This window comes from Flavobacterium sp. HTF (assembly GCF_003105115.1).
GTDB lineage: Bacteria > Bacteroidota > Bacteroidia > Flavobacteriales > Flavobacteriaceae > Flavobacterium.
In genome coordinates, this window is the sequence record NZ_QETH01000016.1 from 1 (window position 1) to 57,671 (window position 57,671).

General features: G+C 36.7%; 38 protein-coding genes and 1 pseudogene (1 of these 39 running past the window's edge). 28 read left to right on the plus strand and 11 right to left on the minus strand.

From position 1 onward, the window contains the following. Window positions 1–540: 540 nt before the first annotated feature. The 12 genes from DCO46_RS07070 (at window position 541) to DCO46_RS07125 (ending at window position 21,978) form a co-directional block, all read left to right on the plus strand. Complete coding sequence (locus DCO46_RS07070) at window positions 541–1,506, plus strand: glycoside hydrolase family 130 protein (RefSeq protein ID WP_116751862.1); 966 nt, start codon at window positions 541–543, stop codon at window positions 1,504–1,506. A gap of 7 nt (window positions 1,507–1,513) precedes the next feature. After that, the gene (locus DCO46_RS07075; protein ID WP_116751863.1) at window positions 1,514–2,581 is read left to right on the plus strand and encodes a carbohydrate-binding family 9-like protein; all 1,068 of its coding nucleotides are present in this window, start codon (window positions 1,514–1,516) and stop codon (window positions 2,579–2,581) included. A gap of 11 nt (window positions 2,582–2,592) precedes the next feature. Then, a complete protein-coding gene (locus DCO46_RS07080; protein ID WP_116751864.1) occupies window positions 2,593–3,675 on the plus strand; it encodes a putative glycoside hydrolase in 1,083 nt (360 codons plus the stop codon). A gap of 35 nt (window positions 3,676–3,710) precedes the next feature. Continuing rightward, entirely contained in the window at window positions 3,711–4,733 is a 1,023-nt protein-coding gene (locus DCO46_RS07085; RefSeq protein ID WP_116751865.1) for an isoaspartyl peptidase/L-asparaginase family protein, read from the plus strand. 260 nt (window positions 4,734–4,993) lie between these two features. Beyond that, a complete protein-coding gene (locus DCO46_RS07090; protein WP_116751866.1) occupies window positions 4,994–7,306 on the plus strand; it encodes a beta-N-acetylhexosaminidase in 2,313 nt (770 codons plus the stop codon). A 272-nt stretch (window positions 7,307–7,578) separates the two neighbouring features. Continuing rightward, window positions 7,579–9,432 (plus strand): beta-galactosidase, encoded by a 1,854-nt coding sequence (locus tag DCO46_RS07095; protein WP_116751867.1) that lies wholly within the window; start codon window positions 7,579–7,581, stop codon window positions 9,430–9,432. A gap of 55 nt (window positions 9,433–9,487) precedes the next feature. Beyond that, on the plus strand, window positions 9,488–10,972 hold the full coding sequence (locus tag DCO46_RS07100; RefSeq protein WP_116751868.1) for an alpha-L-fucosidase: 1,485 nt from the start codon (window positions 9,488–9,490) through the stop codon (window positions 10,970–10,972). A gap of 8 nt (window positions 10,973–10,980) precedes the next feature. Beyond that, entirely contained in the window at window positions 10,981–13,224 is a 2,244-nt protein-coding gene (locus tag DCO46_RS07105; protein ID WP_116751914.1) for a GH92 family glycosyl hydrolase, read from the plus strand. A 13-nt stretch (window positions 13,225–13,237) separates the two neighbouring features. Further along, window positions 13,238–15,898 carry a glycoside hydrolase family 3 N-terminal domain-containing protein gene (locus DCO46_RS07110; RefSeq protein WP_116751869.1) on the plus strand — a complete coding sequence of 887 codons (2,661 nt, stop codon included), beginning with the start codon at window positions 13,238–13,240 and terminating at the stop codon, window positions 15,896–15,898. Between the two features lie 250 nt (window positions 15,899–16,148). Further along, entirely contained in the window at window positions 16,149–19,235 is a 3,087-nt protein-coding gene (locus tag DCO46_RS07115; protein WP_116751870.1) for a SusC/RagA family TonB-linked outer membrane protein, read from the plus strand. Window positions 19,236–19,254: 19 nt separating this feature from the next. Continuing rightward, a complete protein-coding gene (locus DCO46_RS07120) occupies window positions 19,255–20,835 on the plus strand; it encodes a SusD/RagB family nutrient-binding outer membrane lipoprotein (RefSeq protein ID WP_116751871.1) in 1,581 nt (526 codons plus the stop codon). A gap of 96 nt (window positions 20,836–20,931) precedes the next feature. Next, window positions 20,932–21,978 carry a sialidase family protein gene (locus DCO46_RS07125; protein WP_243416273.1) on the plus strand — a complete coding sequence of 349 codons (1,047 nt, stop codon included), beginning with the start codon at window positions 20,932–20,934 and terminating at the stop codon, window positions 21,976–21,978. 42 nt (window positions 21,979–22,020) lie between these two features. On the opposite strand, the gene DCO46_RS07130 is transcribed toward DCO46_RS07125, so the two are convergent. Next, on the minus strand, window positions 22,021–22,860 hold the full coding sequence (locus DCO46_RS07130) for an alpha/beta fold hydrolase (RefSeq protein WP_116751873.1): 840 nt from the start codon (window positions 22,858–22,860) through the stop codon (window positions 22,021–22,023). A gap of 324 nt (window positions 22,861–23,184) precedes the next feature. Between DCO46_RS07130 and DCO46_RS07135 the strand changes: the two genes are divergently transcribed. After that, window positions 23,185–23,607: a cupin domain-containing protein gene (locus DCO46_RS07135; RefSeq protein WP_116751874.1), complete on the plus strand. Its 423-nt coding sequence runs from the start codon at window positions 23,185–23,187 to the stop codon at window positions 23,605–23,607. A gap of 79 nt (window positions 23,608–23,686) precedes the next feature. Here the strand turns inward: DCO46_RS07135 and DCO46_RS23205 are convergent. The 3 genes and pseudogenes from DCO46_RS23205 to DCO46_RS07150 all read right to left on the minus strand — a co-directional run. Then, window positions 23,687–24,139: pseudogene (locus tag DCO46_RS23205) on the minus strand (IS1595 family transposase); the annotation flags it as partial. Between the two features lie 116 nt (window positions 24,140–24,255). Next, window positions 24,256–24,633: a hypothetical protein gene (locus DCO46_RS07145; protein WP_116751876.1), complete on the minus strand. Its 378-nt coding sequence runs from the start codon at window positions 24,631–24,633 to the stop codon at window positions 24,256–24,258. A 277-nt stretch (window positions 24,634–24,910) separates the two neighbouring features. Beyond that, window positions 24,911–25,543, minus strand: coding sequence for an NAD(P)H-dependent oxidoreductase (locus tag DCO46_RS07150; protein ID WP_116751877.1), 633 nt, complete (start codon window positions 25,541–25,543; stop codon window positions 24,911–24,913). Window positions 25,544–25,654: 111 nt separating this feature from the next. Between DCO46_RS07150 and DCO46_RS07155 the strand changes: the two genes are divergently transcribed. Next, entirely contained in the window at window positions 25,655–26,011 is a 357-nt protein-coding gene (locus DCO46_RS07155; protein ID WP_207784954.1) for a winged helix-turn-helix transcriptional regulator, read from the plus strand. Between the two features lie 2 nt (window positions 26,012–26,013). On the opposite strand, the gene DCO46_RS07160 is transcribed toward DCO46_RS07155, so the two are convergent. The 5 genes from DCO46_RS07160 to DCO46_RS07180 form a co-directional block, all read right to left on the minus strand. After that, on the minus strand, window positions 26,014–26,487 hold the full coding sequence (locus DCO46_RS07160) for a MarR family winged helix-turn-helix transcriptional regulator (RefSeq protein ID WP_116751878.1): 474 nt from the start codon (window positions 26,485–26,487) through the stop codon (window positions 26,014–26,016). Next, entirely contained in the window at window positions 26,484–26,975 is a 492-nt protein-coding gene (locus tag DCO46_RS07165) for a GNAT family N-acetyltransferase (protein WP_116751879.1), read from the minus strand. The genes DCO46_RS07160 and DCO46_RS07165 overlap by 4 nt, the downstream gene beginning before the upstream one ends. A gap of 160 nt (window positions 26,976–27,135) precedes the next feature. Beyond that, a complete protein-coding gene (locus DCO46_RS07170) occupies window positions 27,136–28,407 on the minus strand; it encodes a PQQ-dependent sugar dehydrogenase (RefSeq protein ID WP_116751880.1) in 1,272 nt (423 codons plus the stop codon). 150 nt (window positions 28,408–28,557) lie between these two features. Further along, a complete protein-coding gene (locus tag DCO46_RS07175) occupies window positions 28,558–29,778 on the minus strand; it encodes a DUF763 domain-containing protein (protein ID WP_116751881.1) in 1,221 nt (406 codons plus the stop codon). 147 nt (window positions 29,779–29,925) lie between these two features. Then, window positions 29,926–30,969, minus strand: a complete 1,044-nt coding sequence (locus DCO46_RS07180) for a lipid A-modifier LpxR family protein (protein WP_116751882.1) — start codon at window positions 30,967–30,969, stop codon at window positions 29,926–29,928. A 431-nt stretch (window positions 30,970–31,400) separates the two neighbouring features. Here DCO46_RS07180 and DCO46_RS07185 point away from each other — a divergent pair, with 431 nt between their 5' ends. The 14 genes from DCO46_RS07185 (at window position 31,401) to DCO46_RS07250 (ending at window position 56,163) form a co-directional block, all read left to right on the plus strand. Then, window positions 31,401–32,090, plus strand: a complete 690-nt coding sequence (locus DCO46_RS07185; RefSeq protein ID WP_116751883.1) for an SGNH/GDSL hydrolase family protein — start codon at window positions 31,401–31,403, stop codon at window positions 32,088–32,090. A gap of 209 nt (window positions 32,091–32,299) precedes the next feature. Continuing rightward, on the plus strand, window positions 32,300–33,244 hold the full coding sequence (locus tag DCO46_RS07190; RefSeq protein WP_116751884.1) for an ROK family protein: 945 nt from the start codon (window positions 32,300–32,302) through the stop codon (window positions 33,242–33,244). 176 nt (window positions 33,245–33,420) lie between these two features. Next, window positions 33,421–34,446, plus strand: coding sequence for a LacI family DNA-binding transcriptional regulator (locus DCO46_RS07195; protein ID WP_116751885.1), 1,026 nt, complete (start codon window positions 33,421–33,423; stop codon window positions 34,444–34,446). A 489-nt stretch (window positions 34,447–34,935) separates the two neighbouring features. Next, complete coding sequence (locus DCO46_RS07200) at window positions 34,936–38,046, plus strand: SusC/RagA family TonB-linked outer membrane protein (RefSeq protein WP_116751886.1); 3,111 nt, start codon at window positions 34,936–34,938, stop codon at window positions 38,044–38,046. 11 nt (window positions 38,047–38,057) lie between these two features. Then, window positions 38,058–39,683, plus strand: a complete 1,626-nt coding sequence (locus DCO46_RS07205; protein WP_116751887.1) for a RagB/SusD family nutrient uptake outer membrane protein — start codon at window positions 38,058–38,060, stop codon at window positions 39,681–39,683. 26 nt (window positions 39,684–39,709) lie between these two features. Further along, a complete protein-coding gene (locus tag DCO46_RS07210; RefSeq protein ID WP_116751888.1) occupies window positions 39,710–40,834 on the plus strand; it encodes a SusE domain-containing protein in 1,125 nt (374 codons plus the stop codon). Between the two features lie 62 nt (window positions 40,835–40,896). Beyond that, on the plus strand, window positions 40,897–42,081 hold the full coding sequence (locus DCO46_RS07215; RefSeq protein ID WP_165828865.1) for a glycoside hydrolase family 76 protein: 1,185 nt from the start codon (window positions 40,897–40,899) through the stop codon (window positions 42,079–42,081). 149 nt (window positions 42,082–42,230) lie between these two features. Further along, window positions 42,231–44,039, plus strand: coding sequence for a glycoside hydrolase family 2 protein (locus DCO46_RS07220; RefSeq protein ID WP_116751890.1), 1,809 nt, complete (start codon window positions 42,231–42,233; stop codon window positions 44,037–44,039). Continuing rightward, window positions 44,040–46,346 (plus strand): GH92 family glycosyl hydrolase, encoded by a 2,307-nt coding sequence (locus tag DCO46_RS07225; protein ID WP_207784956.1) that lies wholly within the window; start codon window positions 44,040–44,042, stop codon window positions 46,344–46,346. Between the two features lie 37 nt (window positions 46,347–46,383). After that, on the plus strand, window positions 46,384–47,814 hold the full coding sequence (locus tag DCO46_RS07230; RefSeq protein WP_116751891.1) for a glycoside hydrolase family 125 protein: 1,431 nt from the start codon (window positions 46,384–46,386) through the stop codon (window positions 47,812–47,814). Between the two features lie 30 nt (window positions 47,815–47,844). Next, complete coding sequence (locus tag DCO46_RS07235; RefSeq protein ID WP_116751892.1) at window positions 47,845–50,025, plus strand: GH92 family glycosyl hydrolase; 2,181 nt, start codon at window positions 47,845–47,847, stop codon at window positions 50,023–50,025. A 64-nt stretch (window positions 50,026–50,089) separates the two neighbouring features. Next, window positions 50,090–52,048, plus strand: a complete 1,959-nt coding sequence (locus DCO46_RS07240) for a glycoside hydrolase family 97 protein (RefSeq protein WP_116751893.1) — start codon at window positions 50,090–50,092, stop codon at window positions 52,046–52,048. Between the two features lie 40 nt (window positions 52,049–52,088). Continuing rightward, complete coding sequence (locus DCO46_RS07245; RefSeq protein ID WP_207784955.1) at window positions 52,089–54,791, plus strand: glycoside hydrolase family 78 protein; 2,703 nt, start codon at window positions 52,089–52,091, stop codon at window positions 54,789–54,791. 52 nt (window positions 54,792–54,843) lie between these two features. Further along, complete coding sequence (locus DCO46_RS07250) at window positions 54,844–56,163, plus strand: sugar porter family MFS transporter (protein WP_116751895.1); 1,320 nt, start codon at window positions 54,844–54,846, stop codon at window positions 56,161–56,163. 76 nt (window positions 56,164–56,239) lie between these two features. Here the strand turns inward: DCO46_RS07250 and DCO46_RS07255 are convergent, their stop codons facing one another. Together DCO46_RS07255 and DCO46_RS07260 are read right to left on the minus strand one after the other, a co-directional pair. Then, entirely contained in the window at window positions 56,240–56,812 is a 573-nt protein-coding gene (locus tag DCO46_RS07255; protein ID WP_116751896.1) for a DUF417 family protein, read from the minus strand. 72 nt (window positions 56,813–56,884) lie between these two features. Continuing rightward, on the minus strand, window positions 56,885–57,671 hold the 3' portion of the coding sequence (locus DCO46_RS07260) for a helix-turn-helix domain-containing protein (RefSeq protein ID WP_116751897.1). 71 nt of this gene lie beyond the right edge of the window; the window shows 787 of its 858 coding nt (coding positions 72–858); the start codon falls outside the window, past its right edge; the stop codon is at window positions 56,885–56,887.

Here is a 57,671-nt window from a genome sequence, read left to right on the forward strand (position 1 = left end):
CCCAGTTTGTCATTCTGAGGAACGAAGAATCTTCATAAGAAGCTCGACAAAGATTGGAGAATTAGCAGGAGGAGTCACTAACGAAGATTCTTCCTCCGTCAGAATGACAAGATTGAGAGAATAAAAAAAATAATACGCCCAGTTTGTCATTCTGAGGAACGAAGAATCTTCATAAGAAGCTCGACAAAAATTGGCGAATTAGCAGGAGGAGTCACTAACGAAGATTCTTCCTCCGTCAGAATGACAATATTGAAAGAATAAAAAAATAACACACCCAGTTTGTCATTCTGAGGAACGAAGAATCTTCATAAGAAGCTCGACAAAGAATGGCAAGATTGAGAGAATAAAACAGAAAACACATAGAGACATAGATTTTTATAGTTAGAAAAGTAAAAAAACAAAAGAAACAGTTCCACACATAGCTAAATCTTTTGAGCTAACTAAAACCTTTTTTTTTAGTTTTAAAAACTATGTCTCTATGTGTTTAAAGTAAAAAGCTTAAACAAAAAACAAAAAAACAAACTATAAAAAGACAGCAAAATGAGTACTATTCCCTGGCAAGACAGATCCGAAAACAGTAATGATGTAATGTGGAGATATTCTGAAAATCCTATTATTGACCGATATGCAATTCCTTCATCTAATAGTATTTTTAATAGTGCAGTGGTGCCTTTTGGCGACGGATTTGCGGGTGTTTTCAGATGTGATAACAAAGCGGTACAAATGAATATTTTTGCCGGTTTTAGTAAAAACGGAATCGATTGGGATATCAACCACGAACCAATCGTAATGCAGTCCGGAAATACCGAAATGATCGAATCTGCTTATAAATATGACCCAAGAGTTGTTTTTATAGAAGATCGTTACTGGATTACATGGTGTAATGGTTACAACGGACCAACAATTGGTATCGGATATACTTTTGACTTTAAAGAATTTTTCCAATGTGAAAATGCTTTTCTTCCTTTCAACAGAAACGGCGTTTTGTTTCCACAAAAAATAAATGGTAAATACGCCATGTTAAGCCGCCCTAGTGACAACGGACATACCCCTTTTGGAGACATCTGGATCAGCTACAGCCCGGACATGAAATATTGGGGAGAACACAGATTAGTGATGAAACCAAGTCCGTTTGAGCAAAGTGCCTGGCAATGTACAAAAGTTGGTGCAGGACCAATTCCGATTTTAACGAAAGAAGGCTGGCTGATGATCTACCACGGCGTTATCAATACCTGCAACGGTTTCCGTTATGCAATGGGAGCAGCACTTCTGGAAGAAAACGCACCTGAAAATATAAAATACAGAACACAACCTTATTTGTTAGGGCCAGCAGAAATTTACGAAATGGTAGGAGACGTACCAAACGTAGTATTCCCTTGTGCAGCTTTACACGATATTGAAGAAGACAAATTAGCCGTTTATTATGGAGCAGCAGATACTGTTGTTGCAATGGCATTTGGTAAATTAAGTGAGGTAATACAATTTACAAAAGATAACAGTTTATAAAAAAAGCATGCGTTTAAAATTTAAATGGTTATCAGTCGCTTTAGGATTTATTTCGGTAATTGGGTTTTCTCAATCGAAAAAAACAATTACGCCTAAAACTTACGTGGCCTCAAAAACTCAGGATGCAATTGTTATTGACGGAGATGATGCTGATGCTTCCTGGAACAAAGTAGATTGGACAGATCTTTTTGAAGATATTGAAAATAACGAAAAACCAAAATATGGAACAAAAGTAAAAATGCTCTGGGATGATACCAATTTTTATATATTAGCAAAGCTTGATGAGCCACATGTTTGGGCAAATTTAAAACAACGTGATACCATTATCTTTTACAACAACGATTTTGAAGTTTTCATTGACCCCGATAGCGACACTTTTAATTATTACGAATTAGAAATTAATGCATTAAATACAGCCTGGGATCTGTTTTTGTCAAAACCTTACAGAGAAAATGATAATGTTGTTCTGAATGACTGGAATATTCCGGGGCTCAAATCGGCTGTAAAAATTAAAGGAACGCTCAATAACCCAAACGACATTGACGAAAGTTGGGTATTAGAAATGGCAATTCCCTGGGCATCTTATAAAACCTCTTATTTTGACAAAAATGTGCCTGTTGATAAATTCTGGCGGGTAAATTTTTCGAGAGTAAACTGGCAGCACAGCATAACCGATAAAGGTTACGAACGCAAAAAAGATGCAGCCGGAAAATTTTTACCGGAATACAATTGGGTCTGGTCACCAATGGGGGTAATCAACATGCATGAACCCGAAAAATGGGGTTATGTTTATTTTTCTTCGAAAGAAGGAAAAGACAATTTTACAATTCCGCAGGAAGAGAAAGTAAAATGGGAATTGTACTCGCTTTACCGGGCGCAAAAGGAATATTTTCAAAAAAATAATAAATGGGCTGTATCTTTAGCAAGCCTGACTAAAGAAACAATAAGTGTTGATACCAAAGTTTTAAAACCAAAACTGGAAAATCACACAGCCGGTTTTAATATATCGGTCAAAAGCCCTTTTTCTGATAAGATATTTATTATCAGGCAGGATGGTAAAATTATAACCAACTAAAAAAAACAACCATGAAACTACCAAAACTAGTATTATTTTTTTTATTAGCATTAAGTGTTATTTCCTGTGCTAAAAAAGAAGAAACCACTTCTTTCAAATTTGGGGTCTGGATTACTGCAGATGCTAAAAGAGAAGATGCCGATTATGCAAAAGAATTCAAAAAATATAAAGATGGCGGTATTGATGAAGTTTTAATCAACACACAAACAGACCCTAAACTTTTAGGAAGATTAGTACCCATCGCAAAAAAAGAAGGACTAAAAGTTCATGCCTGGATCATGGCTATGAACCGACCAAATGATTCGGTTGCTTTGCAGCATCCGGACTGGTATCAGGTTAGCAAAGAAGGAAAATCCTGTTTTGATAACCGTCCTTATGTAGATTACTACCAATGGCTTTGCCCTACAAAAAAAGAATCAAGAGAACATGTTTTGGCTTTAGTAGAAGGTTTGGCAAAAGTAGAAGGAATAGAAAGTGTACACTTAGATTACATTCGTTTCCCGGATATCTTTTTGCCCATCAGTTTATTGCCAAAATACAATTTGGTTCAGGATACAGAATTACCTCAGTTTGATTTCTGTTATTGTGATGCCTGCGTAAGCAAATTTGAAAAAGAGCATCATAAAAATCCAAAAACAAGCCACAATACTTCAATTGATATGGAGTGGAAAAACTTCAGGCTGAATGCTGTAAAAGCAGTTGTTGATGATGCTTATAAAATTGCCCACAAATACAATAAACAATTAACAGCAGCCGTATTTCCTTATCCTGAAATGGCAGATCACATGGTACGCCAGCGTTGGGACAAATGGAATATTGATGAGGTTTACCCAATGATTTACCATAGTTTTTATGATGAAGAAATTGACTGGGTGGGTTATGCGACAAAGCAAGGCGTAGCTGATTTAGAAGGAAAAGAAACAAAAATTAATACAGGAATTTACATTCCGGGATTAAAATCAGACAAAGAACTTAAAGAAGCTATTTTATTAGCAAAATATAATGGTGCAAAAGGGGTTTCCTTTTTTGACGGAAATGCATTGTCTGATAGTAATTTAAAGACTATCAAAGAGACAAAAGCCAGTTTAAAATAATATCTTTCGGTTAGATAAATTTAAAAGTAAAACAGATGTCAAATAGAAGAGATTTTATTAAAAAAACAACTTTAGGCACACTAGCCATAAGTTCAGTTTTCGGCTATAGCGGATTTGCAAAAAATACGGAAGAGAAAACGGAAGTAGAAAATCCGGTTAAAAAGCAAAAGAAGCCTGTTGTTATTTCGACATGGAATCATGGTTTACCTGCAAATCAAGAAACCTGGAAACAATTAAAAGCCGGGAAATCAGCCTTAGATGCGCTTGAAGCCGGTATGAAAATTCCCGAGGCAGATCCGAATGTCCGAAGTGTTGGTTATGGTGGATATCCGGATCGCGAAGGGAAAGTAACTCTTGATGCCTGTATCATGGACCATAATAGTAATTGTGGTTCAGTATGTTTCCTGCAGGGCATTATGCATCCGATTTCGGTAGCAAAAAGAGTATTGCAAAATACACCTCACGTAATGCTGGCCGGGCAGGGAGCGCTTCAGTTTGCACTATCGGAAGGTTTTAAAGAAGAAAATTTACTGACTCCGGAATCTGAAAAAGACTGGAAAAAATGGCTTGAAGATTCTAAATACAAGCCTGTCATTAATATAGAAAATCACGATACCATAAGTATGCTAATGTTGGATCAAGACGGCAATCTTTCGGGAGGGTGTACCACCAGTGGTGCTGCCTGGAAAATGCACGGTCGCGTCGGTGACTCCCCAATCATCGGCGCGGGTCTTTTTCTGGATAATGAGGTTGGCGCTGCGGCAGCAACCGGTTTAGGAGAAGCCGTGATCAGAACAGCAGGAAGCGCAATGGTGGTCGAATTAATGCGTCAGGGGAAATCGCCTTATGATGCCTGTAAAGAAATCACAGAACGTATTTACAACAAACACAAAAACCATAAAGACATGGAGTACCTGCAGGTCGGATTTATCGCTCTGAATAAAAATGGTGAACATGCAGGTTACAGTCTGAGATCAGGATTTAATTATGCCGTTTCCGATGACGAAAAAGGACACAGAATGGAAGATGCCAAATTTAAAATGTCCTGGGATAAATAAATTTAAATAGTTCCGGAGGAACGAATTATTTTGTAGCAACGGATTTTAATCCGTTGAAAAGAATGAAGATTAAACACAATATTTGTCATTTCGACGAAGGAGAAATCTCCACAAGAAGCTCTACTCTACAAAAATTGGCGGGCAACTATCAGGAATTTCCGGTGCGATTTCTCCTTAGGTTGAAATGACAGACAAAGCTAAAAACTATATCTCTAAGAGTTTCCTGGTAAGTAGCTCTTAAAGAAACCAAAAAAGAAAGAATGAAAAAAATAGTACTCCTATTAACCCTAATCACTTCAATTTTCTCGGCTAACGCACAGAAAGCTTACACGGAAAATGATATTCGTATCATTCCAAAACCGTCTCAGACTCTTATTAAAACAGGTGTTTTTCAATTTACAAAAGATACAAAGTTTGTAGTAAACGGAGATTTCCAAAAGGATGCTGCAAATGCTTTGGCTTCAAAATTTGAAGTAGCTGCAGGATGGAAACCAGAAACGACAACAAAAGCACCTGTAAGCAATTTTGTTCAGTTTAAAGTTGATCCGAACTTAAAAAATGAAGCTTACGTTTTAGATGTAAATCCGACAAGCATTGTTATTTCTGCTAAAGGTAATGTTGGTTTTATGTATGGTTTAGAAAGCGTGAGACAATTACTTCCGGAAGCGATTGAAAGTAAATTTGCGATTTCTACTGCAAAATGGGAAATTCCAAGTTTGACCATTACAGACGAACCTCGTTTTAAATGGAGAGGTTTAATGCTGGATTTATCACGTCATTTCTTTGATAAAAATTACATTCTTGCTACAATCGATCGTTTGGCAATGCATAAAATGAACGTTTTGCATTTGCATTTGGTTGACGACCAGGGTTGGAGAATCGAAATAAAAAAATATCCAAAACTGACAGAAGTTGGCGCCTGGAGAGTAGATCAGGAAAACTTATCCTGGAATGCAAGACTTCCGGTAACCGCAGATCAAAAAGGAACTTATGGAGGTTTCTTTACACAAGATGAATTAAGAGAAATTGTAAAATATGCAGCTTCAAAAAACATTGAAGTAATCCCAGAAATCGAAATGCCGGCGCACGTAAGCAGTGCCATTGCATCGTATCCGGAACTGGCATGTTTTGATCAGAAAATAGGTGTTCCGTCAGGCGGAGTTTGGCCTTTGACAGATATTTATTGTGCAGGAAAAGAAACCACTTTTGAGTTTTTGCAAAATGTAATTGATGAAGTGATTACTATTTTTCCATCAAAATATATTCATATTGGTGGCGATGAAGCGACTAAAACGAATTGGGCAAAATGTCCGCACTGCCAGAAAAGAATTAAAGATGAGCATTTAAAAGATGTGAACGAATTACAGAGCTATTTTGTAAAACGTATGGAAAAATACATCAACTCAAAAGGTAAAAGAGTTATCGGTTGGGATGAAATTTTAGAAGGTGGTTTGGCACCAGATGCAACGGTTATGAGCTGGAGAGGAATGAAAGGCGGTATCGAAGCAGCAGATCAAGGTCATGATGTAATTATGAGTCCGGAATCTCCTTGTTATTTCAATTTTTACCAAGGACCACAAAACGAAGAACCTTTAGCTTTTGATGCTTATAATCCGTTAAGTGAAGTATATAAATTTGATCCGGTAGTTTCAACAATGACGCCACAGGAAACAGCACACGTATTAGGTGGACAGGCAAATTTATGGGCAGAACATATCGCAGGACCTAAGGATTCTGAGTATATGATTTTTCCAAGATTGGCAGCATTATCAGAAACTTTATGGAGTCCAAAAGAAAAAAGGAACTGGAATGATTTCACAACGAGATTATTCTCTTTATTACAGCGTTACGATTATTTGGGAATCAATTATGCGAAAAGTGCGTATTTGGTAACCGCTTTTTCAACAGCTGATTTGGCTAATAAACAAATCAAAGTCGAATTGAAAAATGAATTCCCTAATCCAGACATTCGTTACGTTTTAGGAGATAAAAGTATCGATCATCATGCTGTAAAATATGTTGCTCCAATTGATATTAAGGAAACTACAGTTTTAAAAGCTTCTTTATTTCAAGACAACAAACCAGTTGGAAAAACATATACAGATACGCTTGTTTTTCATAAAGGTTTTGCTAAAAACGTAAAATATTTAACGCCTTACAATTCGAATTATAAAGGAGACGCTAATACAATGGTCAACACTATTCGCGGAAGCAAAAATTTTCACGACGGACAATGGCAGGCTTGGTTAGTAAACGATATGGAATTGGTAATTGACCTTGAAAAAGTTGAAAATATAGAGCAGGTAAGTGTTGGTGCTCTGGAAAGTCAGGGTGCAGGAGTTAATTTCCCAATTGAAGTTAAAGTTTTTATTTCTGACGATGGATTTAAATACAGACAAGTTGGAAAAATAATACGGCCGTATGCTGTAAATGCAGTTCCGGAATTGAAAGATTTTAAAATTAATTTCCAAAAACAAAATGCACGTTTTGTAAAAGTAATTGCAGGCAACTTAAAGAAAAGTCCAAAAGGAGAAAGTTCCTGGTTGTTTGTCGACGAGATTGTGGTGAATTAAATATTTTAAACACATATAAACTAGATATTTTTTTTGAAACTTGGTAAACAGAGTTTAGAAAGAAATTGGTTTCTAACATATAGCTTAACGTGAAATGCTTGCGACAGCTTTGTCAAAGTTTCAAACTTTGACAAAGCTTTAAAGTCAAGTTTATCACTTCGATAAAATAGAATTATTAAAGAATAACTCTCTGTAGTATTTGATTATCTAAATCGTTTACTGCCTTAAGATTGCAATTTTTTAAGTTTATAAATGTATAATCTGAAAAAAAAATGAAAAAGATATTATTTAAGCTGGGGATATTATTGATTTGCCTGATGCCGTTTTTTACCAGGGCGCAAACGAAAGGATTTTCTATATCTAATGGAGAATTTCAAAAAGATGGAAAAATTGTAAAAATACATTCAGGAGAAATGCACTATGCGCGTATTCCTAAAGAATATTGGAGACATAGGTTGCAAATGCTTAAAGCTATGGGAATGAATACCGTGGCAACCTACGTATTTTGGAATTATCATGAAATAGAGCCAGGTGTATGGGATTTTAAAACAGGAAACAGAGATTTGGCTGAGTTTTTACGTATTGCTAAAAGTGAAGGATTGTATGTGATTCTTAGACCAGGTCCGTATGCATGTGGTGAATGGGAATTTGGAGGCTACCCTTGGTGGCTGCAAAATGATAAAGATTTGGTAATTCGTACGAATAACAAAGCATTTTTAGAAGCTTGCAAAACGTATCTGGAACAATTGTATGCAGTGGTAAAAGGAAATTTTGCTAATCAGGGAGGACCAATTATTATGGTTCAGGCAGAAAATGAATTTGGTTCTTATGTTTCTCAAAGAACCGATATTAGTGCTGAAGATCATAAAGCATACAAAACTGCAATTTACAATATGCTTAAAGAAACAGGGTTTCAAGAGCCTTTTTTTACTTCTGACGGTACTTGGTTGTTTGAAGGTGGTATGGTAGAAGGCGTGTTACCAACTGCAAATGGGGAATCAAATATAGAAAACTTAAAGAAACAGGTTGATAAATACCATAAAGGGCAGGGGCCTTACATGGTCGCAGAGTTTTATTCTGGCTGGTTGGATCATTGGGCAGAACCATTTATTAAAATTGGATCTGAGGAGATTGCAAGTCAAACTAAAAAGTACCTTGATGCAGGCGTTTCTTTTAATTATTATATGGTACACGGTGGTACTAATTTTGGATTTACCTCTGGAGCAAATTATAATGAAGAAAGTGATATTCAGCCTGATATTACCAGCTATGATTATGATGCACCTATTAGCGAAGCAGGTTGGGCAACACCAAAATTTATAGCCATACGTGAAGTAATGCAAAAGTATTCTAAAACAAAATTAGCACCGATTCCAGAGAAAATACCAGTTACAAAATATCCTAATCAGGTTATCAAATCGAGTATGGATGTTTTAAGTTGGATCAAAAAAGAAAAAGCGGTTGTAAATGATCAGCCTTTAACATTTGAAAAATTAGGTCAGGGAAATGGATATGTTTTATATCGTAAACGATTTACGCAGCCAATTTCTTCTGGCAAATTAAAAATTGAGGGATTGAGAGACTTTGCTACAGTTTACGTAAATGGAGTTAAGGTAGGTGAATTGAATAGAGTTTTCAAAAATTACGAGCTGACAATTTCTATTCCTTTTAACGGTATTTTAGAAATTCTGGTTGAAAATATGGGACGTATTAATTACGGAGCCGAAATAGTACATAATACTAAAGGTATTATTTCTCCAGTATTCATTAATGAATATGAAATTAGTGGTGGATGGGAAATGTATAAAATGCCGATGAATGAAGTTCCGGTTATTAAAAACGAAACGCTAAAAGCTGGACGACCAGTTTTATATGAATCTACAGTAAACATAGATAAACCAGCCGACACTTTTCTTGATATGACAAATTGGGGAAAGGGAATTGTATTTGTTAACGGGCACAATCTTGGACGCTACTGGAAAGTTGGACCGCAACAAACGCTATATGTGCCAGGCTGTTGGTTGAAAGCGGGCGAGAATAAGTTTGTTGTATTGGAGCAACTTAATGAAAATAGCAAAACAGAATTAACTTTTACAGATCAACCAATACTTGATAAATTAAATTGAGATTACCTATTAAACCAGAAAAACAAAGAATAATAAATTATAAATTAGAGTAAAGATGAAAAAAGGAATATTCATGATCGCCTTTTTATTTTCAGTGCAAATGTTCTCTCAGGCCATTTACGAAGATGAAAGATACGTACCAGAAACAGATCCGTTAGTGTTGAAGAACTTAGATGAATGGCAAGGCAAAAAGTTTGGTCTGCTTATGCACTGGGGAACTTACAGCCAATGGGGAATTGTAGAATCTTGGTCTATCTGCCCTGAAGATTACGGATGGTGTGAACGTAAAAAAGGAAGCAATCCATCTAATTATAATGATTATATTAAAGATTATGAAGGACTAAGAAAAACTTTTAATCCCGTAAAATTTGATCCTGCAAAATGGGCAAAAGCGGCTAAATATGCCGGAATGAAATACATGGTTTTTACTACCAAACACCATGACGGATTTAATATGTATGATACTAAATACTCTGATTATAAGATAACCAGTAAGGATGTTCCTTTTCATACAAACCCGAAAGCAGATGTTTTAAAAGAAATATTCAACTCTTTTAGAGGTGAAGGCATTTCTACTGGAGCATATTTTTCTAAACCCGACTGGCACAACGAAAATTACTGGGATCCTTACTTTCCTCCATTTGACAGAAACGTAAACTATGATCCGGCACTTTATCCGGAGAAATGGCAAAAATATGTTGATTTTACACACAACCAGATTTTAGAAATCCTTAGTAACTACGGTAAAGTTGATATTTTATGGTTAGACGGAGGATGGGTTCGTAAAAGAGACCAGCAAAACATCAAAGAAAACTACGATGAAAAGTTCGTTGAAAATGAAGCTAAAAATGGTTTCATCAAACACAGAGTTGTAGATCAGGATCCAAAAATGGACGAATTGGTCGCAAAAGCACGTCAAAAACAACCAGGGTTAATCGTAGTAGACAGAGCGGTTCACGGAATTAACCAAAACTATTTAACTCCGGAAGGTCGTGTTCCTGCTAAAACATTGCCTTATCCATGGGAATCCTGTATTCCGGCCGGTGGAGGATGGTCTTATTCTCCGGGTGCTACTTACATGACCGGAAGACAAGGAATTCATATGTTAATTGACATTGTTGCTAAAGGTGGAAATTTATTATTGAATGTGGCTCCAAGCCCGGAAGGAGAATGGGATAAAGGGGCTTATGACTTATTGGAAGCTTACGGAGACTGGATGAAAGTAAACAGCACAGCAATTTACAATACAAAACCAATTGAACCTTTCAAGGAAGACAACATTTGTTTTACGCAAAATAAAGCCGGAAATGTTTTTGCTTTCTATTTGGCAAAAGACGGAGAAGATAAAATTCCTGCAGAAGTTACAGTGAAATCAATCAATCCTAAAAAAGGAACAAAAATCACCATGTTAGGTTCCAAAACTTCATTAAAATGGACAAAAGAAGCACAAGGATTTAAAGTTGTAATTCCGGAAAGTTTACGAAATAACCTGCCTTCAAAAGAAGCATGGACTTTAAAAATTGAAGCTATTAACCGATAGGAATTATGATGGTTTTAAGTAAAAGGATAACAATTCAGACAGCATGTATTTTTTTCATGCTGTTTTCTTGTATCAGTGTTTTTGCACAACAACCGGCAGATTTTGTAAATCCGTTTATTGGAACTTCAAATTACGGAGCTGCTTTTCCGGGGCCGATAGCGCCACGCGGAATGGCAAGTATCAGTCCGTTTAACGTAGCCGGACCACAAAACCGTCCGTTAGAAAAAGACAGTCAGTGGCTGTCAAATCCTTATGTAAATGAAAATACGTTCCTGACCGGATTTAGTCAGGTAAATTTAAGTGGAGTAGGTTGCCCCGAATTAGGAGTCTTATTGCTAATGCCGACAACAGGAGCTGTACAAATCAATCATCTAAGCTACGGCTCCACCTACTCAAACGAAGTTGCAAAAGCAGCTTACTATAGTGTAGACATTGATAAATACAAAATCAAAGCAGAGTTTACCGCTTCAAAAAGAGTTGGAGTAAGCAAATTTACTTTCCCGAAAGGGGAATCTAATGTTTTGTTAAATCTTGGTTTAGGTTTGACAAACGAAGAAGGTGCAATGGTAAAAGTGGTATCTCCGACAGAAATTGAAGGAATGCGTTCTGTAGGTTCGTTTTGTTATAACAGTCCCGAAGATGCTTACCCGGTTTATTTTGTAGCCAAATTTTCTAAACCCGCAGCAAAATTTGGCGTTTGGAAAAAACCATCAAAATATGAAGGGGCAGAAGCACAATGGATGACCTATAACGGAAAAGCCCGAATGATGGAAAATACCATCAAAACCGTTGTAGGCGACAGCATCGGAACTTATTTCTCCTATAAATTTGATAAAGAAGAAACCGTTGAAGTGAAAATCGGAGTTTCGTACGTGAGCATTGCAAACGCACGCGAAAACTTAGAAAAAGAAACCGGAAACAAATCGTTTGATGCCGTTTATAAAGAAACATATAACGAATGGAACGAAGAACTTTCTAAAATTCTGGTTGAAGGCGGTTCAAAAGACGACAAGACTATTTTTTATACGGCATTGTATCACACTTTGATTCACCCTAATACTTTAAATGATTATAATGGAGAATATCCGGAAATCAAAAGAAGTAAAATAGGTAAAACCGAAGGAACCCGTTATACCGTATTTTCTTTATGGGATACCTATAGAAATCTGCATCAGCTAATGTCTTTGGCTTACCCGCAACAGCAATCTGATATGGTAAAAAGCATGCTGGAAATGTATGATGAAAATGGCTGGTTACCAAAATGGGAACTGAATTCGACAGAAACTTTTACCATGGTGGGAGATCCGGCAAGTATTGTCATTGCAGATACGTATTTAAAAGGAATTCGTGATTTTGATGTTCAGAAAGCATACAAAGCCATGCTGAAAGGAGCAGACCAGGTTGAGAATAATCCGCTGCGCCCGGGACTTAAGGAATATATTGAAAAAGGATACCTGAGCACCAACAACCGTGGCCCGGTTTCTACGACTCAGGAATACAATGCTTCAGATTATTCGATTTCTCTTTTAGCCAAAGCGTTAGGAAAAAAAGAAGATGCAGAACGTTTTAAAAACCGTTCGCTGTCATACAAAAAGTTATACGATAAAGATTTAAGGTTACTTCGCCCAAGAACAGCCGACGGAAAATGGTATGAACCATTTGATCCGGTTTCGGGAGCAAACTTTGAAGAAAATGTTGGTTTTATTGAAGGTAATGCCTGGCAATATGCTTTTATGGTTCCTCACGACATTAACGGACTTAAAAAGTTAATGGGCGGTGATAAAGCTTTTTCGGCACAATTGCAGAAAGTATTTGATATCAAACAATTTGATATGGCAAACGAACCTGATATCGCTTATCCTTATTTGTTCAATTATATAAAAGGAGAAGAATGGAAAAGTCAGGAACTGGTAAAAAAACTGGTTAAGGAATATTTTCAAAATAAACCAAAAGGCTTACCCGGAAATGACGATACCGGAACAATGTCTGCCTGGTTAGTATATTCTATGATGGGAATTTACCCGATTTCTCCGGGAGATCCGGTTTATACCATTACGACACCAATGTTTGATAAGGTAACGATCAAATTAGACCCAAAATATTATAAAAAAGAAAGTATTGTTATTGAAAAAGAAATCAATACGGATGGAAAAATAAATGCAATACAATTAGACGGAAAAGCGCTGAACAGTTATTTCATTTCACACGAAGATCTGGTGAACGGGAAAACACTGAAAGTGATTCAAAAATAAAACACACACGACTATGTTACAATTAAGAATGAAAAAAACAGCCATTATTTTTGTAATGGCTGTAGGTTTTTTTAACCAGGCCGAAGCACAGAAAAAATATCCGTACCAGGATGTAAAAACACCGGTTGAAGACAGAGTAAAAGACTTATTAAGCCGAATGAGCCTGGAGGAAAAAGTACGCCAGATGGATATGTACAAAGGGGAATACTTTAAAGAAAAAGAAGATTTCTCTAAGACAAAATCAGCGTTGAAAATCGGAAATTTAGGAATTGGAGCTATTCATGATATTTATCCGCGTTCGGCAAAAATGATCAATGATCTTCAGACGAATGTTATAAAAGGAAACAAATGGGGAATTCCTGCACTTATTATGTGTGAGATGCTTCACGGTTATCTGGATGACGGAAGTACCGCTTTCCCCATGAACATTGGTCTTGGAGCAACCTGGGATACAGAAGTTATTGGCAAGGTCGGAAAAGTAATCGCCAAAGAAGCCAGAGCACACGGAGTTCATTTTGGTTTGGGACCAAATTTAGATTTGGGACGTGAACCACGCTGGGGACGTGTTGCAGAAACTTTTGGAGAAGATGCTTATCTAAACAGCGAAATTGGTCTGGCGTTTATCAAAGGAATGCAGGGAGACGATTTAACATCTGACCGATCTATAATTGCAGAACCAAAACACTTTGCAGTTCATGGTATTCCACAGGCGGGAGGAAATTCTTCTCCGATTTTGGTAGGAGAACGTTCGGCTCGTGAAGATCATTTACCTTCATTTCAAAAAGCCTTCATAAAAGGCGGTGCTTTGGGAACAATGTGTGCGTATTCGGAGTTAGACGGAATTCCGTGTGCGGCCAATCACTGGTTGTTGACAGATGTTTTGAGAAAAGAATGGGGATTCAAAGGAATTGTGGTTTCAGATTTGGGAGCTATCAAATACCTTCAGACAACGCATAATGTTACGGATTCTCCAAAAGAAAGTATCAGGGAAGCCATTACGGCAGGGGTTGATATGCAGTTTTATGATTTTACAAATGAGTTCTGGCAAAAAACAGTTATCGAACTTGTGAATGAAAATAAATTATCAATGGCAGATATTGACCGTGCTGCGGGAGGTGTTTTGCGCCTGAAATTTTTATTGGGATTATTTGAAAATCCTTATACGGCAAGCAACTTAATCAAAGATCGTTTTCATACCAAAGAAAATCAGGATATCGCTCTGGAAGCCGGACTTAAATCGATGGTTTTGTTAAAGAATGAAAAAAATACATTGCCTTTAAGCAAAGACATCAAAACTGTTGCCGTGATCGGACCAAATGCAAATGCATCAAGATTAGGAGGATACTCAGTTCACAATAAAGTAGGAACAACTGTTCTGGAAGGTGTAAAACAAGTTGTCGGAAAAAACACAAATGTACTTTATGAAGAAGGAGTTCCGTTGATTGTAATGGGACAGGTGATTCCGTCAAAATATTTATTTACTCCGGATGAAGCGCAAAACGGTCTGAAAGCAGAATATTTCAATAACAGAAATGTAGAAGGAACTCCCGCATTAACCCGTATAGACAATCAATTGGAATTTGACTGGCCATGGTCTCCTGGTGTTGGGGTTAATGATGATGATTTTTCTATTCGCTGGACAGGTTTTATAAAGTCAGACAAAGCTTTTGACGGCTGGTTAGGTTTAAGTTCTGATGACGGAATCAGAATGTGGATTGACGATCAGTTGGTAATTGACAACTGGTCAAAGGGTGCAACAAGTATCGTAACTACTCCAAAAAATATCGAAGCCGGTAAAAAATACAAAGTACGCATCGAGATGTGGGAAGGAGGCTGGGGAGCCAGAGCTCACTTGCGTTGGAATTTAGAAAGAGTGAATTTACAACCTGCCGTAGAAGCTGCTAAAAAAGCAGATGTGGCGATTGTCGTTTTAGGAGAATCTAACGAATTGGTAGAAGAAAACAGAGACGTTGCGACTTTAGATTTGCACGGAATGCAGCAGGAACTGATTGAAGCGATCCAAAAAACAGGAACTCCTGTAGTTTGTGTATTATTAAACGGGCGTCCGCTTTCTATAAACTGGATCAACGACAATATTCCTGCAATTGTGGAAGGCTGGTTCCCTGGTGAAGCAGGAGGAAAAGCTGTAGCCGATGTTTTATTCGGAAATTATAACCCGGGCGGAAAACTGCCAATTACATTTCCTAAATCAGTTGGGCAGCTACCTATATATTATAACCAAAAACCATCTGCGATACACAGATATGTGAGCGAAAGCGAAAATCCGCTTTATACTTTTGGCTACGGGTTAAGTTATACCACTTTTGAATATTCAAATTTTAAATTAAGCAATAAGTATATTAACCGTAACGGCGAAATCAAAGTTACCGTTGATGTAAAAAATACCGGAAATTTTGATGGGGACGAAGTAGTGCAATTATATATTAACGATGTATACAGCAGTGTAACGACTCCGGAGAAAACATTAAAAGGTTTCAAAAGGGTATTCCTTAAAAAAGGAGAAACAAAAGAAGTAGAATTTGTTTTGACCGCAGAGGAATTAAGCCTTTGGAACAGAGAAATGAAAAATGTGGTAGAAGCCGGTGATTTTCAGGTTATGGTTGGAGGCAATTCAACCAATTTACAAAAACAAAGTTTTAAGGTGATTAATTAGTTGTTCGTCTAAAAACGGAATATTTAAGTTTTTAAGTGTTTTTTACAGAATACAATTAAAAAAACTGTAAATCACTTAGGTTAATAACATGTTGAAGTTAAAAAAAGTAAGGATTTTAACTCGAAAAAAATGACGTTTTTTATAAATGTACAACGTACACCTTTTGAAAATTGTCATTTGTCGAAATAATGATTTAGTTAACAACTCCTCTCAGTAAATTTAACATGTTATTAACTCAAAAAACAACTATATGATTAAAGATGTACTAAAATTACTGTTTGTAGTTTGCCTGTTCGGATTTCAAAATCTACAAGCACAAACAACAGTGAAAGGAACGATCACAGATGCCACCAGCGGAATTCCGATCCCGGGAGCGAATGTTGTCGTAAAAGGGACAAAGACTAGTGTATCAACAGATTTTGATGGTAAGTACAGTATTAATGTTCCGGGTCAGGCTTCAGTTTTGGTATTCTCTTATGTAGGATCCACAACAAAAGAATTTACAGTAGGAACACAAACTACTCTTAATGTGTCTTTAGGTGCAGACACACACCAGTTAGGTGAGGTAGTAGTAACGGCTCTTGGTATCAAGAGAGAGAAAAAAGCCGTAACCTATTCTGCTCAGAATATTGCCGTAGATGAGCTTTCTGAAGCAAGATCCTTAAACGTTGCCAACTCACTTTCAGGTAAGGTTGCAGGTCTTAACTATTCTACCACTTCAAATGGTGTTGGTTCATCTTCAAGAATTACATTAAGAGGAAACAGATCCCTAAATGGTAACAACCAGCCATTATATGTAGTGGATGGTGTGCCAATTAGTAATGGAACTGGTGCAGGTAACTCTGATATTGATACAGGAGGAACTACACAACCGGATGGTATCTCAAACATTAACCCTGATGATATTGCTTCGATGACAGTTCTTAAAGGACCATCTGCAGCAGCACTTTACGGAAACAGAGCAAGTAATGGTGTAATCATCATTACGACTAAATCCGGAAAAGCAGGAAAAACTTCAGTTACCTTGTCATCTAACTTTATGGCTTCTACAGCTTATGATTTGACAAATTTCCAAAATTCATACGGTCAGGGAGACGGAGGAGTTTATAATCCTATTTCTGTTTCAAGCTGGGGAGGAAAATTAGACGGACGTCAGGTTTCTGCATGGCAGTTAGCTACTAATCCTAATTATGCAGGTCCTGCAACTACAGATTACAGCCCTCAGCCAAATAACGTTATTGACTTTTACAAAACAGGATATAACTTAGCAAATACATTAGCGATTACTACAGGAAACGAAAAAGCGCAAGGATATTTCTCTTATACAAACACTCGTGCAGAAGGTATTGTTCAGGGAAATGCTATGGACAGACACAATCTTAACTTAAGATTGACAAGCAAGCTTTCTGATAAATTATCATTAGATGTAAAAACAAACTACATTATTCAGAAAATTGATAACCTGTTAAGAACAGGAGAAGAGTCAATTGGTACTTCAGCTTATTTATTACCTCGTAGTATTAAATTTAATGAATACAGAGATTTTGAATATACTGATGCTTCAGGTCAATTGCAACAAAACTATTTTATAGACGAAGCTGGTTCTCCAGGAGGAAACCCATACTGGTCTGCTTTGCGTAATGATTCACGCGATGATAAAAGAAACAGATTTATCGGACTTGCGTCTCTTAAATATGATATTTCAAATACTTTAAGCTTACAGGTTAGAACTGGTTTAGACCAGATGAATAACGAAACTGTTCGAAACAGATACGCAACTAAGGCATTCAATAATAACTTAGGTCAGTACAGTGAGTTTTACGAAACAGTAAGAGAATTCAATACAGACGCATTACTTTCTTATAAAGAAACATTTGGCGATTTTACAGTTGGTCTTAATGCCGGTGCGAACATGTTGAAACAATCTAGTTCTTCTTTAACATCAGGAGGAGTTTTGAGTAAAAGAAATTATTTCTCTTTAATCAATGTGGCTACGATTACTTCTACATCTGCAATGTCAGAAAAACAAGTTAATTCAGTTTATGGATTTTCTCAAATTGGTTTCAGAAATTACTTATTCCTTGACTTAACAGCAAGAAATGACTGGTCTTCTGCTTTACCATCACAAAACAGATCTTTCTTTTATCCATCTGTAGGACTTTCAGCAGTAATCTCTGATATCGTTACTTTACCGGAAGTGATCAGTTTTGCAAAAGTTAGAGGTTCTTATGCTAAAGTAGGTAATGATACAGATCCTTATCAGACAAGTTCTCAATTATCATACATTGGTGGTAATGGTGGTATGTTATATTCTCAGACTACAGCTGCAAATCCTAACCTTAAACCGGAGATGTCCAGTTCTACAGAGTTTGGTGCAGATGTTAGATTCTTGAAAAACCGTTTAGGATTAGATTTTACTTATTTCCAAACCAAAACATCAGATCAGATTTTCTACATCAACACTCCGGAATCTTCTTCTAAATCAAGAGCGGTATTAAACGGTGGAGATATCGAAAATAAAGGTATAGAGCTTACGCTTACTGCAACTCCTATCCAGACAGAAAATTTCTCATGGGATATTTTAGCTAACTACGCTTCTTATAAATCAAAAATTACTTCTATCTACGATAACAGAGAAGAATTGGTTATTGGTGAAGGAAGGTTAGTAAGAAGTAAAGTTATCAAAGGTGGAGAGTACGGTGATTTATACATCAAAGGTTTTACAAGAACTCTTGACGGTCAAATAGTTGTAAACGCTGCAGGTATCCCATTGGCTACAGACGATTTTAGTGTTCGTGCAGGTAACTTTAACCCGGACTGGACAGCAGGTTTAAAAAATAATTTCAGATACAAAGATTTCTCTTTAAGTTTCCTTGTTGACTTTAGAATTGGTGGAGAGGTTATTTCTTATTCACAAGCAAGAGAAGCAGGTTTAGGAGTTAGTGATGTTACATTAGCAGGAAGAGAAGGTGGAATCATTGTTCCTGGTGTTGTAGATGGAACATTTGAACCAAACACTACAAGCATTACAGCAGAGCAATACTGGACAGCCATTGGACAAAGAACTCCGGTAGCAGAGCCTTTTATTTATGACGCTACAAACATCAGATTAAGAGAACTTGTTTTTGGTTATTCATTACCAAAACGTATGTTGCAAAGTACAGGATTTGCCAGTATTGACTTTTCAGTAGTGGGTAGAAACTTGTTTTTCTTCTTAAACGAAGCAAAATACTTTGATCCGGAAGCAGGTGCAGGTACAGGAAACTTACAAGGTATCGAGTCTTTCAATATTCCTTCTACAAGAGAATATGGTGTGAATGTGAAGTTTGGATTTTAATTAAAAAAAAGAAGATATTATGAAAAATAATTTTAAAATTAAAACATTGGGAGTTGCCATGTCAATGCTCGCTGTTTTTTCAAGCTGTACACAAGATTTTGACGAAATAAACACGAATAAAAATACACTAACAGAAGATCAGTTAGATCAGACTCTTGCAGGTCCTGCGTTTGCTTCAGCATTATACGCAGGTATCCACAACGGTTCTTATTCATCACCGGTTGATGATCAGGGAACATGGGGTATTGCAACAGGTATTTTGCCTTCAACTTTTACACATTATCTTAGCTGTGGATACGGTACAGAAAGAAATGCATTCGTAAATGGTTATGAAGGACGTGGATGGTTGAGATTTTATACAGTTGCTGTACCGGCATTAAACAATGCTATCAAAGCATCTGAAGGAAATGCTGATGCCTTGGCGGTATTAAAAATCTGGAAAGTTTTCATGTACAATCAAATGGTAGATTGTTATGGTCCGATTCCTTACACAGAAGCCGGAAATAACAAAGAAAAAGTACCGTATGATAGTGTTGAATCTATCTACGCAGATTTCTTTAAATTGTTAGATGAAGCAAATGCTACACTAAATGCTACTTCTGCAACTACAGTTGGAACACTTCAGCCAAATGACAGAGTTTATTCAGGAAATGTACAAAGCTGGAAAAGATTTGGAAACAGTATGAGATTACGTTTGGCATTAAGAATTTCTGATATCGATCCTGCAAAAGGAAAAACTCAGGCAGAGGCTGCAGTAGCTGCAGGTGTTATCGAAACTAATGAGCAAAGCGCAACTTTTAAAGTTAGTAACATCACACCAAACAATCTTAATATGATTGTAAATGCATGGGGTTACTACATGACAGCTTCTATGGAAAGTTTGCTTGTAGGTTATAATGACCCAAGATTAGCTAAATGGTTCTCTCCAATTGATACAGGTGTTTATCAGGGACGTCCGGTAGGAGGTTTACAAGGCCAGTTCGGAACTACAAAATTCTCTATGTTTAACAATGACGTATTAGGAAGTGGTCCTGCAGGAAACCTTAGTGAATCTAAAAACATTGAAATCTTCATGGCTTCTGAAAACTATTTAAGCAGAGCTGAAGGTGCTTTGAACGGATGGAATATGAACGGAACTGCAAAAGGATTATATGAGCAGGGTATTACATTGTCATTAAAACAATGGGGTGCTACAGATACTCAGGTTGCAGCTTATATCGCCGGAACTTCTACACCAACTGTTCCAAATGTTGCAGCAGCTTATCCAACTTTAGGTTTAAGTGATGTGCCTGTAACTCTTCCTGTTGCATGGGATGCTTCTGAAGCTAACCAACGTACTCAGATTGCAGTTCAGAAATATTTGGCTATTTTCCCTGAATCATGGGAAGCATGGGCTGATTTAAGAAGAAGTGATGCAAAAGTAATTTATGCTCCGGTTAATACAGATAATCTTGATCCGGGAGTTGGTAAAAGCTTAATGAAACGTGTGATTTATGTTACCAACGAATACTCTTCAAACAACGATGCTGTTGAAGATGCCATCACAAAATTAAAAGGTCCTGATTCCGGAGGAACAAGACTTTGGTGGGATACAAAATAATAATTTGGTAAGTAAAGATTTAAGGGATCCATTACTTATAAACGCAAAAGGAGAGGTAACTCTCCTTTTGTTATTTTACTAAATATGAAAGCAATAATGATAAAATTTAATCATGACGTAATTGTATTTTCTGTGCTGTTTTTTTCATTTACTTCTACAGCACAAAAAAAAATAAAAGCAGTAAATATTACCCAAAGCTATATTGCGCAAGAGCCCGTTACAACAAACAGCCATGCAGCAACACTTGCAGAAATAAAACCAGGCCAAATTATGGCAGCATGGTTTGGAGGAAAATATGAAGGAGCAAAAGATGTCGGAATTTATGTTTCAACCTACAAAGATAAATCCTGGTCTGCCCCTCAGAACCTTATAAAACCTGCAATAATTAAAGGCGATACTTTGCCATGCTGGAACCCGGTTTTGTTTAAAAGTAAAAGCCAGTCACTGTATCTGTTTTATAAAATAGGAAAAAATCCCAGAGAGTGGTTTGGTGCCATGATAGTTTCAAAAGATAACGGAGAAACCTGGAGTACTCCAAAATACCTGCCTGATGGAATTTTAGGCCCCATCAGAAATAAACCTGTTGAGGTAGTTCCCGGTGTTATTTTATGCGGAAGCAGTACAGAAAGTGTTGAAAACAACAACTGGCGAGCGCACGTAGAAACCTATACAGAAACAACTGATCAATGGCAAAAAAATGCTGTTGAAGACAAAAAACAATTCGATGTTATCCAGCCCACATTTTTGCTCCATAATAACGAAATTCAAATGTTATTACGAAGCAAACATAACAAACTAGTGTCGAGCTGGTCAAAAGATAACGGAAAAACGTGGCAGCGTACCGATACCATAAACGTAGTTAACTCAAACTCCGGAATCGATGCCCTCACGTTATCCAAAAAATCATTTTTATTAGTTAACAACCCTTTGCCCCAAGGAAAAGACTGGTTTTACGGTCGCAATGTTTTGGATGTGGAATACTCTAATAACGGAGTGGAATGGAAAAAACTTTTTGACCTCGAAAACCAACCGGAAGGAGAATTCAGTTATCCGGCCATTATTCAGGCCACTGACGGAAAAATTCATGTACTCTATACCTACAATAGAAAATACATAAAACATGTCGCTTTTGACCTGAATTAAAAGAAAAAGAGGAAATCAATTTTCCTCTTTTTTTATTCTTTTCTAATGCGCATATTTCACAAAATTGATAATGTATTTCGAAGTCATTTCAGGATACTGATGCTGAGGCCCATGACCTGTTTCAGAATAAACGATCATTTGGGTATTCGCCATCTGATTGACAATAGCATACCAGTTTTCGACAGCAAAACTTACATCATGGTCTCCTGAGATAATCAGGATTGGAATTTTGGTCTTTTTAATCTGTTCCCTAAAGTTTAGTATATCTTCTCTAAAAGCATCTCCTCCCGCAAAATAAAGCTGAAAAGCCTCCATGGTAGAAGGTATTTTTTTGATGTCAATTTTCTTGTGGATTCTGTCATGCGAAGCCTTTGCTGCTGCAAGGCTTATTGGTGATTTGGGTTCAAAGAATAAAACAACTTCATCCTCAAAATCATTTAGTGGTTTTAATGCCGCATCCAGAAAAACCTGCTCAAACGGAACTTCATTTTTACCCGGAGGGTTTGTTCCGATTAATATAGAATGGCTTACCAGATTCGGATATAATAATGTTACAGCCTGCGCTACCAGCCCACCATAAGACCAGCCCAAAACTATAATCGTGTTGAGTTTTAAAGTATCGGCTAAATCTTTTACATCCTTAGCCACAAGAGCAATATCAGGAGCCATATTTCCTGTAGAAGAACCAATTCCTGAAAAATCAAACGTGATGACATTAAATTTTTTAGCCATCATTTTTATAAACAACGGATCCCACGTATCCAGAGTTCCTCTAAAACGATTTACAAAAATGACTGGTTTTCCTTTGCCATAAGATCGATACGCAATTTTTCGATCTCCGGTATCTGCAAAATTGGTCTCTGTGTCGTAAAATTTTTTCATAATTATAATTTAAAGATTAGGCATTTTTAGGTTTGCAAAACAGTTTTAAATTATGGGGATGTGATCATTTCGAGAGACTCAAAAATCAACTTGTTAAATGTACTAAATTTATTTTTTAATCTAATATTAACTAATTGTTATACAATATCTTGTGTTTGTTAGGTTTTCAATAAACAGGTTTGGGTATAAATTACTGACAGGATAAAATGGCCGTTTCGGAGCCTATTTTGGCTGTCTTACTTTTTTATAATTTTTTACAGAAGAGTATCAGGATATCTTTGGCTTATCAAATTAAAAACAACAATAATAATTAAATTCGGTATCATGAAAAACATAAACAAACCAGGTAAAACACTTTTATGGAGTGCAGTTACAATTTTTAGTTTTGCAGCATTTTTTATTTCAGCGTCAGCAACAGCGCAACAATCAGAAATAAAACGAACATTACTCCAACAGCATGACTTAAATATTCCCGGAAAAGAAGCTATTCAGGCCACTATAGATTTTGGAGCCCATACTGCTTTTGGAAAACATTCGCATCCCGGCGAAGAAATTATCTATGTTTTAAAAGGCACACTCGAATATGAAGTAGAAGGAAGTAAGCCGGTAACACTAAAAGCCGGAGAAGTCTTGTTTATTCCCGCAGGAACAGTGCATTCGGCTAAAAATAAGACCAACGAAAATGCTGTTGAACTGGCCACTTATGTAGTCGAAAAAGGAAAACAGCTCGTGGTAATGAAAAAATAATAAAAGGTTAGGTTTTTGATTATGAAGGTTCTGTTTCCGATTTTTTTTTGGAGACGGAACTTTTTTATGCCGTCATTTTCTTTTTGTCCTTTACGATTTTATCAATCTTCTCAAGAAATTCGGCATCAAACTCAGAATAAGCCCTTAGCCAGTATTTTTCATCCCTGTTGCGCATCACCAGACGTATTTTCTGAACCATTAGCCAAATCGGTTCATAGCGTTTGTGCCCTAATAAATATTGTATTTTGAGGATGGAGATTTTTCTTTGGGACAAAGTCAGCAATTCGATACAAATCATCCAGTATCGAACAGGAAGATTTGAATTTTCCATAACAGTTCCCGAGCGGAGACTTATGCGATTGCCACAATTTTTGCATTGAAACTTCAGGTCAGTTTGTCTAAAAGAATGTAAATTATGACTACACTTTTTACAGATCAATCCGTTTTCCAGACGCTTATTTTTAAACTCATCAATGCACGTAGCCTCATTTGGGTATTTTTCAAAAAATGCTCTTAACTCCATTCGTACCATTCACAATTAGGTGCTAAATATAAAGCAATTCAGAGCAATTTAAAACTTGTACAAAATAAAAAAGGAATATTCGTTTTTGAATATTCCTTTGAAGAATCTATTTCCGGAAAAAAGAATTAAAGCTTTTCGGCAATCTCTTTTTTATATTTATTTAAGATCGATTTTGTCATTCCTAAATTTGCTTTTGTAGCATCTACGGCAAGATAAATAAAATAATCTCCATTCTCAGAAACATCAATAATATGAATTTGAGAAGTTAGCGTAATCATAATATTATCAATCGCCTGGCCTTTTAGATCCAGTGCCTTAATAGCGTTCATTTTAGCTTTAACTACTTCAAGATTAAAAGCAGAAGCTAATTCCGGATCAAACTCGGCAACAGCAGATTGTGAGTAATATGACATTCCCGTTTGAATTTCCGCTACAGAAACAGCGATAAAACCAGGAACATTTTTCTTAAGATCTTCTCCAAATTGTTTTAAAAAATCAGACATAATTGTGAGTTTAAATTTGTTTTACAGGATTGTATTCTTGTGGATTTTTTACAAAAGTAGCTATAGAATATTATTTAATTATCCGCTATTAGTACCTTTTTGTAATTTATTTACAAAAGTTCAGCATTTTGATTTTCGGATAAATGTGGAGAAGTTTTTATTGAAATATATTATAAGTATTATTTTATATATCAAAAGTATAATTACAAAAAAATGCCTCTGAAAAAGCTTATCAGCAATTCCAAAGGCATTTAATAGTTAAGGTTAGAACTATTCCTTATTTGATTTCAGTTACGAATTCATTTTGAGGAGTTCTTACTTTTTTCATGTTTACCAGCCAGTCGTTAGCCTCATCTCTGTAACCAAGTGTCAGGATGATAGCACTTTTAAGGCCAAGTTCATTCAGACCTAATAATTTATCAACTTCAGCAGGAATAAAACCTTCCATTGGAGTTGCATCTACTTTTTGCTCAGCAGCAGCGGCAATTGCAATACCAAAAGAGATATAAGCCTGTTTTGCCGCATGAATCGCATGCCATTCCTGACCAAGAGGCTCATACATTCCCCAAAGCATTTTTTTATAATCATCCATTGCATTTTCAGGTAAACCTCTTTCTGCAACTGTTCTGTCAAAAACAGCTGAAATTTTTTCTAACGAATAACCGTCCCACGCAGCAAAAACCAATACATGTGAAGCATCTGTAATCTGACTCTGATCAAAACCAACTGCTCTTATTTTTTCTTTTAAATCCTGGTTTGAAACTACAAAAATCTGGTATGGTTGTAATCCTGATGAAGACGGAGCCAATTTTGCCGCTTCAAGGATATAATCGATTTTTTCTTGCGGAACCACTTTTCCGTTCATTTTTTTAGTAGCATAACGCCACTTTAATTCGTCTATTAGAGCCATATTTTTTTAGATTAAATTTTAAATATTTGTCAAAAGTAAATACTTTAAGTTTATTTTTGTCATCTGATTACCAAAAGTAACTGTGACATCGGGGTAACTAACTAACATATTATGATAAAAGAGCCGGAACACGATCAGCATAAATGCAACAAAAATATAATGGCAGTGCACGATGCCATGGATATTTTGAACGGAAGATGGAAGATTTCCATTATTGCCTCCCTTTGTTTTAACACTTTGAGATTTACAGATCTTTTAAAAGAAGTAGAAGGAATTTCGGGTAAAATGTTAAGCAGGGAATTAAAAAATCTGGAAGAAAACCAATTGGTAACCCGAACAGTTCTGAATACGCAGCCGATAACGGTAGAATATAAACTGACGGAGTATGGCCATACTTTAAAAGAAGTTATCGATTCTCTGGCAAACTGGGGCCATAAGCACAGAAAAAGAATAACCGGAAAAGAATAATTTTAGCTTTTTAAATCAGAAGCCCGCTGAAAAAAGCCCTGTTTGGCCAGTTTTTGCTCGGCTTCTTCAATTGCTTTCAAAAGATTATTTTCATTATTGGCAATTTCGCCCAAAGTATCTTTCATGATTGTCCAGACCGGCTGCATTTTTTCAACCAGCTCTTTTCCTTTTGGAGTAAGGACAATCAGTCTTTTCCGTTCGTCTGCCTTATCTTTTTTGGAACTGATGATTTTTAGTTTTTCAAGTTCTTTCAGCAAACTAATAGTCGAAGGGTGGGAGTAACCAATCTCGTTTGCAATTTCTACCACACTCAGTTTTTCTTTGATATGCAAAGTATAAATTACCGGAAACCATTTTGGCTCAAAATCTATATCAAAAGATTTATAAATCAAAGCACCATCTTTGCGCAATGACTCACTTAATCGCTGTAAGCGGGTGGAGAGGGCGAGAATACCTATTTCATCAATTATATTCATTTTGTCGGATTTAGTTCTAACTGGCAAAACACATTATCGGGTCTCATTATCGGAAAATCAGCCGGAAGTGCCTCTTTCGGGATTGTTATAAAATGATTCCTTTCATAAAATCGCAATGCCGCCTGCAATATCGTAACGGTTCCTAAATATAAGTTTTTTAAGCCGTTTTCTTCACTGTATTTTATTAATTGTTCTAATAACTGCTGGGCGATATTAAATTCTTTTCCCCTGAATTCTTTTCGTACAAACATTTTTCTGATCGCTCCGGCTTCTTCATTAAATTTTACCAAAGCAATAGTTCCGACTAATTTATTGTCTATAAAAGCGCCCAAAAAGCAACCTCCCGATTCGAAATAAAAGTTTTTAATGTTTAATAAATCAGGCTGATCCTCTAAAGTGATCGGAACATTGAATTCTTTCTGCTGAATATTCAGAATCAAATCAACGATTTGTGTTTCATATTCATTTTGGATAAGTTTTATTTCCATTTTTATTTCAGATTAAATATAAGTACAAAACTACGTAGTTGAATACATATATCCAAATAAAAAAACTGAAAAGTGCAAAAACAGACTTTTCAGTTTAATTATTTATAATCAATTATCAGAAACAAAAACATTGGTTTTTATCCCTGATAATAAATCTATCTTATTTTGCAATTCTGTAGATTGTGGCATTTGCGCCATCTGTAACAGCGTATAAAGCACCGTCTTTTCCTTCTAACACATCTCTGAAACGGCTATTAGCAGAAGTAAGAAGCCTTTCTTCGGCTACAACAACATTGTCTTTAATGACAAGTCTTACCACATGCTGTCCACTCAAAGCAGCAGCAAATAAATTATTTTTCCATTCCGGAATCAGATTACCTGAGTAAAAAGTAAGTCCGCTTGGCGAAACTACAGGATCCCAGTAATAAACCGGCTGTTCCATACCGCTTTTGGTAGTAATACCATCTCCGATTTTTGCACCGCTGTATTCAAGACCGTACGTAATTGTTGGCCAGCCGTAATTTTTACCCGCTGCAATTCGGTTGATTTCATCACCTCCAAGCGGGCCATGTTCTGCTTCCCAAAGTTCTCCGGTAACAGGATGTATCGCAAGCCCTTGTGGATTTCTGTGTCCGTAAGAATAAATTTCAGGCAATACTCCCGTTTGTCCGATAAAAGGATTTCCGGCAGCAGGTTCGCCATTTTTCGTAATACGCACAATTTTACCAAGAGCAGCGTCTAATTTTTGTGCCAAAGGTCTTGATTGTATGTCAGAACGTTCGCCCGTACTCACAAAAAGATTTCCCTGTGCGTCCCAGACCAAACGTGATCCGTAGTGTAATGTGCTGTTAAATTCAGGAATAGCTTTATAAATGGTAACAGCTCCTTCGATTTTTGTTTCATCGGCAGAAAGTTTTCCTTTCGCTACAGCAGTAGCAGTACCGCCCGTTCCCGGAAATGAGTAACTCCAGTATATCATTCTGTTAGTTACAAAAGCAGGATCAACGGCAACATCAAGCAATCCTCCCTGACCTTCATTGTTAACAGGTAAAATTCCTGTAATAGCAGCGCCAACCGTTCCGGTCTGGGTTACAATTTTCATTGTACCCGCTTTTTGGGTTACTATAATTCTTCCGTCAGGCAAATTGTCCATTCCCCACGGATTTGTTAAGCCAGTTGCAAAAGCTTTAGACGTATAAGCCGTTTCGGTTTTAATTCCGGCAATTCTGGTTTGCCCTTTAAAAGCCGCAACATAAGTAGAATTTGCAGGTTTGGTTTCTACCGGAGGAAGCGTTCCAACAGGTACATCGTCATCGTCATCACCATCATCAGGATTGTTATTATCATTGTTACAGGATAACTGTGTAAGTGCCAGGAATAAAACAGAGAGATAAACAAAAATATTCTGTTTTTTTAGAAATGGGTTTTTCATAATGTAATTTTTTTAATGTTAAAATTAACTCAATATAAATATAACTATCTTTGAAATAATTTTATTGTCTGCGGATTTACATAATTCCCATGTTTTCTAAAAAGAGGCTTTTTATTGCTTAAAATGTTGTTTTTTAACTTATTATAATTTCTAAAATAACTCCAGCTGATTATTTGGATTTATAAGTTTAGGTTTTGGAGGTTTCGCGTCCCCAAAAACAGTCCTTCCGCCATAAAGATGCGATTCGTCCCTTTCTTTCTGAATCAAAGCATCAAAATTATTGTTGGGCGTAAAACCTTCTTCTGCGTTTCGGGAAATTTCAGATAATTTTCTAATCGCTTCTATTTTATCACTGTTGCCAATTTTAGCACGATTGATTGCTTTCTGTAAAGTATTGATCGTTTCGTCGTATATCTTTAACGGAACAGGAAACGGATGTCCGTCTTTTCCGCCATGAGCAAAAGAAAAACGTGCCGGATCTTCAAATCGGGTAGGAGTGCCGTAAATGACTTCGCTTACCAAAGCCAGTGATTGTAAAGCTCTCGGCCCCATTCCTTTTAAAAGCAAAAGTTCTTCAAAATCTTCGGGTTTGTTCTCGTGCGTAGCCCATAACATGGCCCCGAGACGTTTCATATTTACATCTTCCATCCTGACATCATGATGTGCAGGCAGTGAAAGATGCTGCATTTCTCTCATGATTTTAGTGGGAGATTCTTTGGCCAGTTCAAGAATTCCTGCCCTTGATTTTTCGGCAGTGTGAGCCGTAAGATTAAGAATGGAACCCTGATTTTCTCCATATATAAAAGTATGCGGTTCATTGATGAACGACTTCAGATCTTTAGAATGCCAATGGTACCTTCTGGCCGTTTTAGTATTCGGGTTCATACCCTGCTGAATAACCGTCCATTGTCCTTTGTTGTCTACAATAAAATTATGCTGGTACAATTGAAAACCGTCCTGAATTGCCGTGTTGTCCACTTTGGCCGTAAGCCTGCTGCAATTGGCAAGATCATTTCCGTCAAGACCTGTTTTTTCGCCCACAAACAAAAGTTCCTGAGGCGTTTGCATCGAATGTTTTCCTTTTCCGCCACAGATATAAATACCAAGTTCTTTGGAATGCGGATTTACCGATTTCTTTAAAGCTCCCAAAACTGAAGTTGTAATTCCGGACGAATGCCAGTCCATACCCATAACAGCACCAAAACTCTGAAACCAAAACGGATTGCTCAGTTTTGAAATTACTTCTGAAGTGGAAAATTCCAAAGCAATAGTTTCTACAATCGCAAATCCCAGTTTTGACATACGGTCTGCCAGCCATAAAGGAACATGGCCATAATGTAATGGAAGATCTGCAGAACCGGAACGTTTCATAGGGAGAGTTTATGTTGATGCAAAATTAAGGAAAAATAAGGTTGAGGACTTGTTCTAAATTATAACAGAAACTCCTGATAAAATATTTCAGCGATAAATTAAAAAATCCCGATTACAAATCATGATTTTTTTAGTTTTATAATACATCTACTGATTCCATCTTGCCGGAGAATATCCCAAAGAAATCCCGCCCCAATAATGAAAATTTTTGCCGCCGCTATATTCCTGACTTCTTCCGTACATGGCATATTTCAGGTAAAAGCGATCTTTAATTAAAACATTTATTCCGGCATTCACATCAAAAACCAGACGGTTGACATCGCTTTCCGGAATTTTGTAAACACTGTGATCGCTAAATAACAAACCTTCTAAAGTAGCATTATAAGCAATAACCCTTATTTCGGGAGTGATGAAAACATTCATTCTGATCGCCGGTGCCGGATCTTTTGCTTTTTTAAGGAAAGTACCGGGAACACCCGGAGAGTAATCTTGCATAATACCTGCATTAAGGTTTAAAATATTTATTTTTAAGCCGCCTTTTATATTATTAGTATAGTTTCCTAATTCTGCTCCTCCGCGAAGTCGTAGCTGTAGCCAGTTGCATTTTTGTTCCGCATTCAGTCCTGGAAATACAGGATATTCTATTCTTGCATTATAGTTTAAAATAAAAGAACCATGATAACCAATCTGGTTGTCCCAGCCCATCGGAATATCACGTTTTGAGCCAAACCAATGATGCTCATGTATATACGCCTGTGCATTGCCCGGCAGCGAAGTACCAATGGCACCAATAATAAATTCGCTCTGCAAAACAGCTCCATTCATCAGATTATAAGAAGTATTTCCGATATTAATAAATAGTAATGAAGCGTAAGGCCGGTCATCAGTCACCGGTTCTGAAGCCGCTAAATTTTGAGGCGTATATGCCAGACCGCCAATTCCAAACCGCTGAATAGTCAAAGATTCCTCCGGTTTTTTGTACTTAAAAAACGGAAGCCATTTTGCCACTTCAGGAAATTGCGCTTCTATTTTTATACTTCCGGTATAATTTTCATCCTTATTACTAATGGCCAGAAAATCATTTTCGGTAGTGACGATAACCTGAAAACCTTTTCCCTGAGCCTGTATCCTGTAAAGAGAAAACAACATGAACAGCAAAAACAAACTGCGGATTAAACTGGATTTACTCATTTGCTTTGATTTTTTAATTAAAACTTTATCTGATGCTGTTATTTCCTGGCAAAATGAATAAATGTCAAATCATTTGCTGGATTAAAGTTAAGTAAAAATCCTATAAAAAAAACCGATTTTGTCCTTTTGTAAAAACTGCCGGAACCAGATAAAATCAACTAATAACTACTATTTTTTCTTTGATGTTTTGGAATAAATGCACTCTCGTCGAAAATAAATTACAAAATGCTTTGAATACTAAAACGTTTTAGTATATTTGTCAAAAATGTTAAGTTAAATGTTTTAATGAAAATTTAAAGTGTTTTAATTTATGATATGCATTGTTTTATAGTTAAAATATTGTTGTTATAGATGAAATACCATGAATTTAAAAATGATGATGTCTGCTTAATATTATCCAAAAACAAATTTTCGTCTTATTTAAAACCTCAATGAAATTCAGAATATTCTTTTGCTATATAATGTTGTCCTTTCTTATGGGGAACATTTCGTATGGTCAGGATTTTGCCAACCTGAATAAATACAGGGATGAAAATCTTAAACTGACTGTTTCAGAAAGTAAGGACAACAAGCGGGTTGTTTTTATGGGTAATTCCATTACCGAAGGCTGGCTAAGTAAAAGGCCCGGCTTTTTCTCCAAAAATAAATATATCAACAGAGGCATCAGCGGACAGACAACTCAGCAAATGTTGCTGCGTTTCCGTCAGGATGTAATCAATTTGAAGCCAAAGGCCGTTGTGATTTTGGCAGGTATAAATGATATCGCCGAAAATACGGGACCATACTTACCGGAAGCTACTTCAGGAAATATATTTTCGATGTGCGAACTGGCCAGGCAACACGGAATTAAAGTAATTATATGTTCGGTTCTTCCGGCATCGGAATTTTTGTGGAAAAAAGGTTTAGAGCCGGCTCAGAAAGTAATTGAACTGAATAAGCTGCTTAAGGTTTATGCAGAACAAAATAAGCTTTATTATGTTGATTATTATACCGCAATGGTAAATAATGAAGCAGGATTAAAAGCGGAGTTGGGGACAGATGGTGTGCATCCAAACGAGTTGGGCTATACGATTATGGAACCCATTTTGGAAAAAACAATTTCGAAGGTTTTAAAGAAATAATTATTTCTCATAAAACTGAAAATTGTTCTGTTTTTTGCAAAAATGTATGGAGAGATGTTTAGCTATTGGTAAATAGTATTGCTTTTTGATAATAAAGTATCGAATGTTATAAATCTTTCTTTTTAGGTTTGAACGTTAGTTTCAGGCCTGCAGAAATCGTAAGAAGAGTAAATTATAAAATTAAAAATAACAACTAAAATAATGAATAGATGTCAATAATAGTAGGTGTAGATATTGGTGGAAGTCATATTAGCAGTGCAGCAATAAATAGTAATAATTTTGCAATAATTGAAGGGACTTATTTTTGTGGTCCTGTAAACAGTAAAGCTTCCAAAGAAGTTATTTTAAAAAAATGGGCAGAAATAATTAATCAGACGATTGATGTTGTTCAGACAACTTCAGGATTGAGCGCCGAAGAAAATATCGGTATCGCTTTTTCTATGCCGGGTCCATTTCAATATCAGACGGGAATAGCCATGTTTGAAGGGAATGACAAATATGAATCTTTGTATAACGTTTCTGTTTCAGAAGAACTGTTACAATATTTAAATGCAAAAAATGTAAGTTTCAGATTCCTGAATGATGCCAGCTGTTTTGGAGTTGGAGGAGTTTTAATGCAGGAAGAGGAACCGGTAAATAAAAAAGTAATCGCAATTACATTAGGAACAGGTTTTGGAGCCGCTTTTCTGGATAACAAATTGCCAATAACACAGGGAGATGATGTGCCGCATAACGGTTGTTTATGGGATAAGAAGTTTCATGATGATATTGCGGATAATTGTTTTTCAACGCGATGGTTTTTAGGTCAGTACGAAAAAAGTACAGGTGAGAAACTGACAGACGGAGTAAAGGAAATTGCGGGTATTGAAAATTATGCGACAACAAAAATTTTCAGGGATTTTGCGTCAAATCTGGCGGATTTTTTAGCACCGTATATTATTGACTTCAATGCAGGATTATTGGTGATAGGCGGAAATATCGCAAAATCACAGCGTTTGTTTTTAGCAGATCTTGAAGAAAATCTTAGAAATAAAAATATTCAGATCAGTATCAGTATTCTGGATAACACTGAGGAAACCAGTATTTTAGGTTCCAGTTATCTTTTTAATGAATCATTTTGGGAAAAAATCAAAGAAGAGCTTCCGTATTTCTAACGGAACTTTAAACGTCAGATTCAGAGTGATTTAGTAACTCCGTGAGGTGTTTTTTATAAAGATTTATTTTTTGTAAACGTTTAGAATACACTAATTTAGGTTCCTGATTAGGAAACAATAAAACTTTACTATATTTGAAAAAAAATTGTGGGTTTTAAAGTATAATAATTTCTCAAATGAAAAAAAAACCTGTTTCTATTAGGAATATTGCAGAAGAGCTAAAAATATCTGTTACTACGGTATCATTTGTTTTAAATGGCAAAGCAAAAGAAAAACACATTTCTAAAGAACTTACAAAGAAGGTTTTAGATTATGCCAAATTAATCAACTACAGGCCCAATCAGATTGCACAAAGCCTTAGAACAGGAAAATCAAAAATTCTTGTTTTTATGGTGGAGGACATTTCAAATAACTTCTTTTCCAAATTAGCCCGTATTTTTGAAGATATCGCTTATGAAAAGGGATATAAAGTTATTTTCTGCAGTAATGAAAATGACGATGAAAAATCAAACGAATTAATCAATTTGTTTAAGTACCGCCAGGTAGATGGTTTTATAATTGTGCCGTCGCCAGGTATAAAAAACACTATAGAAGAATTGGTTCAGGACCATATTCCGGTAGTGCTTCTGGACAGGTTTTTTGAAGAACTGGACTGCAATAGTGTAGTTATCGATAATGTTCAGGCCTCGTTTGATGCGACAAAACATCTGGTGAATAATAAATTTACCAATATTGGTTTTATTACTACTGCTTCAGATCAGAGCCAGATGAAAGGAAGGCTTTCCGGATATGAAAAAGCTGTTTTGGAAATGGGTTTAAAGCCTAATACTTTACAAATTCCTTTTAATGAAATTATCAAAGGAAAGGGTAAGGACTATATTTATAACTTCCTGCAGCAAAATAAGGATTTAGATGCGGTATTTTTTGCTACCAATTATCTTGCGCAAAGCGGTTTGGAAGTTTTTAAGGAACACAATCCAAAATTGGTAAAAGACCTTGGAATTATTGCATTTGATGATAATGATATGTTCAAAATATATGATCCGTCTATAACTTCTGTTTCGCAACCTTTGGAAGAAATAAGTGCAAAATTAATGGATTTGATGCTTCCTCTTCTGAAAAAGAAAGATGGCCACGAAATTAACCATAAAGTAATGTTAAAAACAGAATTGATTATCCGTGAATCTTCATTGCTGAAATAAGCCGATTCTGACTTTTTTAAAATAAAATTTAAATTCTTTTTTAAACCTTAATAATCTGAGTATCGTTACTTTAATCGATTCTCAGATTTTTTTTGTCCATTTTACTTTAATCTTCCTACAAGCTTACTGCCAAAGCCTTATTTAACTTTTTATTTAGTTAATTCTTTTAACAGTATATACAACGTTTTCGTTTTATTTCATTGCATTATATTTAAAATATTAAGGTAAATAAATGCATAATTTACAAAATTAACATTAAAATTATATTTAGTAAAAAAAATTTTTTTTTACTAAAACGTTTTAGTATGTTTGCTTAGAATTAATTCATTGATTGGTTTGTATCATGATTTAAGGTAATACAGGACTTTAAATTTTTGCATAAAAAACTAACTTCTTAATCCAAAATTCAACTGCTGTTTTGTGAGCTTAAAAAACATGTCTTTGAAGTTTTCAATGTTAATTCAATAGTAACTAACCAAAATAAATTTTATGAAACAATCAAATTGCAGAAGGAAAAGAATACTTCTTATGCGCTTCTTCCTTACAGGTATTCTCTTTTTGGGCGGATGTATTTATGCTGATGCCCAAAGTCAAAAAGTTCAGGTCACGGGAGTTATTACTTCAGCTTCAGACAAGTTATCGCTGCCAGGTGTATCTGTTATTGATGTAAGTGAACCAAAAAATGGGGTGAATGCAGATTTTGACGGTCACTATTCGATAAACTTAAAGAACGGCAGCGCCACTTTGAGATTTACAATGATCGGCTATAAGCCAGTAGAAGTGAAAGTTAATAACAGAAGTATCATAAACGTATCTATGGATCTGGACGTTTCCAGTTTAGATGAAGTTGTGGTAATTGGTTATGGAACACAAAAGAAAAGAAAGGTTGTTGGAGCTGTTGATCAGGTTAATAATGAGGCCTTTAAAGGAAGACCAAATGTTAACACAACACTTGCCTTACAAGGTAAAGCACCCAGTTTAATCATTCAGCAGACAAACTCTGAGCCTGGTGCGGGTATAAACCTTAATATACGTGGTGTCAGTACTTTGGGTAATAATAGTCCGTTGATTGTTATTGACGGTATAGTAGGAGGTGATATCAATGCGCTGAATCCTGCTGATATTGAAAGTGTATCTGTCTTAAAAGACGCAGGTAGTTCTGCTATCTACGGATCCAGAGCAAGTAATGGTGTTGTTCTTATTACCACTAAAAAAGGAAGTAAAGGTAAACCAATGTCTGTTCAGTATAGCAGCCTTACCGGTTTCAATACGCCAAAATTCTTTACCCAGCCTGTACATGGGTACGAAAATGCCATGTTGAGAAACGAAGCTGCATTTAATTCTGATCAGACAACTGCCGTTTTTACAGCTGCACAAATTGCAGAATTAAAAGCGAAAGGAGATACAGAGTGGTTTGCAAAAGAAATTGTAAAACCGGCAATGCAGTTAAATCAAAACCTTTCGATTTCAGGAGGTAACGAAAATTCAACTTACTTAGTTTCCTTAGGATACTTAAATCAGGGAAGTTCTTTTGTCGGGCCAACGAAAGGTATGGAACGTTACAACTTCAGAATGAACCTTACCAACGAGTATGGTAAATTCAAACTGACGTCTACTTTAGCGTATTCAAAACAAATAATCAATGACCATTCATCAAATACCAGTACCTTAATGGTTGATGCGTTCAGGGTTCCGTTATATTATACTCAAAAAGATAAAGAGGGTAATTACCTGACAAATGATGTGTTACAGCAATTTAATTCATTAGGGATTTTAGAGCAGGGAGGTTTTAGAAAATATGACAATGATGATATTTTCGGAGCTTTAAATGCAGAATTCAAAATAACAAGTGCTCTAAAAGTAAAGGGAGTTTTTGGAGGTCGTTTATGGAACGGAAGTATGTTTGGAAGAGTAAAAGAAGTTCTTTTCTCGCCATCAGGAGTGTACGGTGCTGAGCGCAATACAAGAGATGAAACCAACAAAAGCCTTGACCTGAACACACAATTTATGGTAGAATATAATAAAGCTTTTGGAAATCATAATGTTGGTGCTTTGATAGGTGTTTCTAACGAAAATCATTCTGAAAGACGAACTGGTATATATAAAAGACTTACAGATAGGGATTTGGGTACGCCAGGAAGCGAAACGGTTATTGAACCATCTTCTTATAACTCTAACGGGACTGATCCTAATGGAAATCCCGCTTCTCCTAAAAATAGTCTTAACTCTCTATTCGGACGTGCATCATATGATTATAAAGAAAAATATTTTGCAGAATTCAGTTTCAGATATGATGGCTCATCAAAATTCAGAGATGAGATTCGTTGGGGATTCTTCCCTTCTGCAACCGTTGGTTATGCTTTGACAAAAGAAGACTTTATGGAAAGCTACAGTAATAATGTAGGGAATATCAAACTAAGATCTTCTTATGGACTTGTAGGGAATCAAAATGTGAACAATTATCAATACCAAACGAGTTATACTGTTAATCCTAATGTATATGGATTTAGTAATCTAGCTGCCAGTGGTACATACTTTGCTTTTTCAAATGCCGATATTCAATGGGAAACAGCAGCAACTTTTAACGCCGGACTTGATGCAGATTTTTTTAAGGGAGCTTTATCAGTATCATTTGATTTCTTCGATAAAGTAACATCAGATATCCTTATTCCGCCACAAGTACCCGGAGTTTTTGGTACAAGTCTTCCTGATTTTAATGCTGCTAAAGTAGGAAACCGTGGATGGGAAGTTAGCGCCACTTACAGACATAAAGGAAAAGCAGTAAATCAAAGTCTGACTGTAAATATTGGTGATTCTAAAAATAAGGTATTAGATTATAATAACGGGCAGGAAAAACTAACAACTATAGAAGAACTTCAGGTTATTCTTCGCGAAGGACTTCCTTTTAACTCTTATGTTGGTTTAAAAAGAGACGGATATTTTCAAAATGTTGAAGAAATTCAGGGAGCTGCTGTTCCTGCTGGAATTGCAGTACGTCCTGGTGACAACCGTTATGTAGATGCAAATAATGATGGAAAAATTGACGATAAAGATAAATTTATTTTCGGTAATCCTTTTCCACGATATACTTTCGGGGTAACATACAATATAGATTATAAGAATTTTGACTTAAGCTTATTTATACAGGGAGTAGGAAAAAGAACCATGATGATCAGGGGAGAACTTGTTGAGCCTTTTCATTATAACTATGGTATGACAATGTATACACATCAGTTAGATTACTGGACTCCGCAAAACCCGGATGCAAGATATCCAAGACTGGCAAACAATGGTACACCATCAAATAATAATAACTTCCGAAACGGATCAGATATGTATTTGTATGACGGTGCCTATGCAAGGCTTAAAAATGTACAATTAGGATATTCATTATCAAATGATGTCGCTGAGAGTTTAGGGATGAGCAGATTTCGTGTATATGTTTCAGGACAAAATTTGCTGACTTTATCTAAAGTTAAATTTGTTGATCCGGAGCTTTCTGAATTCAATAACAGCATGAATTCAGGAGGATCTGCAAACAGCGGAAGAGCTTTTCCAACGCAGGTGTATTACGGAATGGGTATTGATATCACATTTTAAAAAAAATCAAAATGAAAAATATATTTAAACACATAAAATTCATACCATTAGTATGCTTACTATTGGTAAGTTGTGAAGGTTTGGACCAGGCACCGGAAGACCGTTTTACAGATTTTAATTACTGGACAAGTACAGATAAAGCGCAATTGATGCTGAACACGGCTTACTCACAAATGCAAACCAGTCAATATTTCTTTTATAACGAAGGACTTTCTGATAATGCTTATAACGGAAGAGGTGATAATGCTGGAGCAGCGTCTATTGCAGCCGGACTTTACGATCCTTCTTTAGGAAGATTAAAAAGTGAATGGAACGACAGATATCGTGGAATTAAATCTTGTAACGTACTATTAGAAAATATTGACAAAGTACCTAATGCGGACCCTGCTGTCATTGCAAGAATGAAAGCAGAAGCCCGTTTTCTGAGAGCGTTTCAGCATTTTCAGTTAACAACCTGGTTTGGAGCTATTCCTCTTTTAGAAAAAGATCCTTCTTTGGCAGAAGCAACAACAATTGGGAGAACTTCACACGCAGAAGTCGTTCAGTTTGTACTAAACGAATTGGATGCTATAATGCCGGCATTACAAAAAAACGATCAGCTTGGCGATAAAGAAAAAGGTAGAATTACGATGGGAGCTGCTGCCGCTTTAAAAGCACGAGTTCTTTTATATGAAGGCAGATGGGCAGAAGTTATAGAAGTGACACAAAAGTTTATGGCTATGGCCTATGGACAATATAGTTTGTTTCCTTCTTATGAAGGTCTTTTCCAACAGCAAAACGAATTCAGCAGCGAAGATATTTTGAGTTTGCAATACGTGCCTATAGATAGAAGGTGGAATGAATTTATTGATATGGCGCCAATTTCTGCTGGTTCAAGACTAAATGCACTTGCTCCAACACAAGAATTAGTGGATAGTTATTTGATGCTTAACGGAAAAAAAATTAACGAAACGGGATCAGGATACAACGAAAATAATCCTTATGTAAACAGAGATCCAAGACTTACTTACACTGTTGTATACGATCAATACAATTGGAAAGAGGCTAATGGAAGTTCACACATAATTTACATCAAGCCGGGGTCTTCTCCAACCAATTTTCGTCCAGATGAATACGCGGCAGGATCTTCTTCAACACCAACCGGATACTTTACTCGTAAATATTATGATGTAAATCACGAAGCTGATTTAAATTCAGGACTAAATCTGATGTTGTTTAGATATGCTGATATATTACTTATGTATGCAGAGGCTAAAAATGAACTTAGTCAGATGAACAGCACTGTTTGGGATCAGACCATCAGAGTTTTAAGATCTCGTGCAGGTTTTACAGATGCGGGTGCTCTGGCGTACAATAGCGCATTAGGACAAGCAGGACTTAAGGAAGTAATCAGAAATGAGCGTCGTGTAGAATTTGGAATGGAAGGTCTTAGAATCTTTGATATCAGAAGATGGAAAATAGCGGAAAATGTCTTAAACGGATACGCACACGGAGCCAAATTTGGTATCTCATCTATAGACAATGGGTACTTAAGAGTAAACTTAAGAAGTTTTGACCCTGAAAAACATTATTTATGGCCAATACCAAGAGATGAACGTTTGATTAATACCAATTTATCTCAAAATCCAAACTGGTAAAACTAACTAACCTAATAAATAAAAACATGAAAAATATATATTCAAAATTAGTATTAATACTATGCGCAGTATTTCTTGTAAGCTGTGATAATGACGAACTAAGTCATACCAATGTAAGTGCAGTAAATGCTCTTTATTCACCGGCTAATAACAAGTTCTTTGATCTTAATGCACCGAATGGTTCAGCAGTTTTTGAATGGGAAGCAGCTAAAGCAGAAGATAACGGAGTGGTACTTTATGATGTAGTATTTGATAAGGAAAACGGAGATTTCTCAAAACCGGTTTATGTAATGCCTTCTGATGGTGGTGGGCTTCAAAAAACACTAACACTTTCTTTTTCGGCTTTGAACAAAATTGCAGTATTAGCAGGTTTGCCTTCTGAAACTGTCGGAAAATTAAAATGGACTGTTCATTCGTCTAAAGGTATTAACGTTCAGACATCAGCAGTATCTGGTATTTTCGAAGTGCAAACACCAAGCGGATTCCCGGCTCCTGATCAGTTGTTTATTACAGGAACAGGTTCTGAAACAGGAACAACAGTTGCTAATGCGCAAGCTTTCAAAAACATAGGTAATAGTAGATTTGAAATTTATACTAAGTTAAGTGCGGGTACTTATAAATTTATCACAAGAAAAAATGGTACTCCTGAAGTTTTTTCTATCAATAATGGTAAATTAAAAGAAGATGGTGAAACAACTTATACAGGAGCTGATAAAGTATATAAAATTGTAGTTGACTTTAGTACAGCAGTAACAACCTTTACAGAAATTACTAAAATAGAATTATGGTTCCCTCCACGCAGCGAGTACATGTTTGAGTATGCTTATGCAGGTGGCGGTATCTGGAAAGCAGCCAATAAAAAGATAGAATTTAAACAAGAATCATGGGGTAGAGATGAGCGTTACAAATTTAAGTTTACAGTTGTAAATGGTACAACTACAAGCGAAGAATGGTACGGAAGCATCAACAGAGACAACAGCAGACCTGACGCAAATACAGCAGCATCATTCTGGTACATGGTTCCGGCATCAAGTGATTTCTGGGATAACTGTTTCAAATTTGCTTCGGCAGTAGATAACAAAAATGTAAACGCAGAAATCAATTTCAGTGCAGCTTCACCAGCATATACACATAGTTTTACAATTCTATAAATAACCCATGACGTCTCTTGAAGATTGTCTTTGAGAGACGTCATTATTAAATGAAATATATTATGAAAAAATTATTTTCAACACGCTATACTGTCTTATTACTTTGTGTAGTAGGATTAGGGTTATTGACTGTTTCATGTGATGATGATCCTATTCCGTTACGTGATCCAAATGCTGAGGTTGGGCCCGAATTTAAATATACATGGGCTAAGACAGCCGACTCTTTACAGCTTTCAACTTATAACAATTACTTAGGTTCAAACGGTACATTTGTGCAGAACAATGCCGGAAACAGTACCTTCAATTACTGGCCAAATGCACACGTTCTTGATGTGTTGGTTGACGGTTATTTAAGAACCGGAGATGATCATTATGTAGGCAAAATGAAAGCATTGGTACAGGGAATCAAAGTTAAAAACGGAAATACCTACAACAACGTTTTTAATGATGATATGCTTTGGCTTGCCAATTCCTGTCTTCGTGCTTTTGATGCTACAAATGATCAGGAATACAAAGATGTTGCCGACTTTTTATGGGAACGAATTAAATTGAGCTGGAGTGACAATGTTTTTGGAGGAGGTATTACGTGGAAACAAGATACACCAAAACAAAAAAATGCAGTATCAAATGCCCCGGCTGCAATTCTTGCCCTGAGACTTTATGAAATTGACAATGACCCGGATGATTTGGTTTGGGCTAAGAAAATTTATGCATGGCAAAAAGCAAACCTTGTAGACCCTGCTTCAGGAGCTGTTTGGGATAATATTTCAGAGACCAATGGTGTAATTACAACCAACAAAGACTGGGTTTTTACCTATAACATGGGAACATGGATTGGTGCCGGTTTAAGATTATACAAAGCTACAAATGAGCAAGGCTATCTTGATGATGCAGTAAAATCAGGAAGAACCGTTTTAACAAGTCCGAAATTAGTTTCCGAAGGTCTTCTTAGAGACGAAGGTCAGGGTGATGGAGGATTGTTTAAAGGTATTCTGGTACGTTATTTTACAGAACTAATCGAGCAGCCTACTATCAATGCTACTGATAGAGAAAAGTTTGTGGCTTTCTTAAAATTTAATGCAGAGTCATTCTACAAAAAAGGAATATTAAGACCAACAATGCTTTCAGGAAACAACTGGAAAGTTGCCCCTTCAGCTGGTGGAAGCGTTGATCTTACAACCCAGTTAAGCGGGGTTATGTTAATTGAAGCAGCTGCCAAGCTGGAAAAAGACGAATTTTTTGATTAATAATAAGTAGTTTGTTTAGTAATTTTTGTAACACCTGAAGGAAATCAACATCCTTCAGGTTTTATATTATGTTATCTGTTTCATAAAACCAGAAAATTAAGATACAAAATCCTTCAGGAAACAATTTTCCGGAATTCAAAAAAAATACAATGAAGAAAAAAATCACAATTATACTTTTTCTTTTTGTAGGCCTTTCATCATTTGCCCAATGGAAGCCGCAAGGAGATAAAATAAAAACAAAATGGGCTGAACAGGTAGACCCCAATCATGTGCTTCCGGAATATCCACGACCTATAATGGAAAGAGAGCAATGGAAAAATCTAAATGGTTTATGGAACTACGCGATACAACCCGCAGGACAAACAGCACCAAAAGGCTATGACGGAAAAATACTCGTTCCTTTTGCAGTTGAATCAAGCCTTTCGGGAGTAATGAAGAAAGTAGGATCAGAAAACGAACTGTGGTACGAAACTAATTTTACAATTGACAGCAACTGGAAAAGTAAGGATGTTTTATTGCATTTTGGTGCGGTAGACTGGAAAACAGAAGTTTGGATCAATAATATAAAAGTAGGAACGCATACAGGAGGATTTACACCTTTTAGTTTTAATATAACGCCTTTCCTAAATGGAAAATCCCAAAAACTGGTTGTTAAAGTCTGGGACCCAACAAGCGACGGAACACAGCCAAGGGGAAAACAGGTTAAGAATCCTGAAAGTATCTGGTACACACCAGTAACCGGAATCTGGCAGACAGTCTGGTTAGAACCGGTAAGCAAAAAACATATTGTAAATCTGAGAAACACACCGGACATCGATCGTAATGCAATCAGTATCGCTACAGAAGTAGAAGGAAGCGTTGCAGGTGATATTGTTGAAATTACGGTATTTGACGGCACAAAAGCAATTGCAACAGAAAAAGCCGTTGCAGGTCAGTCTTTGGATATTGTACTTAACAATCCAAAATTATGGTCACCAGATTCCCCATTTTTATATGATATAAAAGTGAAACTTATTAGTGGAGGAAAAGTAATTGACGAAGTGAAAAGTTATTTTGCCATGCGCAAAATTTCTTCCAAAAGAGATGACAAAGGCGTTGTGAGAATTCAGTTAAATAATAAAGACTGTTTCCAGTTTGGACCCCTTGACCAGGGATGGTGGCCTGACGGATTATATACTGCGCCAACAGACGAAGCCTTAAAATATGATCTTGTCAGAACAAAAGAATTAGGTTTTAACATGATCAGAAAACACGTAAAAGTAGAACCGGCAAGATGGTACACGCATTGCGATAAAATGGGCTTTCTGGTATGGCAGGATATGCCAAATGGAGACGATGGTCCAATTTGGCAAATGCACAAATATTTTGAAGGAACAGAACTTAAGAGAACTGCACAATCTGAAGAAACATACAAAAAAGAATGGAGAGAGATTATGGATCACCTGTATTCTTATCCAAGTATTGTGGTTTGGGTGCCGTTTAACGAAGCTTGGGGACAATTCAAAACAGTCGAAATTACAGAATGGACCAAAAATCATGACCCAAGCCGACTGGTAAATTCATCAAGCGGAGGAAACCATTTCCAAACCGGGGATATGTTAGACATTCACCATTATCCCGAACCAAATTTGAAGCTGTATGATGCCCGCAGAATTACCGTTTTAGGAGAATATGGCGGAATTGGCCTTCCGGTTACCGGACATTTATGGCAGACAGATAAAAATTGGGGTTACACACAGTTCAAGAATAATGACGAAACCACAGCCAAATACAAAGAATACGCAGAGCAGCTAAAAACGCTGGCAAAAGTTGGTTTTTCTGCAGCAGTTTATACCCAGACTACAGATGTTGAAGGCGAAGTAAACGGCTTTATGACATACGACCGTAAAGTTGATAAAATGAATTTTTCTGAGGTAAGTAAAATAAACAAAGAAGTAATTAACTCTATTAATAATTAGATTTTGACAAAAACGAAATACAATATTATTTTGGGGTTATTAGCCTTTTTTGCTTGTGCTTCCGTCAATTCGCAAAATACGCAGGTAATAACACCTCAGGAACCTATAGACTGGGTAAATCCTCTAGTTGGGACAGATTCTGATTACGGAATCTCCAACGGAAATACATACCCGGCCATTGCAATGCCATGGGGAATGAACTTCTGGACGCCACAAACAGGTTCTATGGGCGATGGATGGGCTTATACCTATAAATCAACCCGAATCAAAGGTTTCAAACAAACACATCAGCCATCTCCGTGGATGAACGATTACGGGCAATTTTCAATAATGCCCGTTACCGGTACACTGAAATTTAAGGAAGAAGAAAGACAAAGCTGGTTTTCGCATAAAGCAGAAAAAGTGACGCCGTATTATTACAGTGTTTATTTGGCTGACTATGATGTCACGACCGAAATTACACCAACAGAAAGAGCAGCCAGATTTAGATTTACTTTTCCGGAAACGGAGAACGCCTACATTATAGTGGACGCTTTTGACAAAGGATCTTATGTAAAAATAATTCCGTCAGAAAGAAAAATTATCGGATATACCACAAAAAACAGTGGCGGAGTTCCTCAAAATTTCAAAAACTATTTTGTAATCCTGTTTGATAAAGATTTTCAGGTAAATTCAACATTCAATGGCGATATTTTAGGAAATGCTTTAGAAATGCTGGCAGATCATGCCGGAGCAGTTATCGGTTTTAAAACTAAAACAGGAGAAAAAGTCAATGCACAGGTTGCGTCCTCTTTTATCAGCTACGAACAGGCCGAAAGAAACCTGAAAGAAATCGGAAATGATAATTTTGATGAACTCAAAGAAAAAGGAAAGCAAATCTGGAATAAGGAACTGAGCAAAATAAAAGTAGAAGGAGGAACGCCGGATCAAATGGGAACTTTTTATTCCTGCCTGTACCGTTCGCTTCTTTTTCCGAGAAAGTTTTATGAGTTCGATAAAAATAACAAAGCAGTTCATTACAGCCCGTACAACGGAAAGGTGCTGAAAGGCTATATGTTTGTGGACACGGGTTTCTGGGACACTTTTAGGGCTTTATATCCTTTTTTAAACCTGATGTATCCGGAATTAAACACCCAGATGCAGGAAGGACTTTCAAATGCATACAACGAAAGCGGATGGCTGCCGGAATGGTCAAGTCCGGGATTGCGTGATATTATGGTTGGAAATAATTCAGCGTCAATTGTATCCGAAGCGTATTTAAAAAGCGGAAAAGTAAAACAATATGACATTGAAAATTTATACAAAGCTGTCATTCACGGAGCCAATAATGCCGGGCCATTAAAAGCAGTTGGGCGTGCAGCCGCAGATTCGTATAATACTTTGGGTTATGTGCCGCATGATGTGGTAAACGAAAGTGCCGCCCGTACACTTGAATACGCTTACGATGATTTTGCGATTTATCAATTGGCGAAAGCCTTAAACAAACCGCAGGCAGAAATTGATTTATATAAAAAACGAAGTTTAAATTATAAAAACCTTTTTGACCCGAAATATAATCTAATGCATCCTAAAAACAAGGATGGAAATTTTATGGAACCTTTTGATCCCTTTCAATGGTTTAACGGATTTACTGAAGGAAACAGCTGGCATTATTCCTGGTCTGTTTTTCATGATGTGCAGGGCTTAATCGATTTGATGGGAGGAAACAAAACCTTTATTTCGCAACTGGATAAAGTATTTTCTTCACCGCCCGTTTTTGCTACTAAAAATTTTACCGGAGGCGTGATTCACGAAATGAGAGAAATGCAGATTGCCAATATGGGACAATATGCGCATGGAAACCAGCCAATCCAGCACATGATTTATCTTTACAATTATGCTGCAGAACCGTGGAAAGCACAATATTGGGTAAGAGAAACGATGAACAGAATGTACCACGCAACACCGGACGGTTATTGTGGGGATGAAGATAACGGACAAACTTCGGCCTGGTACGTTTTTTCTTCTCTGGGTTTTTATCCTGTAACTCCGGCATCTGATCAATATGTTATAGGCGCTCCTTTATTTAAAAAAGCAACGATTAAGCTTGAAAATGGTAAAACAATCGAAATCAATGCTGCGGAAAATAACGATCAGAACCGATACATTAAAGAAATGAAATTCAATGGCAAAACCTACCCTAAAAACTGGTTAAGCCACTCTGAACTGATGAATGGCGCGACATTGGATTTTAATATGTCAGCAACACCAAATCACACAAGAGGCATTAGCAAAGAAGATGCACCTTACTCATTAACAAACGAATAAAAAAAAAGGGTTACCTTCAATTAAAAAATATACAATAATGGAAAGAAGAAAATTTATACAGAACACAGCTTTATTTGGTAGTTTGGCACTTATCAACCCGATGGAAATAATAGCGGGAACTAAGATGGTGAAAGATTTTCCTATTGTAAGGACAGCAAAAGATAAAAGAAATTTTGAAAGCGAATTTATCGAAAAAACAATCGCTGAATTCCAAAAAAATGTAAAAGACAAAGAACTGGGATGGTTATTCAATAACTGTTTTCCAAATACGCTTGATACGACCGTAACGTATGCACAAAAAAACGGAAGACCTGACACGTATGTGATCACCGGAGATATCGATGCCATGTGGCTTAGAGACAGCTCTGCGCAGGTTTGGCCGTATATGGCTTTTGCCGGGAAAGATTTAAAATTAAAAAACCTGATTGCCGGTGTTATAAACAGGCAGACAGAATATATTTTGAAAGACCCTTATGCAAATGCTTTCTACAATGACCCGAACAAAAAAGGTGAATGGACAACCGATCATACCGATATGAAACCGGGCGTTCACGAAAGAAAATACGAAATTGACTCCCTTTGTTATCCAATTAGACTTAGCTACAATTACTGGAAAAACACCAAAGACGTTTCTCCATTTGATGAAAATTGGGTAAAAGCCATTAAAACAACCCTAAAAGTATTTAAAGACCAACAGCAAAAAGACGGTAAAAATCCATATACTTTTCAGAGAACAACACAATTTGCTACAGATACAAGACCTTTAAAAGGGTACGGATATCCCGTTAAACCAGTTGGTTTGGTTTGTTCTGCCTTCAGACCAAGTGATGATGCGACTGTTTTTTCTTTTCTGATTCCATCAAACTTCTTCATTGTAGCAAGTATGAAACAAGCTGCAGAAATGTTTGAAACCATTATAAAAGATACCGCTACAGCTCAGGAATTAAGAGCATTGGCAGCAGAAGTAGATCAGGCAATTAAAGATTACGGCGTTGTAAAACACCCTAAATACGGAGATATATTTGCTTTTGAAGTAGATGGATTTGGAGGTCATTTAATGATGGATGATTCTAACGTACCAAGTTTATTGAGCCTTCCTTATTTGGATGCCATAGACGTAAAAGACCCAATTTATCAAAACACAAGAAAATTTGTCCTTTCAGAAGACAATCCGTTTTTCTTTAAAGGTAAAGTGGCAGAAGGAATCGGAGGTCCGCACGTGGGTATGGATATGATCTGGCCAATGTCATTGGTAATGAGAGCCTACACAACTTCAGATGCAAACGAAATAAAAGACTGTATCAGAATGCTTAAGGCATCTCACGGAGACACTGGTTTTATGCATGAATCGTTCCACAAAGACGATGCTAAAAATTTCACCAGATCGTGGTTTGCGTGGACCAATACATTATTCGGGGAATTATTATGGGATACTTATAAAACGAACCCTAAATTACTGGAACTATAACTATTTAACGGCTTTTTAAATTATTATAAAATGATAAAATTTAACAAGAATATCGTTCTTGCAGCCCTTTCTATGTCAATTTTTGGCTTTAATGCGGCAGCACAAAAACCCGGTGGCGGACCATCAAAAGGAAAATATACCGCTTTGGTAAATCCGTTTATCGGGACAGCCCCCTTATTAGACACTAAAATAATCGGATACACACCACCCGCAGATATGCGCGTTTGGGCAGGACTCGTTTTTCCGGGATCCTCAGTTCCAAACGCAATGGTTCAGCTGAGTCCGATGACCAAATACAGATCAGGAGCAGGTTACGAATATGAAGACAAAGAAATTTTAGGATTTACACATACCAACAAAGGACACTGGAATCTTTGTCATATTCCGCTTTTACCCGTATCAGACGGAGCAACATATCCGTACAAATCATCCTTTAGCCACGATCAGGAAAAAGCAAGCCCTGCTTATTATGAAGTATATTTAAAAGACTATGAAGTACAGGTAAAACTAAGTTCAACCCTTCGTTGCGGTGTACACGAATATACTTTTAAAAATAACAAAGGAAGAAAAGTCCTTTTTGATCTCGGAAAAGCCAATAATCATGTAGACGACTGGCAAATTAAACTGGAAAATGAAAATGCCGTTAGCGGATTTCAAAGAACCGGTGGCGAAAAAATATATTTTTATGCGACTTTAAGCAGTCCAATCGAAAAATTAGACACCAAAGACATTGCCAAAAGCGGCGGTTATACATTGGTAAATATCAAAGACGGGGATGCAAAACCGGTAACCGTTAAGATCGCCTTATCTTTTGTGAGCGCAGAAAATGCCAAAGAAAACCTGAAAGCCGAGGTAGGAGATAAAAACCTGACGAAGATTTTTCAGGAAGGAAGCACCAAATGGGAAAACATGCTTTCTAAAATTCAGGTAAAAGGCGGAAATGAACAGCAAAATGTAATGTTTTACAGTATGTTGTACAGATCGTTTTTGTGGCCTGCCTTAAGAAGCGACGTAAACGGACAATTTATTGACGAAGCCGGAAAAGTGCGAAAAGAAAATTACCATTATTATACCCTTCCTTCCTTATGGGATGATTACAGAAACAAACTGGTTTTACTAAGCATATTTTCGCCGGATGTTACCAGCGATGTTATCAGTTCCATTATTAACGAAGGCGAAATCAAAGGCTTTATTCCGACATTCTTTCACGGAGACCACGCAGCCTCTTTTATTGCAGGTTCTTACATGAGAGGAATCCGAAACTATGACGTTAAAAAAGCTTACGAGCTATTATTAAACAATGCCTACAAAGAAGGCGGCACAAGACCTCATATTGCAGAATATATTGCAAAAGGCTATGTTCCCGAACAGGATATTCAGAATCCGGTAGTAGAAACCAAAGCCAATGCAGGCGTTACCAAAACCCTGGAATATGCTTATGATGATCATGCCCTTTCGTTACTGGCCAAAGAACTAAACGATACAGAACATTACAATGATTTTGTGAAACGTTCAAAAAACTATGCAAACGTTTTTGACAAGGAATCTACTTTTATGCGAGGAAGGCTTGCAGACGGTAAATGGGTAACACCTTTCAATCCTGAGTTTCCTTATTACGAATACATGTACAGAGAAGCAAACGCATGGCAGCTTTCATTTTTTGTACCTCATGATATGCCGGGACTGGTAAAACTTTACGGAGGCGATAAACCTTTTGAAGATAAACTGGATGAGTTTTTTACAAAACCATGGAACCCGAATTACATTGCCTGGAATATCTCTGGTTTTATCGGGCAATACTGCCACGGAAACCAACCCGATCATGAAGCGCCTTTTTCGTATTATTTTATAAACAAACCGGAAAAATCGCAAAAAAGAATAGATGAAATATTAGAAACCATGTACGGAATTGGTCCTGAAAAACTGGCCATGTCGGGAATGGATGATGCGGGCGAAATGTCTTCCTGGTATGTTTTTGGAGCATTAGGATTGTATCCGTTATCTCCGGCTGACCCTGAATATATAGTGACGGTTCCCATTTTTAATGAAGTAGCGTGGACAACGCCTGCCGGAAAAAAAGTAACCATCAAAAACCCGAATGGGAAAAGAGACTTGGAAGAAATAAAAGTAAATGGTACTAAAATTAACGGCTATTATATTTCGCACGATTTATTCAAAAATGGCGGTGAAATACAAGTAATCACAAAATAAGCTGTATGGTATAATCTAATGACGTCCCAAAATATGGGACGTTATTTTTATAAAACAATTTTATATGAAAACGATTAAATTATTAACCTGCCTTTTTTTTGTTTTTGGATTGTTTAAAGGCTATTCGCAGCAAAAAAAGTTTGAAGTAATTTCACCAAACGGAGAAATAAAAGCTTCCGTTTCAGTAGAAGACAAAATCTATTATTCCGTTAGTATTGACAATGAAATACTGGCATCAAAAAATCATTTGGCCTTAATACTCCGTAATGAAACTTTAGGGGCAAATCCAAAATTAACAGGCAGTAAAACGGGAAAAATTAATGAAATAATTAAACCTGTAATTCCGATAAAATTTTCATCCGTTTCCAATACGTATAATTATTTGGTTTTAAATTTTAAAGGAGGATATTCAGTAGAATTTCGTGCTTTTGACGAAGGTATAGCCTATCGTTTTATAACAGCAAAAAAAGGAGAAATCGAGGTACTTGATGAAGATTTTTCGGTTAATCTGCCAGACGATTACCTACTGCATTTACAACAAACCGGAAATTTTAAAACCTCTTCTGAAGAAGCCTATTCGCAAACTTCTGTCAAAGACTGGAAACCTTCGGATAAAATGTCGACACTTCCAATTTTAGCCGATTCCAAAAAACAATATAAAATACTAATCAGCGAATCTGATTTGTCTGATTATCCGGGAATGTTTTTAAAAGGAACCGGGAACGGAGTTGTATCAACTTTTCCAAAAACACCTTTAGAATTTGGCCCGGACGGTGACCGAAGCCTTCAGATTTTAAAAGAAGCAGATTATATCGCAAAAACGAGCGGAACAAGAAATTTTCCGTGGCGTTATTTTGTCATTACAAAAAATGACAAACAGCTTATTGAAAACACCATGACCCTTAAACTTGCACCAAAAAGCGAACTGAAAGATGTGTCGTGGATAAAACCCGGACAAGCCAGCTGGGAATGGTGGAATGGTGCAACACCTTATGGCCCGGACGTCAATTTTGTATCGGGATATAATTTAGATACCTATAAATATTACATCGATTTTGCATCCAGATTTGGTATCAGATATATCATTATGGATGAAGGCTGGGCAAATTCGACAACAGATCCCTATTCGCCAAATCCGAATGTAAATGTTCATGAATTGATTCGTTACGGCAAAGAAAAAAATGTTGGAATAGTTTTATGGTTAACCTGGCTTACTGTCGATAAAAATATGACCCTTTTTAAAACCTTTAAAGAATGGGGAATTGCTGGTGTAAAAATCGACTTTATGGATCGCAGCGATCAGGTAATGGTGAATTATTATGAAAAAGTAGTCAAAGAAGCCGCTCAGCATCAGATATTTGTAGACTTTCACGGTGCTTTTAAACCTTCCGGTTTAGAATACAAATATCCAAACTTATTATCTTATGAAGGAGTAAGGGGAATGGAACAAATGGAAGGATGCAGACCGGACAACAGTTTGTATCTTCCTTTTATGCGCAACGCTGTCGGGCCAATGGATTATACTCCCGGCGCGATGATCAGCATGCAGCCCGAAGTGTACCGATCCGAAAGACCAAATTCTGCAAGTATCGGTACGAGAGCGTATCAGCTTGCCTTGTTTGTGGTTTTTGAAAGTGGCCTGCAAATGTTAGCCGACAATCCGACCCTTTATTACAGAGAAAAAGAATGTACCGATTTTATCACTTCAGTTCCGACCACCTGGGACGAAACCAAAGCACTGGAAGCAAAAACCGGACAATATGCCATCGTTGCCAAAAGAAAAGGCAATAAATGGTTTGTGGGCGGAATTGTAAACGGATCAGAAAAAGAACGCTCTTTTGACATAAAATTAGATTTCCTAAAGTCAAAAAAATACAAAATGACATCGTTTGAAGATGGCATTAATGCAGGATATCAGGCAATGGATTACAGAAGAAAAACGACTGAAGTGAATAACACAGATAGCGTAAAAATCAAAATGGTCAGAAACGGAGGCTGGGCAGCAGTATTCGAAGAAATTTAAAACCGGATAATTTAGATCAATGACAAAAATTAGAAAACTAATGATGTTAGAAAAGAATCAAAAATGGGCTAAAACACTATACCTGTTTTTGGTTTTTCTGTTAATGAATTTAGCAGGCTATTCTCAGGTACCTGTAAATCTCCGGTGTGAACATCTTGATAATCCATTAGGAATAGACGTATTACAACCCAGACTTTCTTGGCAGTTAAGCGGGAGTGGAAAAGAAGTAATGCAAACAGCATATCAAATCGAAGTCGCAACTGATTCAATTGCTTTAACCCAAGGCAAAGGAACTGTCTGGAATACTGGAAAAATAGTTTCAGAAGCTGTTTTAATCCCTTATAACGGAATAGCGCTGCAGTCTTTTACCACCTATTTCTGGCGGGTAAAAGTGTGGAACAGCAAAAACAATATGGAGATTTCAAAAACAGCACGTTTTGAAACCGCCTTGTTACAGGCTAATGACTGGAAAGGCAGCTGGATATCGGATTCTCATGATATGAATTACAAACCTGCCCCTTATGTCAGAAAAGAAATAACGACCGACAAAACGATAAAAACAGCCCGTGCATATGTGGCAGCAGCAGGATTGTATGAATTTTACATTAATGGAAAAAAAGCAGGAAACCGAATGCTGGATCCAATGTTTACAAAATTTGACAGCCGAAATTTGTATGCAACTCTCGACATTACTTCGTATTTACAAAACGGGAAAAATGCTTTTGGTGTTTTATTAGGAAATGGCTGGTACAACCATCAATCGACCGCAGTCTGGAAATTTGATAAAGCAATCTGGAGAAATCGTCCGCGTTGTCTGATCAATATCAGAATTACTTATTCTGATAACACTACAGAAACGATTGTTACCGACGAAACCTGGAAAACAACCGATAGCCCTGTAATTTTTAACAGTATCTACACGGGTGAACATTATGATGCCCGTAAAGAAATCAGCAACTGGAACAAACCTGATTTCAATGATAGTAATTGGGAAAAATCAATACTTGTCAAAGCTCCGTCACCAAAACTGGTATCACAACAATTATATCCTATTCGGGTGACTGATCGGTTAAAACCAATTAAGATTAATAGAGTTAATGATACTTTAACGGTATTTACATTTCCAAAAAATATTGCAGGAACAGTCAGCTTTTCAATAAAAAAGGCCCCAGCGGGAACAATTTTCAGAATAAAACATGCAGAACGTTTATATCAAAACGGCATGGTTGATCTTTCTAATATTGATTTGCATTACAGGCCAACAGATAATACCGACCCTTTTCAAACCGATATTTTTATTGCAAAAGGAAATGAAAAGGAAAGTTTTTCTCCAAAATTTAATTACAAAGGATTTCAGTTTGTAGAAGTGACCTCAAGTCAGCCTTTTAAACTGGAAGAAGATGGTCTTGTTGCGCTCGAACTGCACAGTGACGTTCCTGTTACGGGAAAAATCAAAACTTCTAATAAAGTCTTTAATAAAATCTGGGAAGCAACAAACAGTAGTTATCTGGCCAACTTATTTGGTTACCCAACCGATTGTCCGCAGCGTGAAAAAAACGGATGGACAGGTGACGCACATACGAATGTAGAAACAGGATTATATAATTTTGACGGAATCACGATTTATGAAAAATGGCTCGCAGACCATCAGGACGAGCAACAACCGGATGGCGGAATTTCTAATATCGTTCCGAACCCCGGAGCCTTTGGATATGAATTTGCTACCGGACCGGACTGGACCAGTTCTATTGCTATCATTCCGTGGAAAATATATGAGTTTTATGGAGATGCAGGTTTGTTGACCAAAACCTATCCGAATATAAAAAAATATGTTGACCTGATTGATCAAAAATATCCAAGTGGTATTACAGACTGGGGATTAGGTGACTGGGTTCCCGTTAAAAGTGTAAGTTCTAAACCACTTACTTCTACCATGTATTATTATGCAGATGTCCTGATTTTAGCGAAGACGGCAAAACTATTAGGCAAAACCGGCGATGCTGAACACTACTTCAAATTAGCCGAAAAAATTAAAACAGCGTTCAATGAACAGTTTCTAAATACAAGTACCTATTTGTATTGCAGCGGTACCCAAACCGAATTATCCGGTCCGTTATATTGGGGATTAGTTCCCGATGAATTTAGGAAAAAAGTAGCCGGTAATCTCTACAAAAAAGTACAGGAAACCAATTTTCATCTGGATGTTGGTTTATTGGGAACTAAGTCTTTGCTCAATGCATTAAGCGAAAACGGATATGCCGATGCGGCTTATAAAATTGCCTCACAGGAAGATTTTCCGTCCTGGGGCTATTGGATAAAAAATGGGGCTACAACATTATACGAAAACTGGCCGCTCAATGTTGAAAAAAATGATGCTTCCTTAAATCATATTATGTTTGGAGAAATAGGCGCCTGGATGTACAAAGGAATAGGAGGTATTTTTCCGGATGAAAATTCACCGGGTTTCAAGCATATTATTTTAAAACCAAATTTTGTCAGCGGACTTGATTTTTTTGAATCAGAGCATATTTCTCCTTACGGGAAAATTGTATCGGACTGGAAACGAAAAAACGAAAAAATACTTTACAAAGTAATTGTTCCGCCAAATACCAGTGCAACTCTGTATTTAGAAAAGAAAAGCACTTTTACTTGCAGCTCAGAGAATATTAGCATCACCAATGAAGGGTTGTATAACGTGATACAGCTTAAGGCAGGTTCGTATACCTTTAAAATTACCCCATAATGAGTGCTGTCAAAATTAAAATTTTACAGGAAATTTAAAAATAAAACATATTATGAATAAAATACTTTTGTGGTCGATTACCGCAGCATTGGCTGGGTTTTTATTTGGTTTTGATACTGTGGTAATTTCCGGAGCAGATACCAGACTTCAGGAATTGTGGCATACCTCAGATTTCTTTCACGGTGCTGTCGTTATGGCTATGGCACTTTGGGGAACAGTTGCAGGAGCTATTTTTGGAGGAATTCCAACCAATAAACTCGGACGAAAGAAAACACTAATCTGGATTGGCGTTTTGTTTCTGGTATCTGCTATCGGATCAGCGTTTGCAAATGATCCGTATACGTTTGCATTTTTTCGTTTTCTGGGCGGGTTAGGTATCGGAGCTTCTACCATTGCTGCGCCGGCTTATGTTTCGGAGATTGCTCCGGCAAACGACCGCGGCAGATTGGTTTCGTTATACCAGTTTAATATAGTTTTAGGAATTCTGATGGCTTTTTTATCCAATTACCTGTTAAGAGATGCCGGAGAAAATGCCTGGCGCTGGATGATCGGGATAATGGCTTTTCCTGCCTTTTTTTACACCATTATTGTTTTTACCATTCCGGAAAGCCCGAGATGGCTGCTTTCTAAATCAAGAATTTCAGAAGCAAAAACGATTCTCGAAAAAATCGACCCAACAGCCAATATCGAAGATTTGATGCACGAACTTCATATTGGCGAAAGCGAAAGTGAAAACCAGAAAAGAGAAACTATTTTTATAAAGAAATACCAGTTTCCGTTACTCTTAGCCTTCTTTATTGCGTTATTTAATCAGTTTTCCGGAATCAATGCCTTCTTGTATTATGCGCCAAGAATTTTTGCAGAAGCAGGTTTAGGAGAAAGTGCCGCCTTAATCAGCAGCGTTGGGATTGGTCTGATCAATTTGGTATTTACGCTTGTTGGTGTTTTCCTGATTGATAAACTCGGCAGAAAAGTATTAATGTACATTGGGTCAATTGGCTACATTATTTCTTTGGGATTGGTGTCTGTGGCTTTCTTTCTAAAATGGCAGGGAATTCAGGTACCGCTTTTTTTATTCCTGTTTATTGCTTCGCATGCCATTGGTCAGGGCGCTGTAATCTGGGTTTTCATATCAGAAATTTTCCCAAATCACTTACGCGCAAGCGGTCAGGCCTTTGGATCATCCGTACATTGGATACTTGCAGCAATTATTCCGTCAATGATTCCGTTTCTGTTTTCGACAATAGGAGCCGGAACCGTGTTTTTGATTTTTGCCGTGATGATGGTTTTCCAATTGTTGTTTGTCATTTTTATGATGCCGGAAACCAAAGGAAAAACCTTAGAAGAACTTCAGAAATCAATTTTGAAATAATTAAAGAATCTCATTTTTTTAATGATAACAAAAAGCCTGTAAGCAAATAGTTTACAGGCTTTTTGTAAAGAATAAATCATGTAAGACGTTGTGCTTTTTTGAGATACAATTGTGCCGACTGACTCATGGTGATTAAGGCTCCGCCAAGAATTACAATATCTTTAATAACGAGCCTTCCGCGGCCGGATAAAAAAGGAAAACCATAATCGGTATCGCCCAGATTTGGAACCCAGCTTTCGGGTGTCGTAATAAGAAAAGAAAGCGTACCAAGCGTCATTATAAATACCAAAATACTGCCGGTCATACTCCAAAGCGGTGCAAATTTGGATATAGCGACCAAAATACCGGTTACGATTAAAAAGAGACCTAAACCTTTAGAAAATAAATATGTATTATTCTCAACATGCCACTCATGGTTGGCTGCAATAAATTCACCTTCCTTGTTTTGATGCGTTTTATAATCATCCGGGCTGTTGTAAAAGAAACTCATTAGCGGACTGTTTGCCACAAAGGGCACAATACCATCTGCCTCGTAAGTAAAAAATTTCAAACTTCCGATCCAGATAAATACGATTACGATTCCAAAACGGGTGGCATTTTTAGCCAGGTTTTCTAACCCGGCAATCTGTTGTATTACAAATTGTTTCATGATGTAATTTTGTTTTTTGTTGAGACAAAGTTACATCCGGCACAATTCCTGAAACATGGACAAAAAAGGATATTACCTGTAGAAATCTGCCACTATCGAAATACCTGTTTTGTCCCTGAAGGTCTGAGGCGATTCGTTTGTATGTTTCTTAAAAACCCGGCTAAAATAAAATTCATCCTGAAAATTAAGGTTATAGGCAATTTCCTTAATGCTTTTTCGGGTTAAGTGCAATTGCTTTTTGGCTTCCAGAATAAGCCGCTCCGTAATAAGCTGCGAAGGCGTTTTCTTAAAGTATCTGGTACAGCGTTTAGTCAGATTATTGGGAGACATGGTGAGTAAATCCGCATAGTCGGAAGGTTTGCGCAGCGTAAGAAAATTAGTTTCAAGCAGTTGTTTAAAACGCTCCATTTCGTCGTCACGAAGACTGTTGCGACTGTCATCTTCCAGTTCCCGGTTTTTCACCTGACTCGATTTTGCCAGGAACAATTGGAGTAAGGATTTTAAAACAATGTCCGAAGGTGCAGTGGTATCTATTTCTTCAGTAATCTGATTGATAAGATGCTTAAAGCTATCATAATCTGCCGTATTGAGCGGAACGGAAGGCACCAGGTAAATGTTATTAAAAAGTAAACCATTGCAGGCCACTTCTTCACGGTGATATTCGATACAATAAAAGTCACCATGAAACTGCAATACATTATATTCTACCTCTAGTATATTTTTGATATAAATTAATTGCATTGGAGTAGAAAAAAGTAACGTCGGTCCCTTAAAAGGATATGTTCCGAAATCAGAATAAAAAATGCCTTCACCCTGATTTACAATAATCACAGAATACTCGCTAAATTGTATTGGCGTA

Coding starts and splice junctions, on each gene's coding strand:
- DCO46_RS07070 (WP_116751862.1), top strand. CDS start 541: ATGAGTACTATTCCCTGGCAAGACAGATCCGAAAACAGTAATGATGTA.
- DCO46_RS07075 (WP_116751863.1), top strand. CDS start 1,514: ATGCGTTTAAAATTTAAATGGTTATCAGTCGCTTTAGGATTTATTTCG.
- DCO46_RS07080 (WP_116751864.1), top strand. CDS start 2,593: ATGAAACTACCAAAACTAGTATTATTTTTTTTATTAGCATTAAGTGTT.
- DCO46_RS07085 (WP_116751865.1), top strand. CDS start 3,711: ATGTCAAATAGAAGAGATTTTATTAAAAAAACAACTTTAGGCACACTA.
- DCO46_RS07090 (WP_116751866.1), top strand. CDS start 4,994: ATGAAAAAAATAGTACTCCTATTAACCCTAATCACTTCAATTTTCTCG.
- DCO46_RS07095 (WP_116751867.1), top strand. CDS start 7,579: ATGAAAAAGATATTATTTAAGCTGGGGATATTATTGATTTGCCTGATG.
- DCO46_RS07100 (WP_116751868.1), top strand. CDS start 9,488: ATGAAAAAAGGAATATTCATGATCGCCTTTTTATTTTCAGTGCAAATG.
- DCO46_RS07105 (WP_116751914.1), top strand. CDS start 10,981: ATGGTTTTAAGTAAAAGGATAACAATTCAGACAGCATGTATTTTTTTC.
- DCO46_RS07110 (WP_116751869.1), top strand. CDS start 13,238: ATGTTACAATTAAGAATGAAAAAAACAGCCATTATTTTTGTAATGGCT.
- DCO46_RS07115 (WP_116751870.1), top strand. CDS start 16,149: ATGATTAAAGATGTACTAAAATTACTGTTTGTAGTTTGCCTGTTCGGA.
- DCO46_RS07120 (WP_116751871.1), top strand. CDS start 19,255: ATGAAAAATAATTTTAAAATTAAAACATTGGGAGTTGCCATGTCAATG.
- DCO46_RS07125 (WP_243416273.1), top strand. CDS start 20,932: ATGATAAAATTTAATCATGACGTAATTGTATTTTCTGTGCTGTTTTTT.
- DCO46_RS07130 (WP_116751873.1), bottom strand. CDS start 22,860: ATGAAAAAATTTTACGACACAGAGACCAATTTTGCAGATACCGGAGAT.
- DCO46_RS07135 (WP_116751874.1), top strand. CDS start 23,185: ATGAAAAACATAAACAAACCAGGTAAAACACTTTTATGGAGTGCAGTT.
- DCO46_RS07145 (WP_116751876.1), bottom strand. CDS start 24,633: ATGTCTGATTTTTTAAAACAATTTGGAGAAGATCTTAAGAAAAATGTT.
- DCO46_RS07150 (WP_116751877.1), bottom strand. CDS start 25,543: ATGGCTCTAATAGACGAATTAAAGTGGCGTTATGCTACTAAAAAAATG.
- DCO46_RS07155 (WP_207784954.1), top strand. CDS start 25,655: ATGATAAAAGAGCCGGAACACGATCAGCATAAATGCAACAAAAATATA.
- DCO46_RS07160 (WP_116751878.1), bottom strand. CDS start 26,487: ATGAATATAATTGATGAAATAGGTATTCTCGCCCTCTCCACCCGCTTA.
- DCO46_RS07165 (WP_116751879.1), bottom strand. CDS start 26,975: ATGGAAATAAAACTTATCCAAAATGAATATGAAACACAAATCGTTGAT.
- DCO46_RS07170 (WP_116751880.1), bottom strand. CDS start 28,407: ATGAAAAACCCATTTCTAAAAAAACAGAATATTTTTGTTTATCTCTCT.
- DCO46_RS07175 (WP_116751881.1), bottom strand. CDS start 29,778: ATGAAACGTTCCGGTTCTGCAGATCTTCCATTACATTATGGCCATGTT.
- DCO46_RS07180 (WP_116751882.1), bottom strand. CDS start 30,969: ATGAGTAAATCCAGTTTAATCCGCAGTTTGTTTTTGCTGTTCATGTTG.
- DCO46_RS07185 (WP_116751883.1), top strand. CDS start 31,401: ATGAAATTCAGAATATTCTTTTGCTATATAATGTTGTCCTTTCTTATG.
- DCO46_RS07190 (WP_116751884.1), top strand. CDS start 32,300: ATGTCAATAATAGTAGGTGTAGATATTGGTGGAAGTCATATTAGCAGT.
- DCO46_RS07195 (WP_116751885.1), top strand. CDS start 33,421: ATGAAAAAAAAACCTGTTTCTATTAGGAATATTGCAGAAGAGCTAAAA.
- DCO46_RS07200 (WP_116751886.1), top strand. CDS start 34,936: ATGAAACAATCAAATTGCAGAAGGAAAAGAATACTTCTTATGCGCTTC.
- DCO46_RS07205 (WP_116751887.1), top strand. CDS start 38,058: ATGAAAAATATATTTAAACACATAAAATTCATACCATTAGTATGCTTA.
- DCO46_RS07210 (WP_116751888.1), top strand. CDS start 39,710: ATGAAAAATATATATTCAAAATTAGTATTAATACTATGCGCAGTATTT.
- DCO46_RS07215 (WP_165828865.1), top strand. CDS start 40,897: ATGAAAAAATTATTTTCAACACGCTATACTGTCTTATTACTTTGTGTA.
- DCO46_RS07220 (WP_116751890.1), top strand. CDS start 42,231: ATGAAGAAAAAAATCACAATTATACTTTTTCTTTTTGTAGGCCTTTCA.
- DCO46_RS07230 (WP_116751891.1), top strand. CDS start 46,384: ATGGAAAGAAGAAAATTTATACAGAACACAGCTTTATTTGGTAGTTTG.
- DCO46_RS07235 (WP_116751892.1), top strand. CDS start 47,845: ATGATAAAATTTAACAAGAATATCGTTCTTGCAGCCCTTTCTATGTCA.
- DCO46_RS07240 (WP_116751893.1), top strand. CDS start 50,090: ATGAAAACGATTAAATTATTAACCTGCCTTTTTTTTGTTTTTGGATTG.
- DCO46_RS07245 (WP_207784955.1), top strand. CDS start 52,089: ATGATGTTAGAAAAGAATCAAAAATGGGCTAAAACACTATACCTGTTT.
- DCO46_RS07250 (WP_116751895.1), top strand. CDS start 54,844: ATGAATAAAATACTTTTGTGGTCGATTACCGCAGCATTGGCTGGGTTT.
- DCO46_RS07255 (WP_116751896.1), bottom strand. CDS start 56,812: ATGAAACAATTTGTAATACAACAGATTGCCGGGTTAGAAAACCTGGCT.